Raw genomic sequence first — 55,895 nt, forward strand, 5'->3', positions numbered from 1 at the left:
GCGCGAAGGGTTTGCAGCGTTATGACAATTTCGTCGATGCACTCGGTCGCCGGCTCAGCAAAGGACCAAGGCTGAGGCAAGAAATAGCCGGCGATGTCCCGCCAGCGCCGCCAGCGACTGGATGAGCTGCCGGCAAGACAGGCGCTTCAACAGCCCAACCCCAGTGCCCGATTTCGGAGCTATTTTGCGCAGCTGATGCCCATCAGATCACCGTTCATCGCAGCGGCGGGCCTCGGCAAGGGTTATTGCCAGCGAAACCGGACATCGGGCCACAATCGATGCCCAGGGCTTCTTCTTAGGCGCAGTAACTTTGAAACAAATCCTGCCGGCAGGCGTTCCAGCATTGCGGGCGGCGTTGCCGGAGGACCCAATGCCCGACGAATACAATGACATCGTCATCCCCCAAGACCACGATGCATCGCCACTTCGGGAGGAGGAGTATTTCGTCGTCTGCCCGGCGTGCGGTCAGGCGTTCGACATCAGGTGTATGGCAGAGGCGCTTCATCACAACGAGCTGGGCCACGAGCCCTACGACCTTGACTCGTAGTCGGCAGTTACCGACGAACGTCGAGCCTGGTCGAGACCCGCACCGAGGGTAAGTTCTCGCGCGTCTGATCGGCTTACAACGAATCCCCGTCGCAAGGGTGGAGCTTCGCCGGCACGCTATGTCGTGACAGATACCTTGCGGCCTTCAGCGACGAGCCTCAGGTTGGGGGAAGCTTTGGCCCGACGAAGATGCGTCGAGCGTAAGAGGTCGTTGTAGGGGCGAAACGGTCGGTCAATCCTCATGCGATCGGCATGTCGGGCGGGATATGTCGTCGACAGCGACATGTCGTCAAATTATGTCGATAGAATCGCAATCTATTGACATAATTGGGGTGCCGCAAGCGGCCCTCCCGATGCTCCAACTTGCTACAATTCCACTCACCTGAAAGACAGTGAGGGCGGTTTGGGGACATTGACTTCGGCATCGGTGAAGAGATTCGGAAACAGCCGTTCCCTGAAATCGAGAGGAAAAGCGATCCGCACCGGTGTCTTCGGAGTGTCAGACTTCAGGAAACCGCGGTCGACGAGATCCGACAACGTGTTCCGTGCCGTGCGCTCGGATGTCTTCAGCACGAAATTGGCCTCGCCACGGGGCAACCTACCGTGCCGCAATACTGCCGCCACCAGATCAGGTGCGCGTTTGTCGTCGACGATTTCCTTCACCAGGGCGCGGTAGCGAGCCTCGAGCCGTCCGAGGTTGAACATCGTGATCGAGAACCGCACCTGGTCGAGCGCGACTGTCAGGAACCATTCGACGAAATCCTTGAGTGCTGATTCCGAAAGATTTCCTCGGCTGTCGGCGTGATCCATCATGCGCTTGTATTCGCCCCGATCTTTCAGCCCACGAGCGAGACCACGAGATATCGACCACAGGCCATTGCCGCCGATCCCGGCCTTGAGCGCCATGGCGTGAGACATCAGCCGACTGACGCGGCCGTTGCCGTCTGGGAACGGGTGGATGTAATTGAGGCGATGATGAGCTGACGCAATCGCAATGATCCGCAGGCTGGCCTGCCTTTCGGCCATCGCAAACCGTTTCTGGAAATACTCCATAAAGACCACCATCCTGTCAGACGATGGCGGCTGATGGCGCCGGACAACGACATCATGATCTGCGGACAACCGAAACTCGCCGGGCACGATCTCGGCCTTGGTGCCGTCCGGATTGTCGATGAACCGGAATTCCTCTGGCATCTCGTTGTAGAAGGCGCGATGAACCCACCGGATGAAATCGATCGAAGTCGGGCTCGGCAGTTCCCCACGCAAACCGAGACCATCAATCATCCTCTGAACTTCGACATAGGCCTTGGCCTCCAAGGCGAGAGGACGGCGTTCGGGATCAATCTCGGCTCCGGCCAATGCACTCTCGATATCTCGAGGTCGGGTGTTGTGGCCTTCGATCAAATTCGAATAGTAAGAATTCATGACGCGCACGAGATCGGCCAGTTCGGCGGCCGATTCCGGATGCAGGCCTCGGCCGAGTTCATCGGCGGCCTTCTGCAGCTCGATCGCGAGATCTGCCAGGACGGTCGGAACCGCGTCGTCAAAAAACAGTGGCTCGATGCGGGCAGGGGTTTCAACCATTCTTTGCCGATCTCTATAGTTTCTCAATTGCCTGCAATGTAAGGCATTCGAGACCATAAGTCAGCATAATTGCCGATATTGATTGCCGATCTCTCTTGCCGATGCCGGCCGCCGATCAGGAGGCGAACCCGAAATGCCTCAAAGGTCGGCCGGGCAGGGCGCGACTGGAATCACCGATGGCGCTATTGCCATTGGGGCTGAGTTGGTCGGGAGCAAAATGAGTTGCAAACGGTGCGGCAAGAACGAGTGAAGCAGGGCTTTATCGATCCGCTTGCGAGGTCTGGTCGAATTGCTCAGTCGTGCGGCCAGCTTGCCGCGTCGGGTGATGTCGATTGAATCGCCAACTCGGTCGATGGGCTCGCTCAGATGTGCTCCGACGTCAGCCAGATCGATCGCGTCATTGTGCGAACCTTAGCTTGGAAGAGGCAAATGTCCTTGCTTTGTCATGCGGAGCCGCGAGATAGTTTAGTAGATTGAGCGTGATCGTCCCCACATCGTTCATGGCGCCTGCAACTGGGAGCGCCCCGCACCAAGCGACCGAGCTTGCCGAAAAGATCAGCCCGCCTGTTGCCAGGTGTCGTAACGTCATTTCAGCGCACCGACGGCGGGCACGTTCCGGATCCCCGCCTTCGTACCAGCGCGTCGGATCCTGAAAAAACTATCGGGAAAACCTGTCGCACGCGCGACTACGACAGTGTCAGGGGAGGTGCCGAGCGCAGGATCTGTCGCATCCACTTCGTAGCCCGCAGCCGCGCCCAGCACGATGCCCTCCGACCCGAAGGTCTGATTTTCAACATCCTCGAACAGCCATGCGCATTCCTCTTCGTAGCTCTCTTCTGTACGCGTGAAGGGCCGCGCGCCTTCAAGGCCCATCAGCGAGATTGCGCCACCGATCAGTGAGAATTCGCCTCGGCCGCGGGATCGGAGATAGCCTCCTGGTTCGTTGGTGATCGAAAGCGACTGTTCAGCGACTGGGCCGTCCCATGTGCGGCCGGCCTCCAGCGGCGAGCGCCGCAGCTCCATCAAATCGTCCTTGAAAGCCACAGTTCCGGCAAAGCCGTTTCCGCCGAGATAGGCGATGCTGCCGCCTTCGGACGCAAACTGCCGCAGCGCCTGCTCCATCTCGACCGACATATATTCCGGATGACTGCCCGTTATGACTGCTTGATATCCTCGCAGACCGTCTATGCCGCATTCGTGCAAATCGTGATCGGTTACGACGTCAAACGCGATTCCATGTTCGTGGCAGAATCTGAGGAAGTGCAGATCGACCGGCAAGTTGTGCGGACAGCCGCAGAGTGGATAATTGTAATCGTCCCGGACGGTGACCTTCGGCTTTTTGTAAGAGCAGATGGACACGCCGCTGAGATCGGAGTGGTAGTCGTAAAGCGATTTTAGGTTGTTGGCGATCGCGAAGCGATGCCCCCGATCGTCGCATTTCCAAGGATAGAGATGGGTCGGAAGGTATTCGTCCGCATAGGCGAGATAGGTGGCCGTCGGCACGAGGTACAGGAGCCGTGCCAGTGCGCGTGAAGAGGTAACGAAAAACACCACCCGTTCAAAGCCACCGTCCCATTCGATTTGAAACGCATAGACGCCCGGGCGAGCGTTGTCAGGGACCGTTACCCGATGGGAGACCGGCCATCGAAGCGGACCGATGTCGTCGTCGTGGCAATGGATAGCATCGTAGTGCGACGGCACGAGCCGAGGGTCAAAGCTCGATCCATCCCAGCGCGTCGAAGTCATGCAAAAAGTTGGTTGATTGATCACGTCGAGGACCAGCGGATCAGTTCCGCCTGACGACCACATAGGCTCCGTTGACAGGAGCGGTGGGAAATTCCACGCGATGGTGCCCTGCGGCGTGTCGAGTCGGATTGCCGCAAACTTCGCGTTGAGCGTCGGCTCGTTTCGGGACGCGCATACGCCGAAATAGATTCCGTCCCCTTGCAGATCCCGCACAGGGCTGCCGAGACGTTCATGGATTTCGTACGGCGCAAGCAGATCGAGTGATCTGATGCACAAGCACAACCGCTCGTGCCGCAGGTCAAGTTCAACGGCTAGCCAAACACCGCTTGGCACTTTCTCGTCCGTAGACGAGATCTGATCGGCGGTTTTCAGGACAAACACGCCGTCGCGCACGCATAGTCTGAGGATGCCCGCTTCCACGATCGTGCGTTCCCCGCAGTTGCGGGTGAGGAACAGTTCAAAATGAATGCCGTGGACCGATTGCACTTTGGCGAGTTCGCCGGCCGGCACGCGCAGGAACGAGCCATGATCGAACAGCCGATGCTGTGGTTCACCTGCCGCTTGGATCGGCCAGTCGAGGAATTCGGTGGCTGGTTTGTCAATCTGGCAGATCCGCGTGCTCTTTATCGGCCGATCGCAAGACAGGCTGAGGCTGACCTGCTGGCCCGCTTTGGCGCTCCAGGGGGTGGTATAACCAACCGCACTCATCGCGTCGTGGTTTACTGCGCGCTCCATCAACCGTTCCCGATGGCACTCTTACACTGGAGCGACCGCAGCCGGCCCGGTGGCGTCCCAATACGCCCTAGCGCTCTCCCGAACAAGGTCAGCTGGGCGCCTGCCGGGGAGGCCGTCCTATTTGAAGGACATTGGCCAAAAATGCCATGCAGGGATTGTCTCCAACGGCGAGTCAAGGCTGGGGCGCACGTCGGCTAACCCTGCTGCCGCAACGGGTTTTGAAAACAATGATGTATATGCTTGTATAGGTAAGTCTGGTTCGGATAGGCTCGGTGAAAGGCGAGCCGCAACACGACGGAGGATGGCATGCGCAACGCTTCTCTCTTCGACCTGTCGGGCAGGAAAGCGCTTGTAACCGGCGCAAGCCGCGGTATTGGGCGCAGCATCGCAGAAGCCCTGAGTGCGGCTGGCGCCGACGTCGCAGTTGCGGCACGCAAGCTGAGCTCCCTTGAGGAGACTACCGCGGCCATCAGCGCAGCCGGCGGCGCCGCATATGCCATCCGCTTGGACGTCACAGACGTAGAGCAGTGCGAGGCGGCAATAGCCGAGGCGAGCAGACTGCTCGGTGGCCTCGATATTCTTGTCAACAATGCCGGGACTGAAGAGGTTCGGCCTTCGCTTGATGTCGATGAGGCCCTTTGGGACAGGATCGTCGACACGAATCTCAAAGGAGCGTTCTTCTGCGCCAAGGCCGCTGCGCGACAAATGAGAGACGCCGGACGTTCCGGCGCAATCATCAATCTGTGCTCGCTGACATCGGAGGTCGGCGTTCCCACAGCGGTGCCGTATGGCTCGTCAAAGTCAGGCCTCCTCGGCATGACCCGTGCTCTCGCAGCTGAGTGGGCGGATCTTGGAATCCGGGTCAACGCCATCGCCCCCGGCTACTTCAGGACGGCAATGACAGACGTGTTCTACAGCGACCAAACATGGCAGCAATCCATGCTCGCCAAAATCCCGCAGCGCCGTTTTGGCAACCTCTCGGATCTACATGGAATCGCGGTGTTCCTCGCTTCCGATGCGTCCGCCTACATCACCGGCCAGTCCATCCCGGTCGATGGAGGCTTCCTCGCGTCGATCTGAGTCCATGGGCTGCTTCGCCTGGGAGGGTGATACAAACTTTCCGATCAAAACTGTCTGTGCCAACGCATTCCAGAGTGGTGACCGACCAGCGCTAGCAATCGTTTCGTTCTAACAGAAGGAGCAGCCATGTCCGACGTCAGCTTCCACGACCTGTCATCCATCAGTGCCGATCAGCGGGCCAGTTTGCTCGAACGCGCCGAAGCAGATCTGTCATCCTTCATCGAGAAGGCCCGTCCAATCATCCAAGCCGTCAAGGATGAAGGTGACGCAGCTTTGATCCGGTTCGCGCGGGAGTTCGACAAAGCCCATGTGGCTGACGGTGAGCTGAAGGTTACGCAGGCAGAGTTCAAGGCGGCATTTGCTAAGGTTGAAAAAGACGTCGTTGCGAGCATCGCGTTCGGCATCGAGAATATCCGGCGGTTCCATGAGGAGCAGCGGCCGGAGGCGATGTGGCTCAAGGAAGTGCGGCCGGGCGCTTATGCGGGCGACAGGTACACCCCGATCGCCTCGGTTGCGCTTTACGTTCCGCGCGGCAAGGGTGCCTTCCCCTCGGTCACGATGATGACGTCGGTGCCGGCGGTGATTGCCGGCGTGCCTCAGATCGCGATCGTGACACCTGCGACATCCGACGGTTCGGTAGACGCAGCCACCTTGGTCGCGGCTCGCCTCGCCGGCGTCGAGACCGTGTATAAATGTGGCGGCGCCCAGGCAGTCGCCGCGGTCGCCTATGGCACGGAGACGGTCAAGCCAGCCGTCAAGATCGTCGGCCCCGGCAGCCCATGGGTGGTGGCGGCAAAGAGCCTCTTGGCTCCGATCATCAACACGGGTCTTCCGGCCGGCCCATCCGAAGCGATCATCTTTGCAGATGACAGCGTGGATGGCGGCCTTGCCGCTCTTGACCTATTGATCGAAGCCGAGCACGGGCCGGATTCGTCAGCCTATCTTGTGACGCACAGCCGCAAGGTTGCCGAAGCTGCGCTTGCTGCTATCCCGCAACATTGGTCCCGGATGACAGAGCAGCGCGTAGAGTTCTCGCGCGCGGTGCTGACCGGAAAACGCGGCGGCATTGTGCTCACCGCATCGTTGGAAGACAGCTACCGCTTCATCAATGACTATGCGCCCGAGCATCTCGAGATCCTGTCAAGGGAGCCATTTGCGCATCTTGGACGCATCACCGAAGCCGCCGAAATCCTCATGGGCCCGCATACCCCAGTGACGCTGGCCAATTTTGTCCTTGGACCCAATGCGGTGCTTCCGACCAGCCGGTGGGCGCGAACCTTCGGGCCGCTTTCGGTGACGGATTTCGTCAAGCGATCCTCGGTGGGCTACGTCACCTCGGCCGCCTATCCGGAACTCGCCCTCCACGCGCGCAGGCTCGCCCGCTACGAAGGGTTCAGCTCCCACGAAAATGCCGTCTCGGAGATCCGCGATCGCTATCTCGCCGACTGACGGGGGACGACCACAATGAAGGCCGCACGACTTTATGGACCAGGTGACTTGCGCGTGGAAGATGTCGCCCCACCAGGAGATCCGGATCCAGGTTGGGTGAAGCTGAGCATCGATGCTGCAGGCATTTGCGGCTCTGATCTGCACAATTTCCGGACGGGCCAATGGATAAGCCGATCGCCTTCGACGGCGGGCCACGAACTGACAGGAACCGTGATCGCCATCGGGGCCGGCGTGGACTCCGTCGCCATTGGCGACAGGGTGGTCGCCGACTCGCGTTTCTGGTGCGCAGAATGCGCCCAGTGTCGTGGTGGGAGACGGCATCTTTGCGCTTCTCTGGGGTTTGTCGGCGAAATATGTGACGGCGGATTTGCCGAACAGGCCGTTTTGCCTGCACGCCTGTTGCACATCGTTCATGCCGCGCTCGACGCACGGGTCGCGGCTATGGCCGAGCCGCTGGCGGTCGCGCTGCACGCGGTGCGGCGTCTGCCGATAAAGGCCAGCTCCGTTCTAGTCGTCGGCTGCGGCACGATCGGCGGTCTTGCCGCACTGGTGCTTTCTCGAACGTTCCCGGGTACCGTGCTCGTCACGGATCGCAACCAGGGCCGATGCGCCCGGGTGGCGCAGGTAACCGGTGCCAAGATTGTCGATTTGAACCGGGCTGCCATTGCTGCGGCTACCGCCAATGCCCCCTTGCTCGCTGCCATCGAGGCGACCGGCAGCATTGCGGCATTCAGCCAGATAATTAGCGTGCTCGATCCCGGCGGTACGGTTGCGATGGTTGGCATATTCCATGGGCGCCTCGATATTGATCCCAACATTCTGGTTGAACGCGAAATCTCATTGCTGGGATGTCACGCCTTTGCAGATGAGCTTCCCGAGGCCGTCAGGATGCTCGGCGAATTGACCGGGCCCATGATCGAACTGATCGACCGCGAGATCGGCCTGGATGAAATTCCCGAAGCCTATGACCGGCTCTTGGCCGGGCAGAGCGATGGCTTGAAGACGATTGTCCGGATACGGCAACCTGCCGAGCAAGCATGATTTATGATCGTTGCGCGAGAGACTTTTGAAATGATCACTTTGCCCGATACGGCCAGCCCTCTCTACGAGAAGGTCAAGGACTACATCTTGACGAACATCGGAAACGGCCGATGGAGCAAGGACCGAAAGCTGCCGTCTGAAAACGAATTTGTGGCCACGCTGGGCGTGTCGCGGATGACGGTCCACCGTGCCTTGCGAGAGCTGACGTCAGCGGGATTTCTGATCCGGCTCCAGGGCGTTGGGACGTTCATCGCGCCACCTCGGCCACAATCGGCCCTGATCGAGATCAACAACATCGCAGCCGAGATTGTCGAGCGGGGCAATAGGCACAGGTCGGACGTTCTCGTCCTCGAAACGATGATGCCGACAAAAGACCTCGCGCTTTCGTTCGAGTTCACAAAGCGCGTGCCGATCTACCATTCCATTGTCATCAACTTCGAAAACGACCTGCCTGTGCAACTGGAAGAGCGTTTCGTCAATCCGAGCCTGATACCGGATTATGACAAGCAGGACTTCTCCAAGACGACGACCTTTGACTATCTCATGCAGAAAACGCCCGTGACCGAGGTCGAGCACATCATTTCCGCAATTCCGGCCGACTCCCAGACGGCACAGCATCTGAGGATCGATCTCGGCAGTTGTTGCCTTCTTCTGCATCGACGGACGTGGACGGGCGCGGTGGTGGCTACGGTCAGCAAGCTCACTTACGCAGGAAGCCGTTATTCGCTGGGCAGCCGGTACTCCCCTTCGAGACACATGTGACCGTCGGAGAGCCAACGGCAGCTAAAAGCGGCCTGCAAGAGAGCTCGCGCACGGCAACGCCAAGATATTTCGCAGCCATGAAATCAGGTCATGGAGCTTGTATATGCATGTATGTATTTGCACCTTGACATCCGCGGCCGCTGACGTTGAAATATCCTTGCACTTCCAACGAAGTGGCAGGCAGGGTGCAGTCCCGTAAGGGCACAAACCTGCATCTTCACAGACCGAATGCCTGGTTCAAAAAACGCGGTCTGATCATCAAGGGGAACAAAGATGATGCGTAACCTAACAGGAAAACTTCGCGCGCTGGCGATGGCTGTAGCCATCGGGTTCACCACGAGCTCGGCAGCCTTTGCAGCCGATGCAACCATTCCCACGACGCCCGAAGCAGGAACCTTCAAGATGGGCATCGAGCCCTGGCTTGGATATGGCCAGTGGCATATTGCCGAGGCCAAGGGCCTGTTTAAGACAAACGGGCTGTCGGACGTTCAGATTGTGAACTTCGCGGAAGACAAGGACATCAATGCCGCCCTGGCGAGCGGCCAACTCGATGCCGCCAACATCGCCACCCACACGGCCATGGGCATGGTCGCGGCCGGCCTGCCTGTGAAGATTGTGCTCCTGCTCGATGTCAGCATGACCGCCGACGCTATGATCGCCGGCAAGGACATAACCTCGGTCAAGGATCTCAAGGGCAAGCAGGTCGCCTTCGAGGAAGGGACGACCAGCGATATTTTGCTCAAATATGCGCTCGCCAAGAACGGCATGTCCATCGCCGATGTTCAACCGGTTCCGATGCCGGCGGCGAATGCCGGCAGCGCATTGATTGCCGGCCAGGTTCCGGTTGCGGTGACCTACGAACCTTACCTCACCGCAGCCATGGCCCAGAACAAGGACGTTAAACTCCTTTTCACCGCAGGCGAAGATCCCGGGCTGATCAGCGACGTATTGGTGGTAAGCGATGAAGCGATCAAGTCACGGCCTGGTCAGGTGCTCGCCATGATCAAGACCTGGGATGCTGCCCTTAAGGCTTACAAGGCCGACACGCCCGACGGCCGCGCCATCATCTCCAAGGCGGTCGGCTCGAGCGTCGAAGACCTCAACACCGCCTTTGATGGCGTGCGCTACTATTCTTTAGCCGAGAACAAGGATGCGCTGACGGGCGAATTCTCCACCAAGACATTCGTCGACGTCGAAGCTGCCGCCAAGAACGCCGGCCTGCTTCAGGCCGATGTAACGCCCGAGCAGATGATCGACCCGTCATTCGTCAAGGCCGCCGAATGACGATGGCCGGGTCGCGGTGGTAACGCAAATGTCCAAGCCGCGTGCCACCAAAGCGGCCCAGTCTGGCTCAGCAGCGAAGCCGCCCGTCAGACAGCCGATGCACCGTCGCCGATCTTCCGGGATCGGCGCGCCCATCGCGCGTTCGCGTTTTCTGATCATAGCCGTGGCCGTCTTTGCCGGCCTCGGCCTGGCCTGGTGGGCGGCAACGGGCTTGGGCCTGGTGAAACCAATCTTTCTGCCGTCACCGGCTAGCGTGGTCAGTCAGCTTGGCAAGCTTTCGAGTGACGGCACGCTATGGCTGGATCTCAGGGCCTCGATCTATCGTATTTCCATTGGCTTTCTCATCGCCTCGGCACTGGCAATTCCCATTGGCGTGCTGATCGGCAGTTTCAGGACCTGGGAAGCGGCCGTCGAGCCGCTCGTGGATTTCATCCGTTACATGCCGGTGGTCGCTTTCGTGCCCCTCTCCATTCTGTGGTCGGGGACAGGCGATGCCCAGAAATTCCTGATCATCTTCATCGGCACTTTCTTCCAGCAGGTGTTGATGATCATGGACAATGTGAAACGGGTTCCCCCGGATTTCATTGGCCTTGGCAGGACGCTCGGCTTGCCGGATCGCAAGATCCTGACGCGCATCGTGGTTCCCAGCGCCTTGCCAGGCATCTGGGATACGATGCGCATCAGCCTCGGCTGGGCATGGACCTGGCTTGTGCTGGCCGAACTTGTCGCGGCGACATCCGGCCTCGGCTACCGCATCACCGTGTCCCAGCGCTATTTCCAGACAAACACCATCATCGGCTACATCCTGCTGCTGGGCGTGCTGGGTCTCATCACCGACCAGGTTATGAAGGCGCTGGGAAAAGTGCTGTTCCGGCAGGAAGGCCACGCGCAATGAGGCACCGCCGATGAGTTTGCCCAAACTGCGGATTGAAGGTCTCCACAAGAGCTTCGGCACGGGCGCACGACGCACAGAAGTGCTGCAGGATATCAATCTCGATCTTGCCGACAACGAGTTCGTCTCCCTGGTGGGTACATCGGGTTGCGGCAAGAGCACGCTGCTGTCGATCGTGGCCGGGCTGCAGGATTTCGACGCGGGCGATCTCACCATCGATGGGGCGCCGATTCTGCAGCCTGGCCTCGACCGTGGTGTCGTCTTCCAATCCTACACATTGCTTCCCTGGCTGACGGCGCAGCAGAACATCGAGTTTGCCCTCAAGGCGGCGGGTCATGATCGCGCGACCTGCCGCAGAATCGCGCGCGAGCATCTCGATCTGGTCAAGCTCCCGCACAGCGCCAATCGCTATCCGTCTGAGCTTTCGGGCGGCATGAAGCAACGGGTGGCCATAGCGCGTGCGCTTTCTTATCGACCCAAAATGCTTCTGATGGACGAGCCCTTTGGCGCGCTCGATGCCTTGACCAGGCATCAGATGCAGGAACTGCTGACTCAGATTTGGGAGGAGCACAGGCTCACAGTCCTCTTCGTCACCCATGATGTGGAGGAGGCTGTGTACCTATCGGACCGTATCATCGTGATGGGGATCGGCCCCGGACGCATCATGCAAACCTTCAATGTCGATATTGAGCGCCCGCGCCGGGAGGAGGTCATGGAGAGTGCGGCGTTCATGGACCTGCAGCGCAACGTCCATAAGGCCATACGCACGGCTTCCAAGTCCCCCGAAATGGCATAAACCAAGTCCCATTGATTGCATTGTCCCCCGGTCTGACCGGGTGCGAAAGAACCGCTAGGTGCACATCGATGCTTCTGAAGGCGCAGATCCTTCTGGATCGCGCCCGCTTCTTGCAGGGCCTGATCGACGGTCGCCGTTCCCAGAACTTCGCCAAGGCCGTCGCCGCCTTTCAGCCGGCAAACGGACTCCCGGCCATGGCCGAATGGGTCAAGCCCGACGTTGTCGGTCGGGTGAAATTTTCTGCTCAATTTCCGCGACGAGACCTGACTGCCTTCAGCAGTTCGCGTTCGTCAGTGTGAGCATTTCGAAAAGTCGTCACAACCGTTTCCGCCAGGATTTCGCCCCGTTGGGTTAAAGGGTCGAGGCCTTTGTCTGCGCAAATCCGATAAAACGCGCTGGCAAATAGCCAAATCGTGAGGACTAAGGCAGGTGCGCGGTACGCTGGCGCTGCGGCATAATGCGAACCCTCAGGCCCGCTGCCCGTGCAGAGCAGCGGGCCTTTACAGCCAGACCCGAAGGAGAGAGGAGAGTTCGGTCTTCGCGCAAAAAACGTTTGATGTGGAGTGCTTGTTCCCGGCTAACGAAGTTGGTAATTTTCGTACAGTGCGTCACCTGGCGGCGATTGCCTTCCCGCAAGCAGTTAGCCGTTCAACTGTTTCAATGATAGCCTTGGCAAGCGCCTTACCCTCATGCATGGGCTCTTGGCCATAGAGAGCAAGACAGCCTCCTCGCTCGGCAGCGCGCCGGCCGGGCAGGTCTCCTCGATGCCATGCGTACCAGGGCAGGGGCGGCCAGGCGTTGCGGATTTGTCCTCCGCATCCATGCTTTGATCTGCGTTCGCTAATCCGCCTCATCTCTGAGCGCCATGTTTTTGCGGCGAACAGGCGTCCAGTCAGTGATCGTATCGGCATCCACGGTGATTAGCCCGCCAGCTTTCACAGTCACCTTTCGATTTTCCTCGTCGACCCGCGTGACCGAGCCAGTGAGCTGTAGCTCGTCACCGGGTTTGGAGTTTTTAGGAGCAGGGATCGAATGCGGAAAACCATAGGAGGGGATGCTGACGCTAGCTCTTCCGTCGTCCAGCAGCTTCAGCACCGTCACGGTGATCGCCACTTCATCGCCGATATTGATGTCCGCAATTTCCCAAGCCATGCCCCATGATTCTGGAGCGGCTTTGACGGTAGTCAAGGGATCGCTAATATGCGGAAAATGCCAACACCGCTGCGATCACCCACGATGCCGCCAGGCAGTACGCCCGCAATCGATCAGCAACACGGTTCTGGCGCAGGATCACCGAAGCAGAGGAACGCTGGCCCTTTGTCTTTGCTTTGCGGAGAGCTGCTTTGCGATGCACAAACTTTTCTGATGCAGTGCGGTTTTGGCCTTCGCACCTGCACAGAACTATGCAAAACCGTCACCGCTGGAACTTGACCCAAGGGAATGTGCCGATGAGTGTGGCGGTCGAAACAAAGGCGCTGACGCCGACGGACATTGCGGCCCGAAAGCACAAGAAGCCAATTGTCTGCTTAACAGCCTATACAACGCCCGTTGCGCGCCTCGCCGATGGGCATTGCGACGTGGTCCTGGTCGGCGACAGCGTCGGCATGGTGCTTCACGGCCTGACGTCAACCCTAGGGGTTACGCTGGAGATGATGATCGTGCATGGGAAGGCCGTGCGCCGCGGCCTTGAACGGGCGCTGATGGTCGTCGACATGCCGTTCGGCTCCTATGAGGAGGGCCGCGAACAGGCCTTTCGCAACGCCGCGCAGCTGATGGCGGAAACCGGATGCGCCGCCGTCAAGCTGGAGGGCGGTGAGACAATGGCCGAAACGATCCGGTTTTTGACCAGCCGTGGCATCCCCGTCATGGCCCATGTCGGGCTGACACCGCAATCGGTCAATGTGTTTGGCGGCTACAAGGTCCAGGGCAGGGGCGAAGACGGCGACAGGATTTTGCGCGACGCCGTTGCTGTTGCCGAATCCGGTTCATTCTCCCTTGTGCTGGAAAAGATGCCCGAGCCGCTCGCACGAAGAATAACCGAGGAGGTTACGATTCCCACCATCGGGATCGGCGCCTCCGCCGCCTGCGACGGCCAGGTTCTGGTAGTCGACGATATTCTGGGCATGTTCACCGGTTTTCGTCCGAAATTTGTCAAGCGCTATGCCGAACTTGGTTCGGAGGCGGATGCCGCGATTGCCGCCTATGCGGCCGACGTGCGGGAAGGGCGCTTTCCGGCGGCCGAGCATGTCTTCCACGATAGGCCAAAAGCCATTGCCGGAGGAGAAACCGCATGAGCGTGCCAATCGTGCGCACCGTTGCCGAGCTTCGCGCCGTTGTTGCACGTTGGCGCCGCGCGGGCCCGAGCATCGCTGTGGTGCCGACCATGGGCGCCCTGCATGAAGGGCACTTGAGCCTCGTCCGCTCGGCGCTCCAGACGGCGGATCGTGTGATCGTGACGCTATTCGTCAATCCGAAGCAGTTCAACCGTGCCGGCGACCTCGCCGCCTATCCCCGCACCGAAAGCGAAGATGCGGCAAAGCTCGCTCCGCTCGGCGCGCATCTGCTCTATGTTCCGGATGCGGCGGAGATGTATCCGGCAGGCTTCGCCACGACCGTGTCGGTGTCCGGCGTCAGCGAGGGCCTGTGCGGCGCGTTCCGGCCGGGGCATTTCGATGGAGTGGCGATCGTTGTCGCCAAGCTCTTCCTGCAGACCAGCGCTGATTTCGCTTTTTTCGGGGAAAAGGATTTCCAGCAGCTTCAGCTTATCTGGCGGCTGGTCCAGGATCTGGACATTCCGATCGCCATTGTCCCTTGTCCGACAGTTCGCGATGCCGATGGTCTCGCTCTATCATCGCGCAATGTCCGGCTCTCGCCAGCGGAGCGCGCGATCGCCCCGAAACTCGCATCGGTCCTGCTCAAGACGGCGGAGCGGCTTGTGAACGGCTCTCCCGTGCTGCCAACGCTTGCCGACGCACGCGCAGCAATCCTGTCTGCAGGCTATAGTGAGGTCGAATACCTGGAACTTCGCGGGGAGACAGACCTGCAACCGATAACAAGCCTGGATCGGCCGGCACGCCTGTTTGCAGCGGCTTGGCTCGGCCAAACGCGGCTCATTGACAACGTCAGAACACTGCCGTCTCCCGTTCTCGTTGACAAGCCGCCGTCATCAATCGCGCATGCCTTGACCCGTGCCGACGGTCACACCGCAATGCCAGCGATTAAAGGATGAGCTTGTAGGCTCTAGCAAGCGTTACCCCTGACCAACTCCGCCTGTGAGCGCTGGACCGTCCCGCGCTAAGCAAGGTGGGTCAAAACATTATAATCTGGATGAATCACCGCAGCAGGGCCCCGGAAATGCCCGCTGATGCTCGGCGGTTCGGTTGGTGGTGAGCATCACCGTCCTGCCATGTCGGGCTTGGCGACCTGACCCTATTTCAGCAGTTTGATCAGGACAGTGAAAGCTGCGTCGATGTCAGCGCGAACCGCAGCCCGGACCGCCTCCGCGTTGCCGTCTCGCAGCGCTGCAAACATCTCCTGATGGTGCTGATTGGCGGTCGAATAGTTTCCGGAATCGTGCAGCATGTTGAAATAGGGACTGATCTGCAGCCACAGGTTCTCGATGATGTTGAGCATGTTTTCCGAGCCCGCGGCCCGATAGATGGAGAAGTGAAAGGCGTAATTGGCCCTGAGATAGGATTTGACGTCGCCGGCGGCATTGGCCTGCTCGAGTGCTTCCAGATGCTGGCGCAGCAGCATCACGCCTTGATGGTCCATGCGTTCGGCGGCCCATGCGGCGGCGATCGCCTCAATTTCGAACCTGACGTTCCTGAGATCGATAAGCCGCGCACGACTTAATGCAGGGATACCGATCGAACGGCCCGAAACCACCATCAAGGCGTTAGCGGCGCTCAGACGCCGCAGTGCCTCCCGAACCGGCATCGGGCTGACGCCGAAAGCGTCGGCGAGGCTCTGCACTGTCACCATTTCACCTGGAACGATGCTGCCGTCGAGGATCAACTCGGTAACGTGCCGGTAAACCCTGTCCTGCAGGGTTTCCCTGGACAGCGGCGTGATCTCGACGCCCGGCTTTCTGAATGCCGCCCCAGCCATCTCTGCCTAACCTTCCCCCATATGGGCGACGCTCTTGTCATACCCGGCGCCTGTGCCCGGAATGCAGGGTTCGGATTGCCGCGTCAAGCGCCGACCTATCCTGCTCTTACCTCGCCATTTCATCATTGATCTTTGATCAAAGCATGATACGGTCGCCAACATCGAATGACAAGGGTTACGTTTCGTGCCCTTGGGAGGCATTCGGTCATTCGGATTGGGAGGAGTTCACATGGGTATCGGATCGAAAGTCCGGCGGCTCGCGCTGCTGGCCGGCATGGCTGCCTGCGCCTTTGGCCCGTCCGCCGCCGAGGCGGGCGAAAAGCACAAAATCTTTCTCAGCATGAGCTTCATCGGCAACGACTGGCAAGCTGAGGCCGCCAACATGGTCAAGGCGATGGCCTCGCACAAGAGCATGGCCGACAAGGTCGATCTGCAGGTTCAGGTGGCTGGGCCGAATGCACAGCGCCAGATCCAGCAGATCAACGCGATGGTGCAGGCAGGTGCTGAAGCCATCGTGATCTTTCCGATCTCGCCGACCGCGCTCAACCAGGTGGTCAAGAATGCCTGCGACAAGGGCGTGAAGGTCTTCGCCTACGACGCCGAGATCACCGAGCCCTGCGCATACAACGTTCACATCGACCAGGAGGAGGCAGGACGGGTGACGGCCGAATGGCTGGTCAAGAGGCTCAACGGTAAGGGCAACATCATTGCGGTGACCGGCGTTCCCGGCACCTCGGTCGACGATCTGCGCACCAAGGCCGCCAAGGAGGTCTTCGCCAAATACCCTGATATCAAGATCGTCGGCGAGGCGGTCGGCATGTGGAGCCAGGCGGTGGCCCGCACCGAGCTCTCGAAGATTTTGGCGACGCGCAGCTGGGACGACATCAACGGGCTGTGGATGCAGGTCGGCTGCTTCACCGCCAATGCCATGCAGCTCGAGGCCGGCAAGAAGAGCAGCGAACTCTTGCCTTGCGCCGGCGAGGGCTCCAATGGCGGGCGCATCCAGATGCTGCCTGAGGGCACCGAGGTCGAGGGCGCGGCATCTCCCTATGCGGCGCTCGGCGCGCCGCGCATTTCCTATGCCTCGCCACCCTATTCCGGCGCGCTCGCCTTGAAGCTCGCGGTCGAGGCGATCGAAGGCAAGGACGTGCCGAAGAAGACGATATTACCGCTGCCGATCGTCACCAACGAGACGATCAAGCTTTGCGATGAAGGCACCTGGGCGGAAATGAAGGCCGGCTGCAACGCTTTCAAGCCGTCGCTGGTCTCCAATCCCGGCTGGTTCGCCTCGATCTTCTCGGATCAGACACCCGAGATCGGCCTCGCCGCTGCCCTCGTCGGCCAGCCCGAGGAATAAGTCTCCCAAGGCAATCCCGACGATGCACGGATATCTTGTCCGTGCATCGTCGATCCGCGCGACGATCAAGGACGATGACAGCACATTACGAGCTTCCCGCCGTTGAGATCGACGGCATCAGCAAGGCTTTCGGCCCGACCGTGGCGCTGGACGACGTGTCGTTCCGTATCGCGCCCGGCAGCGTCCATGCACTGCTCGGTGAAAACGGAGCCGGCAAGTCGACGCTGGTGAAACTTCTGTCCGGGCTGGTTAGGCCGAGCCAGGGGCATATCCGTGTCTTCGGCAAGGAGATCGGCTACGGCGCACCGCGCGCAGCACATGCGCTGGGCGTGCAGACAGCGTTCCAGGAGATGACGCTGGTGCGCGATCTCTCCGTTCTCGACAACATGCTGCTGCCTTACGCTCCCGTCGGCGTCTCCGGCTTGATCCGGCGCGCTGCTGCGCGCAAGGCGGTCCGCCGCCACATCGACGATCTCGGTTTTTCCGTCGATCTCGATGCCGAGGTGAGCGAGCTCGAGCTTTCGGTGCGCCAGAAGATCGAAATCGCGCGCGCCGTCTACCGCAAGCCGCGCATCCTGCTGCTCGACGAGCCGACCTCGACGCTCGCCGGCCGCGACGTCGACTGGCTGGGCGACATCATTGCCAGGCTGAAGGCGGCGGGCACGACCATCGTCTTCATCACCCACCGCATGCGCGAGGTCCGCGCCTTCTGCGAGACGCTGACGATTCTCCGGAACGGCCGCCACATCGTGACCGCGCCAGTTGCCGATGTCTCGGACGCGGACGTCATCAAGAAGATCATCGGCCGCAGCATCGAGCAGACCTTTCCGCCCAAGCCCGACAGCGCCCAGGCGTTCGGGCCGCCCGTCCTGGGCGTGCGCGACCTCAAAGTCGGGCGCAAGCTCGATGGCGCCGGTTTCGACCTGCACCGGGGCGAGATTCTCGGCGTTGCCGGACTGCAAGGCATGGGCCAGCAGGATTTGTTCCTGGCCTGCTTCGGCATGGCCGAGATAGAGCGCGGCGATATACTGGTCGACGGCCGCAAGGTCTGGCTGGGCTCACCCGCCGATGCCTTGCTGCCCAACATGGCCATTGGCCTGGTGCCGGAGGACCGCAAATCCGAAGGCCTGTTCCTGAAGCTGTCGGGCAGCCAGAATGCCACCCTGCCTGTGGTGTCGCGGTTCACGCGCTTCGGTCTGGTCGACGCCGAGGCCGAGACGCGCTCGGTCGAGGAGGCGTTTGCCACTGTCGAGGTCGACCGCCGCGCGTTGTGGACGCGGGCAGGCGCGTTTTCCGGTGGCAATCAGCAGAAGATCGCCATCGCCAAATGGCTGGTGGCGCAGAGCCGCATCCTGCTCTTATTCGATCCGACCCGCGGCATCGACGTCGGCACCAAGCACGAGCTTTATGTGATGATGCGAAACTACGTGGCAGCCGGCGGCTCGATCCTGCTGCACTCGACCGAGATCCCCGAACTCGTCCACCAATGCGACCGGGTCCTGGTTCTTTATGACGGGCGCATTGCAGCCGAGCTCAAAGGCGACGCCATCACCGAACCCGCCATTATGCGCCCGGCGCTCGGGCATGCCGGGGAAGCCGTCGCATGAGCAGCGCAGCAGTTTCGTCCCCTGTTTCCGCCGGCTTCTGGCTGCGCCGCGCGCTGATGCGAAATCGCGGCGCGCTGATCGCGGCGATCGTGCTTGCGATCCTGCTTTTCATCGTCGATTGGGTCAGCGCTGGTCCGCTCACATATTTCGACGTGTCGTTCCTGTCGAGTGGCGGCGCGACCTCGGCGCTCGCGGCGATCGGCCAGACCATCGTGATCTTGTCGGGTGGCTTCGACCTGTCCGCGGGCGCGGTGATATCGCTGGTCAATGTCGTGCTGGCATCGAGCATGGACCCGATGGCGCCAGGCGCCAGCGTCATGCTGTGGACGACAGTCGGCATCGGCGTCGGCATGGCCGTGGGTGCCTTCAACGGCTTCTTCATCGCGGTGCTGCGTATGCAGCCCATCGTGGTGACGCTGTCCACGATGTTCATCCTGCAAGGCGTGACGCTGCTGGTGATGGACAAGCCCGGTGGCTTCGTGTCGCCCGACCTCGGCACCTTCTACCTCGGCGACGCGATCACCGGCTGGCTGCCGATGCCGCTGGTGGTGATCGGTGTCGTCCTGCTCGCCTGGTTCTGGCTGAAGCGAACTCGTTTCGGCACGGCGCTCTATGCCGTTGGCAGCGACACGGATTCGGCCGCAGCAGTCGGCATCAATGTCGTGCTGGTGCGCTTTGCCGTCTACGTGATCGCTGGCGGCTGCTATGGCCTTGCCGGCGTGTTCATCAGCGCGCAGACCGGCAGCGGCGATCCGCTGGTCGGCAATCCGCTGCTGCTGTCGATGTTCGCTGCGGTTGTCGTCGGTGGCACACGTCTCGGGGGCGGGCAGGGTGGTCCGGTCGGCACTGTCTTCGGCGCCTATATCCTGATGATCGTGGTGAATATCCTGCTGGTGCTCAATGTGTCGGCCTATTATTCGACCATCGCCGAAGGCACCATTCTGGTGCTGGCGGCTCTTGCCGGCTCCATCTCGCACGCATCGGTGCTTGCGGTGCAGCTGCGCGCCGCGCGCGCTCGGCTGGCGGCTTGGCGCGCCGGCATATTGCCCTCGCAGCTCGAGCGCGCGGACCGACGTCTCAAGATCGCCGGATCCTCACACGGCCCGCGCGGCCCGGCATCGCCGCGTCCCGCCTTCCATCTGCGCAACGCCGAGACGCTACGCTATGCGCTGCCCGCCTATGTCTGCCTGCTGGTGATCATCATCGTCACGCAGGTCTGGCTCGGCCGCGCCATCCTCAATCCGGGTTACTGGAATTCGCTGCTCGTGCTGTCGTCCTTTCTCGCCGTGCTGGCGCTTGGGCAGGGAACCGTCATCCTGACCGGCGGCCTTGACCTCTCCGTGCCGTGGACGATCGGCATTTCCGGCATCATCCTGGCCGGTATGGTCAACGGCTCCGATGCGGCTCTTGTCTACGCCTTGCCGGTCGTGTTGCTGATGGCTTGCGCCATCGGCTTCGCCAATGGTTTCGGCATCGTCTATCTCGGCATCTCGCCGATCGTCATGACGCTTGCGACCAACGGCATTCTGCAAGGTTTTGCGCTGCTCTATTCGCAGGGAACGCCGGCCGGCTTTTCCTCACCGCTGCTGCGTTGGTTCATGACCGGCAAGCTCGGTCTGCTGACGCCTGTGGTCCTGCTGATGGTCGTCTTCGTGGTGGCGGCGGTGCTGCTGCTCGGGCGCACGCCGTTCGGACGCAGGGTCTACGGCATCGGCAACGGGCTGCGCGCGGCGCGATTGTCGGGCATCGGCGTCGAGCGCACGCTGATCCTGGTCTACATGCTGTCGGCCGTCTGCGCAGCTGTTGTCGGCATCATGCTGACCGGCTTTTCCGGCCAGGCGAGCCTCGGCATGGGCGACGATTATCTCTTGCCATCAATCGCGGTGGTGGTGGTCGGCGGTGCGCTGATCACCGGCGGGCGCGGCCACTATCTCGGCATGCTGGGCGGCGTATTGTTACTCACGGCGCTGCAGATGCTGCTGGCCGGCACCACGCTTCCCTACGCCACACGGGCAATTCTTTACGGGCTGGTCGTTCTCGGCGCCGTCATGGCGCTGCGCGAACGGCGGCTGCAATGAGAAGGACAGGACGATGAGCACAAAAGCACCGGCATCGGCGGACGAATTTCTGGCCGGGTTGAAAGGACAGCGCGTGCTGGTGACAGCGGGCGCCGGCGGCATCGGCTTTGCCATTGCCGACACGCTGTCGCGGCTCGGCGCGCGTGTCGTCGTCTGCGATGTTTCCGATGAGGCGCTGGCCGCTGCTCCGGACAAGATAGCGCTTGTCGCCGCGATCAAGGCCGACGTCTCGCGGGAAGAGGACGTCGACCGGCTGTTCGAGGCTGTCGGGGAAAAACTTGGCGGACTCGACGCCCTGATCAACAATGCCGGCATCGCCGGGCCGACCGGCGGCGTCGACGAGATCGACCCGGCCGACTGGCGACGCTGCATCGACATCTGCCTGACCGGCCAGTTCCTGTGCGCCCGGCGCGCCGTGCCGCTGATCAAGGCGGCGGGCGGCGGCTCGATCGTATCGATGTCGTCGGCGGCTGGCCGCCATGGCTATGCGTTCCGCACGCCCTATTCGGCGGCCAAGTTCGGCGTCATCGGCTTCACGCAGAGCCTCGCCAAGGAGCTCGGGCCGCATGGCATAAGGGTCAACGCTATTCTGCCTGGCATCATCGAGGGACCACGCATCGAAGGTGTCATCTCGGCACGCGCCAAGCAGATTGGTATCAGCCACGAAGAGATGACGGATCGCTATCTCCAGAACATCTCGCTGCGCCGCATGACCAGCCCCTATGATGTCGCGGCGATGGTCGCCTTCTTGCTCTCCGACGCGGGCGTCAACATTTCCGGCCAGTCGCTCGGCGTCGACGGCAACGTCGAAACACTGTGAGGGACTGACAATGGCCGATGTCGCAATCATTGGAAGCGGTTTCATCGGGCGGGCATGGGCGATCAGCTTCGCCCGCGCCGGTCATGATGTGCGGATGTGGGACCAATCACCTGCCGCGACCAGCAGTGCGCGCGACTACATCGCCGGCGTACTCGGCGACCTCGCTGCCAACGATTTGCTGCGGGGACAGGCGGTGGATGCCGTGCTCGGCCGCATTGCCATTGTGGCGGAGCTTGGCGACGCCTTGGCCGATGCCGTCCACGTCCAGGAGAACACGCCCGAAAATCTCGAGGTGAAGCGTGACGTGTTTTCCCGGATCGACGCCCTTGCCGGTCCGCAGGCGGTGATCGCCAGTTCCACTTCGGCGCTGTTGCCGTCGAAATTCACCGATCATCTGCAGGGGCGGCACCGCTGCCTGGTCGTGCACCCAATCAATCCGCCCTATCTCATCCCGGCAGCCGAAGTGGTGCCGGCGCCATGGACTTCTGCCGACACGGTGGAAAGGACCCGCGCATTTCTTGTCGAAGCTGGCCATGCGCCGCTGGTGATGAAGCGCGAGCTCGACGGCTTCATCATGAACCGCCTGCAAGGGGCGCTGCTGGAGGAGGCGTTCCGGCTTGTCGCCGACGGCTATGCCAGCGTCGAGGACGTCGACACCGGCCTGCGCGACGGGCTGGCGCTGCGCTGGTCGTTCATGGGTCCGTTCGAGACGATCGATCTTAATGCGCCGGGTGGTGTGCGCGACTATGTCGAGCGCTATCAGACGATCTATTCCAACATCTTCCCGCAGATGCTGCGCCGCGTCGACTGGGCCGGCGAGGTCATGGAGACCGTCGAGGCCGAGCGCCGCAAGCGCCTGCCGCGGGAAGGACTCGGCCAACGACAGGTCTGGCGCGACCGCCGGCTGATGGCGCTGGCGGCGCACAAGAAAAAATCGGATCAGGAGTTTGGACGATGACGCAAACAAGCCGCAAGCCCGGCGCCCAGCAACCCAACGGCAAGGTCATCATCACCTGCGCGGTGACGGGGGCGATCCACACGCCGACCATGTCGCCCTATCTGCCGATCACGCCGGACCAGATCGCCTCCGAGGCGATCGCGGCGGCGGAGGCGGGTGCGGCGATCCTGCATCTGCATGCCCGCGACCCCGAGACCGGCAAGCCCGACCAGACGCCTGAGGCGTTCGCGCGTTTCCTGCCGCGCGTCAAGCAAGGTACCAATGCCGCCATCAACATCACCACCGGCGGCAGTCCCTACATGAAGGTCGAGGAGCGTGTGCGTCCCGCCGCCCAATTCAAGCCGGAGGTCGCCTCGCTCAATATGGGCTCGATCAATTTCGGGCTCTATCACCTCGCCGACAAATACGAGACGTTCAAATTCGACTGGGAAAAGCCGCATCTGGAAGCCACGCGCGATCTGGTCTTCCGTAACTCGTTCAAGGACATCGAATACATACTGGCGACCTGCTACGACAATGGCACGCGCTTCGAGTTCGAGTGCTACGACATCGCCCATCTTTATAACCTCTCCCATTTCGCCGATCGCGGGCTGGTGAAGCCGCCGTTCTTCGTGCAGTCGGTGTTCGGCCTGCTCGGCGGCATCGGCACCCATCCGGAAGACGTCGCCCATATGAAGCGCACCGCCGACCGGCTGTTCGGCGACCAGTTCCGCTGGTCGGTACTGGGTGCGGGCGCCAGCCAGTTGCGCATTGCGGCGCAATCGGCAGCGCTTGGCGGCAACATCCGCGTCGGGCTTGAAGACAGTCTTTGGGCCGGCAAGGGCAAGCTTGCCAAGTCGAACGCTGAGCAGGTGGTGTTCGCCCGCAAGATCATCGAAGGCCTCGGCATGGAAGTGGCGACGCCCGACGAGGCACGCGAAATCCTGTCATTGAAAGGCGGCGACAAGGTCGCGTTCTGACCTTTGCCGCAGAGCGTCGGAACAGAGGAGGACGGCATGAAGATCGAAGTCGTGGTGGACGTGAAGACCACGCTGGGCGAGGGACCGCTGTGGGACGTCGAGCAGGAGCGCCTCTATTGGATCGATAGTTTCGACGGGCGCGTGTTTCGGGCGACCGCCGACGGCCGCGAGATCCGCTGCTGGGACGTGCCGATGAAGATCGGTTCGATGGCATTGCGCAAGGACGGTAACGGTGCGGTGGTGTCGCTGCAGCGCGGTTTCCATCTGCTCGATTTTGCCACCGGCGAGGTGACGCTGATCCACGATCCGGAGCCGGACAGGCCGATGAACCGGCTCAACGACGGCAAGGTTGACCGGCGCGGCCGCTTCTTCGCCGGCTCCATGGATACGATGGAGGAGGGGCCTTCCGGCGGCCTCTACCGGCTCGATCCCGATTTCTCCGTGACAAGGATCGATTCCGGCATCATCTGTTCCAATGGCCCGTGCTGGAGCCCCGATGACCGCACCTTCTATTTCGCCGACACCTGGACCGGTGAGATCTGGGCATACGACTACGACATCGCAACAGGTGCCGCCACCAATCGGCGTACCTTCGTGCGTGTCGACACCAGCCGCGGTGGCGCGGCCGACGGCTCGACCGTCGATGCCGAAGGATTCCTTTGGAACGCGCTGGTCTATGATGGCAGGCTGGTCCGCTACGCGCCTGACGGCAGCGTCGACCGCATCATCGACATGCCGGTCAAGAAGATCACCAGCGTCATGTTCGGCGGACCGAAGCTCGACACCCTGTACGTCACGTCGATGGCCAAACCGCCGCTGCCACGCTTTCCGGGCGACGGAGTTTTACGCGGCAGCCTCTTTGCCGTCACCGGCCTCGGCGTAGCGGGAGTTCCCGAGCCAAGATTTGCCGCGTAAATCGGTGCGCAATCGCGATCATCCTCCCCGCCTGCTTGGTGCCACCCCCAACGTCCCGCCGCAGGGCGACCGGCGCTGGAAGCTCGTGCCGTGCGGTTCTGATGGAACCCACAATGAAAGGCGTGGGGTCGCTTCGCCTGAAGTGCGCGAAACATGTCCCTGGAAACCATCAACTGAGCCTTGGAGACCTGCTCGAAACAAGAAATCCACCCATTAGCAACTCCAATGCCTCGAGTGCCTCTTCGTCCCGCAAATTGGTCAGGGGTACGCTGTCCACGAAGACAACCTTTTCATCGTCTATGTCATAGACCTCCCAAAGCCCGTCCTTGATCCTTCGGATGGCGTGCCGGCGCTCCATAAGCAAAATCTAATACTTGAGTCTCGGCGACGTTGGGTAGAAAATCGGGCACGAGCCGATCATAATAGTGGAAAACCCTGCCGGTGTAGCGTAACGAGCCTTGCGAGATGGAGCCGGATTTCGGAAAGAGAATCGAAGACGACGCGATGCGGCTTGATGCGGTCGATCTCAGCCAAAGCTGCCTGCACGGTTTCTCCGAGTTCGAAGTCGAAGAATGAACAAACGTCTGCAACTGGGACGGATCGAGACTGAGCTCTGGAGGAACGAGCTCCAGAATTTCTATGCCTTTCAGACTCCAACCGTGCTGTTTGCCACGAACACTAGTTCGCGCTTGCTCTCGGACAGGGTGATGTACAAGCATTTTCGCGTTGCGAGCCCCCGTTGATGAGGAACTGTAGCCCAATTGTGGTTTTGCCCGATCCGGGCCTCCCCTCAACGAGGTGCGCCCGAAACCTGGCGTAACCGCCGCGCAAGACATAGTCGAGACCCTCTACGCCGGTCGCTATTGGTGACGCTCATCTTCGTTCACGTTGGCCCCCAAATGTATTGGCGAACAGCCGGCAGAGAAACAACTCCAGCCGCGGCCTGCGGGCGGCTTATTCTACGCCGACTTGCTCGCCTTCGAAACTCACGAGGATCAGGAACAATGTTGCCCAAACCAAGTTTGGTGGTCTCGGAGGTAACGGCAATGCGAATACTGAGAACAATCTTCGGTCGGTTGTGGCGATCGAAAAGGAAGTCGCCGCCGGACCTTGCGTCGCCTGTCGACGCGATCATTCGGCTGCTGAAGGAGAAACCATCACCTGCTGCAAAGAAAACGCATGGCCATCCAGATCAAACTGGCGGCTGATCGGCGCTGCGATGCAGGATCGTGGCGACGGAGCACACAGCATCAGGCCTGAACTCGCCTATCTGCGGCTTGCGATCGTCAATGTCGTCTACTTCGGTGTGCCTGGTTGCGGCGGTCACAATTGGTGTTGATCGATACCGGGTGCCAATGTCCGGAAGACTATTGTCGATATCGCCGAGAGAACTTTTGGCAGTGGCGCCCGACCGGCTGCCATCCTGTTGACCCACGGCCATTTCGGGCGGCGGCGACGGCAGAGAAGGAGGACAGGGGTGGTGCCGGTCAACCAGGACGTCAGTTCTGGCCGGCAGATGTCGACCTCTCTGTCCGCGCAAGGCCCCGCACGGCGGCCACTCCGCGTGGGAAGCCGCTGCGGTTGCTAAAATCCTGCGGTTGCGCGCGGCCGCGAGCGTGCCGGGCGCTTACCGTTTGGGCGCTCAACCAATCGATGAGCGTCACACCGGCGACGAGGACCAGAGCAAGGCCGACGTTGTCACGTTTTGCATTGTCGCGCCGGAACGCCGGCAAGAGTGTTGCTATGTCGAGCGCGTCACCGGCCACACGGCTCCAAAGCCCTGCCTGTTTGTCTACCGACAAGGAGAGAATGCCGCTGCTGACTTCCCGCGCCCCGTAGGCACGGATGATGCTCTCTTTGCCGCGCATGCCGAGTGCGCGGGCGATCCGCTCGGAGGCCACAAGCTCGCCGACGCCCAGCGCTATGCTGAACCAGCCGAGTTTGCGTGCAAGCATATTGGAGGCTGCGAGCGCAGTCGGCCCAGACTTTACGACCTTGGGGTCGCTTGGCGATCTGCTGAGATTGCCGAATTTGGTAAGCATGTTCATGGCTCTCCTAGGGAGCCGAAGGCCTTGCCCTGATGCAGCCGAATAAGGGTCAATGTTCTGCCGGGACATCAGTGATCTTCTTCCTATGTACCCACAAAACAGGCTGGCAGGCCTATCTGACCTTCACATCCAGCAATCGCAGCTAGCGCCAAGGCAGACCTGGATATTCGAGGGAAAGTTGCCCCCGACATGGACACAGGGATTTTCAAATCGGGATCGGCAGATATGGATATGGATGTCAGGCGCTGGGTCCGGATGTGTCGGTGCACAAGCCGCGAACAGGACACGAGCTTTTTTGCACCAGAGCTGGAACAACAGCGCCGGGGCAAGGTTTGATGCCTGCAGCCGTTGTCCTCCCAGCTGCATGATCGGGTTGTCCGATCGGCCCGCGCCTATTCCCGGGGCGCGGGCCATGTCAACGACATACATATCCTGAAAATCCTTTGAGGCGGCGAAAGCCGAGCCGTCCCGTTGAACCAGATCCGTGGCCGCCGAGATAATGCGGTTGCGCGCTGGGAACAGTGACAAGCCGCCTCAGTCGCCCACGCGCCAGCGTGCTGGAGCTTCTCGGCGAAGCGTCGGCGTGGACACTGAAGGAAAGAGGCGATCACCTGCGCGATGGGCAGCCGGCTGCAACGATGGGCAGCAATCCCTGATCCATTGCGCGCGAGCCGTGAGCAACCCGCGTGGGGTGACAGAGATCGGTGCAGACTGGAACAGCACAACGTCCGCCAAACTCGAAGTGCCCACGGGAACGCGCGCCTTGCTGGCGGTTGCCGGATTGCGGATAGAGTCGGCGGAACTGGGCCTGAGCCAGGTCGACGTTGGACCGAGGCGATTGGGATCGCATTCCGCATAACGCCTTTGGACTCAGAATGGCAGAACGTCATAAAGTGGGGCGGGTTCGAACGTCGGGGAGGCCGCTTTATCTGTAGACCATCCATCGAATCAGGCATGGCGCAGATCGAGGTTCTACGACCCATATTCGGTTCCATTCGTCGGTCGGTATGCTCAGAAGTCGAACTATCGCTGAACCAGGTTGCCGCTTCAAAGCACAACCATTGTCAATTAGTGTAGCCGCCCTGGGGCGAGGTCGCATCCGACATTAGCGGGTATGATCGAAGTCTACGGCGAGACCACAACTGACCGTTGGCCAGCGACCATGTTTTCGAGCTCACGGTCCGAAATCGAGGGCGTCGGAACGATTTGCCTCAGCGCTCTGAAGGCGAGCTCTGTCGATATCAGGCGGTGGCGGCGACTGCGCGTGCCGACATATTGTTCGATAAGATCTTCACGCCGTCGCACGACACACCTCCAAGCCAACTTCACCCATATTAATTGCGGAAGTTTCTCAGATGCGCATTCACATCGGTTAACCGGACCAAAATAGACGCGGCTCGACTTAAGATTGAGCAGTTCGTTCCAACATTCGCAGGACAAGCGAATTGCCGGCCATGGTGAAGGAACAACAAGGCACTGGACTTGTTAGAGCCGTACATCCATCGATAGCTTTCAACAGGAGATGAGAATGGTGACGAGGAGAAGATCACAGGGCAGTTCCAAGGGCTTGGAAGACCTTTTCTACGATGGTCTGAAGGACATCTACTACGCCGAACGGAAGATTCTGACCGCCTTAAAGAAAATGGCAAAGGGCGCAGAGTCCGAAGAGCTGAAGGCCGCGTTCGAAAAGCATCGAGCCGAGACAGAAGGTCAAATCGAGCGCCTGCAGCAGGTTTTCGACGCGTTTGGCAAGAGGGCCCAGGGCAAGACGTGCCCAGCGATCGATGGCATGATCGAGGAGGGGCAGGAGATTTTGGAGGAATTCGGAGACGCTCCAGCATTGGACGCAGGGCTCGTGGCTGCAGCCCAGGCCGTCGAGCATTATGAAATCGCGCGCTACGGCACTCTTGTGACGTGGGCGGGCTTGCTCGGCCTAAGAGACGCAGTCCCACTTCTGGAACAGACTCTCGAAGAAGAAAAAGCCACCGATGAGGCGCTCACCCAACTCGGCGAAACTGGCGTCAACGAACGGGCAATGCAGCAGGCCGCGTGAGGTCGCGTATTGCTGGGGTGGCAATCCGAAATTTGCATCTTCTTGAGCAGCGCAATGAGCGAATTCGGATTGGCCATTTCCTCTGTCGCTTGCCTGTCGAGCACACGTGTTTTGGCACTAACCGCATTGTACTGCTGCGCGCATCCAATGTGGGCGCGCCGGTTACGCTCAGCGAAAACACGAACCCCGCTGCGCGCGCCTATATCGACGCAGCAAGAAGACTTGAGGGCGAGGACCTGCCGGTCATCCTGCTGCCTTTCGAGCGGAGGGGCCTCCTCGACCGGCTGTTGGAGAGGAGGGCAGCATGAACCTGCTCGACATCTTCAAGCGCCGCGGCAGCGCGCCGGTAGCGCGCGAGCGCTTGCACTGCTGTTGGCTTACGAGCGCCGAAGCCGCAACCAGCCCGATCTCGTCTCCGTCTTGCGCGAGGAGATCATGGCCGTGATCGCCAGGCAACGCCAACACGTCGACGTGATGGCAGCCGAATCGAAATCGACGAGCCGACCGAACCTGGCAATGGGCGATCGCCGAACGCAAGTGCTTGCGCCATCCCTGGCCGTCAGGATGCCGGTATGAACGAGGAACCGGCTCGTCGGCCCGCGGCAGATCCTTCTGGCATCGACAGCTTTTTCATGGGTGGTTTCGAGTGTTCCTCGCATCGTCGTGCCGACGGGGTGCGCCTTGATCTGATCCGTGCGACCTCACATGACACCCATGCATGCGGCGACTATCGCCGCTGTGCCGAGCTTGGGCTTCGCACGATCCGCGACGGCTTGCGCTGGCACTTGATCGAAACAGCGCCGGGAGTCTTTAACTGGTCGAGCTGGATGTCGGTGATCGAAGCAGCCCAAGCGGCCGGGGTGCAGGTCATCTGGGATATCTTCCACTATGGTTCGCCAGACCACGTCGACCAAGGTGGCCCGGGCTTTGTCGAGGCCTATGTCCGTTTCGCCGCGGAAGCTGTTCGGGTTCATCGCTTAGCCACCGGAGTGGCTCCCCTGGTATGTCCGATCAACGAAATTTCGTTTTTTGCGTGGGCGGTGGAGGTCGGCTATTTCCCGCGCGTCGGGCAGGACAAGCGCGGATGGTTCAAACGCCACCTTGTCAGGGCAGCGATCGCCGGGGTCAGAGCAATGCGGGAGGCCGAACCGAGTTGCAGGTTCATCTGGGCTGAACCGCTCATCCATATTGCTCCTCGTGACCGCACTCGCGCCGAGCGGCGGCGCGCCGAAAATGCTCGTCAGGGCCAGTTCGAGGCTTACGACATGCTGGTCGGGCGCGCGGAGCCGGAGTTGGGTGGCAGCGAGGACCTTGTCGACGTCATAGGTCTCAACTTCTATCCGCACAACCAATGGTATTTGAATGGGCCAACGATACCGATGGGGCACCACGAATACCGGGCGCTTTCGGAAATGCTGGTCGAGGTCGACGAGCGCTACAAGAAGCCGATGTTTATTGCCGAGACCGGCGCCGAGGGGTCAGGACGGCCGGCTTGGCTCCATTATGTTTGCGACGAAGTGCGCGATGCGATGAGCCTCGGCGCACCTATTGAGGGCATATGCCTGTATCCGGTGACGGCCTACCCCGGTTGGGACAATTCGCGCCACGCCGAAGTCGGCTTGTTCTCCACCATTCATGCGGACGGCTCGCGCACTCTTCACAAGCCGCTTGCCGACGAGTTGGAGCGCCAGCGCCGATTGTTCGAGGCTTTCGAAAACGAGCCAGCAGGCGCGGTATAGCCCCGCCGATACTGCGCCGCGCTTTAACTGCATCGGCTACGCGGTAAGCCTAAATCTGCCCGCCGAGAAAGATCTTGGCGTCCGTGGCCGCAGCGATGAACGCCTGGCGTGCGACCCTTGGCGACTTTTCGCCGCGGATGAGGGCAAGGCACGCCTCGATTGTTGCGGGTCGGTCGCCGCGAACGCAGCTTAATCCCGGCGCATCGTTCACTCCGCCGCCTCGCGCTGCGTCGGCATCTGCCCGATGCCGTTTGCCGGCATGCTCTTTTGAATGCGTGCGAACGTCGCCAAAGCCTGCCCGACGACCTGATCCATATTGTAATAGCGATATGTCGCCAGACGTCCGACGAACCAGACCTGTGGGCACGCCGCTGCCAATGCTTCGTAGCTTTTGTACAACGCCTCGTTTTCGGGCCGCGGCACCGGGTAATAGGGATCTCCGATGTCCGAGGGGTATTCGTAGGTCAGGCTGGTCTTCGGACTCTTCTGTCCGGTCAGATGCTTGTACTCGGTGATGCGGGTGTAGTTTTCCGTCTGCGGATAGTTGACGACGGCGACCGGCTGAAACTCCTCGCAATCAAGCGTCACGTGCTCGAAGCGCAGCGAGCGGTAGGGCAAGCGACCCAGCTTCCAATCGAAAAATTCGTCGATTGGCCCGGTGTAGATCATCCGCTGGAACGGAATCTTGTCGCGAATCTCACGATAGTCGGTCTGCAGCATGATCTTGATCTTGGGATTATCCAGCATGCGCTGGAACATGCGCGTATACCCGCCTGCCGGGATTTTCTGGAAAGTGTCGCCAAAATAGCGATCATCCCGATCGGTCCGCGTTGGCACCCGCGCTGTGACTGATTTGCTCAACTGGGAAGGGTCAACACCCCACTGCTTCCTAGTGTAGCCGCGGAAGAATTTCTCGTAGAGCTCCCTGCCCACGGTGCTCACGACGACGTCTTCGGCCGTGCGGACTTCTTCCACCGTCTCTCGCCGGGAAGCGAAGAACTCCTGCAGCTGCTCGGATGTCAGCTTAAGGCCGTAAAGGCGGTTTATGGTGTCGAGATTGATCGGTATCGGCAGCAGCTTTCCGTCGACCAGCGACAGCACGCGGTGTTCGTAAGACCGCCATTCGGTGAACTGCGACAGGTAGTCGGCGATCGATTGGGCGTTGGTGTGGAATATGTGCGGCCCATAGCGGTGGATCAGGATCCCCGCCTCGTCATAACAGTCATACGCGTTGCCGCCGACGTGATTTCGTCTGTCGACGATCAGGACGCTTTCTTGTCGTTGCGATGCGATGCGTTCCGCCAGCACGCTGCCGGCGAAGCCGGCGCCGACGATCAGCCAGTCGAACATGCTCACGCTCCCCTCAGCAACGGCACGACGCTCTGCATCGCGTAGGCGCGCTGGATGTGGGCCGCCATCGCATTCCAGGTCTTCTCCCAGGACATGTCGGCGAGGTAGGCGTCGACTTTCTCCACCAGAAAATCGCGGGGACGCGCCAGGATGGATCGAAGCTTGGCTTCGACATCCTCGGCGTCGACAATGTCGACTAGGCCTTCGGCGCCATAGGTGCGTACGACGTCGACGATCGCCGTGGAAACCACCGGCAGTCCTGCCGCCAGGAATTCAGGAGTCTTTGTCGGACTGATGTAGCGTGTCGCCTCATTGAGCTTGAAAGGCATCCAGCCGGCACTCCAATGCCGGAGATAGCGTGGCAGGTCGGCATAGGACTTGCCGCCCAGCCAATGCAGGTTGCTTGCCGTGGGCAGCCTCGCCGGATCGATCTTGACCACAGGGCCGAGCAGGACGAAATGCACGTCCGGCATTGCCGCAGCCGCCTGCGCTACCAATTCGACGTCGAGCCGCTCGTCAATGACCCCGAAATACCCCACTCTCGGGTGAGGTATGTTGGCCTGGTCCAGTGGGTCCTCACCCGGCTCTCTCGCCTGATGGAAATGTGCAACGTCGATGCTGCTTGGGAAAGGAAAGATCGAACGATGCAGGCTTCGCTTGGCCTCGTAAAGGCTCTGCCCGCCCGTGAAGACGATATCGGCACGTTGGAACAGCGCCTTTTCCAGCTGATTCAACTCTGCGGGTGCGTTCTTGAACGCGGAGAGTTCATCCATGCAGTCGTAGACGCAGACGTCATAGGCGAGATGGTCGCTGAAACGTAGCGCCATGGGCGTGTAATACCACGCGGTCAACCGTTCATGCGGCGTCGAGGCGACGATCTGGTCGACGAATCTGCGCTGGAGCGCATCCGCCTTGGTCGCGGACGTGCCGACTGGAATAATCGGCGTCACAATTCTGATCGTAGGTGAAACATCGTTCACCCGCATCGAAGCGTGGCGCCTTTCGTCGAAGATCGGCTCTTCGAAATAAATTAGCTGCTGCTGTTTTGAGGCGAGCGTCAGAATGTGTTGCGGTCTTTGGAATACGAAATTCCATCGGAGGTGGGAAAAGCAAAGTAAAATTGATGACTGTACAGGAATATTTGGTGTTAGGGGGGTGCCCACCGCCATTTCCATGTAGAAATCCTTGGTTGCAGTTACAAGCTGCCTCGATTAACATACGTTAATCAAGGCAGCTTCGAATGAAATTCGCAGCCATCTATATAACTTCCATCCCGATAAGTTGTTCCATAGCGCCAAACTGTCTCGGGCGAGGCCAGCGGTCCGCTCCACTCCGGCGATGGCTCGACAGAGAAGGGCAAGCCGGACGACGCTGCATCCGGCTGACATGATGGCCGCTCCAGAAGCTGAAGCCCCGCGCCGTGCGTGATCTCACCCAAAATGTGGCGCATTGCCACAGAACGGTTGAAATCGTTCAATCGTTCAACAACCGTTCATGGGCGGAGTTATAAATAAGGCCTGCGAATCGATTCGGCTGAGTCACGCAGACGGTCCAAATGAAAGGGGCCCGCGAAACGGTCGCGGGAATGCTTGTGAATGAAGATCGACTTTGAAACCAACGTCTTCCCGTTGTTTCACCCGCAGGCCGTGGATGATCTGAAGGACCCTTGTCCGGTGTTCGACGGCACGCTCTGGCACGTCTTCGGCTCCAGCGGCACCGTCACAACCGAGAGCTGGAAAATCCTCCACGCCACAGCGCCGGATCTTTATGGACCCTGGACAGAGCACGAGGCGATCGTTTTGCCGGTAACCGGATCGGGCATTGCGGCGCCCGGCGTCATTCATGAGTGCGGCGTCTTCCACATGTTTATCCAGACCGAATTCATGAAGTCCGGCGGACGTTGCGAGCACGCGGTCTCCAATGACGGCTTTCATTGGGTGGTGCTCAATCCGGCGATATTGTCGCTGCCCGACACCGATGAGGACGGCATCTACGATCCCCACCCCGCAATCATCGGAGGCAAGCGCTATATCGTCTATTCAGGCATGCCCAAATTCACCAGGGTGCCTCAGCCTGATGTCTATCTGGCGCGCAGCCAATCCGATTCTTGGTTCGGGCCATGGAAACGTCTCGGCAAGATACTCGATCATCTCGACGTGCCGCATCACAATGCGCGCGAGCACCCCGATTACGAGTGGGGGATAGAAGGGGCGCAACTGGTTGAATTGCCGGATGGCCGCGTGCTTCTCAACGCTACCTGCTTCCTCCCCGACGGCCCCCGTGGAAGCCGTCAACGCGTTTTCTTTGCTATCGCCGATAGGGTAGAGGGTCCTTATGTCTCGGTCGGCCCCGTCCTTGATCCTGGCGAGCCAGGAGAGAATGGCCATTCGACCGTAATGATCGAAGGCCGGCAATTGACTTTGTTCTACCAGAGCAGACGCGAGACGACGAACCACCGCTGGCGATATGGTCTGGCCAAGTGCGACTTGGATCGGCACATACTTTCCAGAGTTGCCTAGAGAACGTGATCCAGGATCATAGCCGCTGGGCTACCCACCTCGTCCAGGTCGCGTTGCCCGACGGACGCCGGCAAAACCCAAGACGGCACAGATTAAGCTCGCTCATCACAATGGTGTTGCCAGTCGCCGTTTCTGATCGATCGTCGCCAAGTGATAACCAGTGGCTAGATGTCCTAGGCTGATGAATAGCCAGTCGGCGAAGCCTGCGACGAGGCAGCTTGGGAGTATGAAATACATCAAGGTAAGCTGGGTCGCCTCAGATAATATATATAAATTCTCTTCGAAATCCTTGGTGAGACCAGTCGTGCCAATCGATTTCTCAGCGTCGGTGGCGAGATAGCCGCAAGTCTGACAATTGGATGTCGATTTGGCTAAAATGAAAGGAAGCAGCTGAAATTGGTTCACTATTTTTCAAACCGGGGTTGATGATATCAACCGGTTTTGATCCTGAGCAGGATATCCTGATCGTAATTTCCAAAGCCCTTGCCGAAAATGTTGATGCCGCCGGGGCGTTGGGCGTCGTCCTTAACGCCGATACGAATACGGATTGAATGATGGCTCTTCAGATCGAGTGCAACAAGGCCGGTTTCGGAAATCCTGACGCCGTCGACATAGGTGCCGTCAGTGGCAATTCGCCAGTTCTTCAGCTTGCCGTATTGCGAGCCCTTGAGCTTCCACCAAGAAGGCGTGAAGACGCCGCGCTTGTCGCCGAAGTCGCCCGGCGACGTCCAGGTGCCGACATCGACGCCATTGATCGTCAGCGTGATGTCCGAGGGCCAGTCGGCGCTGGTGCCCGGAACCTCCGAGGACAGCTCAATCGCCACTTCGAGTTCGGTGATCTCGGCATTGGCGAGCTTGGCATTGTTAGGGAACTGGTATTCGACAAAGCCGCGCGTGAACCACAGCAGCCCGGCCTTCATGCGGGCTGGATCGAGGAAAGTGTTCGGCACATCGAGCAGGCCGATGATGCCGTCCGGCGAACAAAGGCCGCAGGGCGCGGTAACCTTGAAACCGGTGTAGAGCCCGATCGGCATCGACACTTCCATCGCGTCGTTTTTGACCGCACGATATTCGCCCTTGAACACGACGAGCACTTCTTCGGCCGTCGGGTAACAGATTTTCTGATTGCCTTTCTTCGCTTTCCGGTTCTCGGTGCGGATCAGCCCCGCATCCTCTAGCACCTGGATATTGGTCGAGACGGTCGATTGCGGCAGCGACAGCACGGCGGCGATTTCGTTGACATTCATCGGCCCCTTCTCATGCAGCAGTTTCAGCATCGAGATACGCGCCGAGGAGGCAAGCCCCTTGAGCACGGCAATGCCTTCCTCAGGTTCGATCACCAGAAAATTGCGACTCATGAATTTGCCAGTCTATGCTCGTGGAAGAAGTTATCGCCTCGCTAAATTCGTGTTCTGTAAGCTTGCGTTGGTGGGCGGGACCGTTGCAACGGCGTTGAACGAAACGCCGAGCCGGCAATTTGGTTACATGAAAGGGGCTACACCTTCGGTACGCGTTTGAAGCCACGCCGCAACAAGGATGTTTGGCGACAGGTCTAAAATTCCTTCGCCGCGCAGGTCGGCAAGGCACGCCTCGATTGCAGCAAGCCGCGAGTCGCACCGGGGCTTCGGCCAATCCTTCAGCAAAACTTCGGCCGCGTCGGATACCACGAAAGCGGTCCCTAGAGCTGCGGGCCTGGCGAACTGATCGCATTGCTGTTCCGTCCGTTTCCTTTAGGTTCTGGAACACGAGGTCACAATCAAGGTTCGGCGGCCGCAGCAATGTTTCCCTCCCATGCATGCTGCAGATCGGTGCGCTCCGATCGACCCTCGCCCCCCTCGGGAAGCCGCGGGTCTTCGCGGGGACAACTCTTGTGGCGCAGATCACGACACGCGCGGTGCGCCCCTTTCGATGCAAAACGCAGGTCACGCGGAGACGCATCGGCCGGCAAGTCGCGCCTGTAGGAGCACAACGGCCAGCAGAAAAAAACCGCGGATGACGCTCTGCCAATAGGCTGAGAGGGAAATCCAGCCCAGGCCGTTCTCGAAGTTCAGCACATTGAACAGGATGCCGAGCAGCAGCACCCCGGCTAACGTCAGAACCGGTCGGCCGCTCTCGTCCCGGACTTCCAGAATATTTGTCCGGTCTAGACCTTTCAGTGCCTCCTTTCCCAGGCCTATCAACCCCTGGACAGCGGCTTGGCGCGCCCCGTCAATCCCTTCGTAATCCAGCCCTAGAGAAGATGCTCGTGATCGCCGCTGTCAAAGAAAAGTCGGCTTTGCATTTTCAAAGCCGAACCAGGGAGCGCTCATTGTCCCGGGAGAAGCACAGCAGCCGTGAATTACCGGCCCAGCGGCTGCCTAGACAAAGAAACGAGCTCTGCTTCATCGACGATGCCGGCCATGTAGTTGGCTATGATACGCGAGGCTCTCGCTTCCCGTCGGTCTTCCGGCTCACCATCGACCTTCAACTGTTCGAATACGCGGCTAAGCAATGCCAGCTCTAAGGGGCTGAAATTGCCTGCGCTCTTAGCCTTCCCGACAATTGGCATAATTCAATCTCACCTGCCGCGGTACAATCCGCACCAACACCCTTCAGGATTGGCCAAGTATAACCGTCGATTTCAATGTCCTGGCAAGACGGCAGCGGGTGGGCTGGGAGCGGGTGGGCAGACCGGCCGTGAGGACGCGTCACACCCGATGAGCGCCGGACGCGCTCGTCGCTAGCCGGCCTGAATTGGTTTGCCCTTGTTTCTCGGGGGCAGCTTGGTTTCCGCGTCCGCAGGAATCGGCTTCGATGGCGATGTTTCAGCACTCAGTCGCTGCTCGCGCAATCGCGCAGTTTTCGCCTGGCGTGCAAGACGCTCGGAGTCGGTCAATGTGCGAGCTGCGATTGTGGAGCGCTCATATCTTTCCTTGTCGATCCGTCGGGTGCCCACGCTTTGCCCTGCCGCTTTTGCTTACCTCGATGGCCCGCGCCTCTCGAAAACGCGGGCCGATCGGGCCTCCGATCTGCCAGCACGTGAGGGAGCACCGCTGCCGGCACCGAACCACCATTGTGGCATTGTGTTCCTCTGCCTCCAAGAAAAAACCGGTAGATGCGAAAGCTGAACGTGAGAGCCCGGTAGCGGCGTCGAGCGGGGGCCTACGCGGGCCAGTCAGGAGCTAGGGACCTGCATATCGCGCCGGCGCCATCGGTTCGGGCCGACCACAATTCGCCTGGCTCATCCACATTCCTTAACGGCGGCCGGAACAATGCGTCCGACTTAAGTTCGGCTGCAGTCACGGTATTAGACCGACAAGAAACTGCGTTCCCGGGCAGGGTGGAGACGCCGAATCCGATCCTTGCCCGCGCGCTGCAGGCCATAAGTGGCGTCGAAGGCGAATGTCAGGAAAAAATGCACTATTTTCTGACACATGAAGACCATCGTTTCATCAGTCCCGGACCGGATTTTGAGGCGCGCCCGGAGCAGCGGACGCGGAGCGTTTCACGCCCAGCGATTTTCTTGACCTGGCGGGACGGTCCGCGATCGATCAGGCGCGCTCGCGCCTCGCCAAGAGCGATAGGTTGCGGCGTCTCGCGCGCGGACTTTACGATTTCCCGAAACTGCAACCAAAGCTTGGGCCCCTTTTCCCAGCGCCCGATGACGTTGCCCAGGCATTGGCCAGGGAGACGGGCTCTCATGTGCAGGTCGCCGGCCCTCGCGCGGCCAATGCGCTCGGTCTGACCAGCCAAGTTCCCGCCCGAGCCTCATATCTCACGGATGGTCCATCCCGTCGCGTGGTGCTCGGAAAACGTATCATCGACCTCCGCCATGCGTCGCCCAAACACCTCATAGCGCCGGGGAGTGCTGTGGGGACTGTCGTTCAGGCGTTGCGCCATCTCGGGCCCTCGCGGGCCGCCGATGTCGTTCAGATCGCGTCGCGCCAACTGTCGCTGAGCGACAAGAAGAGGCTCGTTTCGACCGCCGTACAGGGACCGGCCTGGATGCGTCCGATACTACGCGCAAGTGCCGACACATCATGGGGCGCGTAACGGGGCTTGTTTCAAATCAGGATAGATCGGCCTCTGTTGGACTGTTCCTGGAGGATGAGCAGGGCTGGCAGGATGACTGCCAGTGCCGGTGACGTTATCCCTTGATCGCGGGGCCGATGATCGAATGAACGAAAACGGCGGTGCAGAAAGATTAAGATCACCAGTTGCGGGAGCAGGGCAAGCGACGCGCCGGCCATCACCAGTCCGGTGTTGAGGGCACGTATGTTTCCGCATCAGAAGCCGACGCCTACGATCTTTACGCCGATACGATCGGCGAGCTCGAGCAAATCGGAATAGACCTCGGGATCCCCTGTCAAGTCGAGTGACGCGCCTGACTGTACCAACATCTTTGCCGGAATTCGATCGCCAAATAGCGTCACGGCGAGAGCCCGGTCGTCCTGCCGAGAAATCCAGCAAAGCCCTTGGATATCCGGGCACTGGGCGTGAATAGCTTCGGCCCATATGCGTGTTGCGGGATAGAGGTCCTTCTCGGTGTCTATGATCTGGCTGCGTTTGATGCCGAGTTTTCTAAGCGCCGTGACGCTCAGATCAGCCAGCACCAGATCGCGCCGTGGCGACACTTGCGAATAGACTTGACCCGCCAGTTTCACCTTGTCGTAGGTCTTCAGGCCTGCTGCGAATGGCACATCATGAAAGACAGTTTCCATCGCCGCACAGTCAAAGGTCGTGCCACCGTACAGAGTTGGGATACTTGCCCCATTTGCATTCTTGATCGGGCTGAAGCGGGCGTTGCCTTTGAAGCCTGGATTGAACTGCGCGCCGGCATAGAGATTCAAATGAATGCGATGGATGACTTGGTCCACCAGCCAGGTCGTTCGAGTAATGGTGCCCTGTAAATCGTTCGATGGAACGGGAACTTGAGTCGTCGGTTCCCGTCCTATCTTTGATTTAGCCATGGGGTGCGCCTACCAGCTCATCCTCGGCGGCTGCAAGAACACGCTCGGGGTCTGAGGCGAGCACATCTTGCGGACGTTTGCCTCCAAGAAAGCTATTGACCGATGCAAACCAATAGGCGAGCCCCCAGTCATCCTTTTTCCTGTGCAATACACTCAGAACCTTAGCGAGCGTTTTGACAGGCCGATATCCAGCGGCAGAATCCAGAGCATAGCCAGGAAAATAGTCTACGCCCCGGTGCCGAACTGCGAAGATCCGGCCTTCTTTTTTCCACTTGTTTGGCTGCGCACTTGGGTTGCTTGTGCTGAACCCTGCCATTGTCGCGATTTGGGGAGCGGTCAGCCAATCGCCGCTTTCCAGCACTGCCCCTCTCGCCTCGGCCGTCATCCGCGCTTCTATAAGCATATGCTGCGGGGGCGGTACGTGAGGGACCAGGGCCTCGATTATTGAGCTTATGGCCTCGCGTTGGTGACTCATCAGGATCGTACGAACCAGAGGCGCAATGCTGACGAGCGTGGCCGCGAGGCTGCGCACAGCGGGTTCACTCCCATGCTCGAACGTTAGTGCTATGACCTGCTCCGCACTTAGCCGATCAAGTTGGTCACCAACCTGCTTCGGCGTTCCGGTGATAGCGCCAAATCCCGACAGTTCAATGGTCTCATTGGTAGGTGCCATGATATCCCGCTCCCTGGGTGATGAGCACAGTTACATATATAGCACCATAACCAGTATCATCAAGACCCCTTCTGAGGCCCTGGCTGCAGCTAAGGCGGTGGGGGTATTCGCGTCCAGGCTCGCTGATGAACTGATAGCTTTCAGAACGCGGCTATCTGCTTAGCTCCGTTCTGCGCACCAGCGCGTCCCGATGACAGCCAGGCGAATGCCGGCCGTGCCGCCGACGCTACCCCTTGACCGCCGAGCCGACGATCGAATCCACCAAGAAGCGCTGCAGGAGGACGAAGAGCACCAATGGCGGCAGCACGGCAAGTGTGGCGCCGGCCATCACCAGTCCGGTGTTGAGAGCACCTCGGTTGTAGCTGAGCAGGCGGCTCAGGCTGATAACGATCGGATAGTCCTCTGCAGTGCCCTGCAAAACTGTCAGCGGCCACAGATAGCTGTTCCAGTGGTAGACGAAGGCAAACAGCGCATGAGCTGATTGCCCGTACAGCCGAGGCGCTCTCGAAACGCGGCATCGAGCTGCCGGTTTTCGCCTCGCCGACAATTGCCGGCGTCACACTGCACGACACCGACGTCATCTATGGCGTTTATCGCGAGAAAATGCTGGAGGCGCAGAAGAAGCATCTGCCGACCTTCCAGGCGACCATGCGCGGCGAATGACAACCCGGGGAGGCCACGCAAGTTGCGAGGCCTCCCGAAGCGGGTAGTCAGGTCGCGATGCAGGCCGGCACCCCTGCGATCCGCTGGATCCGGTCACCGTGTGCTTCGGGTGCGAGGTGAAAGATCAGGGGGAGCCATTTCCACGGACAGCGGCGAACCAGCCACAATGGCAGGGATCCGAGATTGCTCGCCATCTTGGATCCCTTCTTCGCGGCTCATACGTTGGTGAGCGGCTTGCATCTCCGGAACGGTGAAAACCGGCACCTCGCCCTTGAAACCTTGGAGCTCAAAGGCGCCCGCCTGGACGACCGGCATCGATGCTCCTGCCGCAAAACCGGGACCAAGCACCAGGGGGATGCCCAGCTTCTTGGTCGTCGACTCGAGCCGTGCCGTGCGGTTCACCGGCGAACCGATCGCGGTGTAATCGAAGCGCCGTTCGGAGCCGAAATTGCCTACCGAGCAGATGCCGGTCTCGATGGCGACGCCGATTTCGATGGAGGGGTGGCCGTCCGCGGTGAAGGCGGCGTCTTCGCGCTTCACCCGCTCGATCAGGGCAAGGCCCGCGTCGAGCGCGCGCTCGCGATGATCCGGCTGATCAAGCGGCGCGTTCCAGAAGGCTAGCACCGCATCGCCCATGAACTTGTCGATGGTGCCGTCGCGCTTGAGGATCTCATCGGTCGCAATGCCGAGGAAATGGTTGACCACCGTTGCGATCTCTTGGGTATCGAGCTGTTCGCTCATCGTCGTGAAGCCGCGTATATCGCTGAGCAGGATTGTGATCTCGCGCTTCTCACCGGACAGGATTGCTTCGGTGTCCGAGCTTGCGAGGCGCTGCACCACGGAGGGCGACAGATATTGGGAGAACTGCCGTGCCAGGGTGGACCGGCGCTGCTCGCTGCGCCTGTAGAGGACATAGCCTTCGAAGCCGGCTACCAGGATCGTCGCAAGCGCCGGCTGCAGCGGGTCATAGAGTGCGCCCTGCAGGCTGTATTCGAGAGCGCCGAACACGAAGGGCGTGACGGCCAGCAGCGCCAGAGCCAGGGCACCAAGCACGACACGCCCGGCGAGCACTCCGGAAAGCCCGATGAAAACGACGGCACCGAGGACAAACCAGAGCCGCTCAAGCGTACGTGCGTGCGTTGGCTCTGCAAGATAGCGCCCGGCAAGCATCTGGCCGATTGCATCGGCGTGGATGTCCGCCCCCGGTCGCGCTGGACGCGTCGGGGTGGGCAGGTACTGCGTCAGTCCCACGGCCGACAGATCGACGATGGCGATGGCGTCCCGCAGCCGCGGATCGCCATGGCCCGAAAGGATAGTGCTGGCAGATATACGCGGCGTATCGGTGCTGGTTTCCCAGAGGCGGATGCTCCCCTCCGGCTCGAGCGGCACAATGGCGCCGGCCATCCTGAGTGCGTCAAACCCGGCGGCATTCATCCGGGCTATGTAGCCGTCCTGTCCGGCATAAAGGCGCAGGAGCTCGAGTGCGAAGGACGGCCACAGCTGCACGCCTTGAGCGGTGTTGCGAAGCCACAGCAGCGGCACATGGCGCAGTTCGCCGTCGGGATCGGGCAAGGTGCGAATTACGCCGAGGCCTGCGGCAGCGTTCGAGAATTCCGCAAGTGAGCCGGTCAGGCCGGTGAAGCCGGGAAGTGTGTCGGGTACTTGCCCGACGATCGACCAGCCGGCTTTGGGCTCTGCTTCTGAAACCGTCGCCTCGTTGCCCAGGCTGACGGCAAGTGCCGTTCGATTTTTCGCCAGTGCCGTTGCCAGGCGCTTGTCTCCGGCGATGCCCTCAGGCGAGGTGTCGGCCTCGGGCAGCACCAGCGCAAGCCCGATCACCGCGGCACCGGATTCGGTGATACCACCGACCAGATCGGCCAGTAGGCCACGGTTCCAAGGCCATCGCCCATGTGCCTTGAGGCTGGCATCGTCTATCGAGACGATCACGACGGGATTGCTCGTGGCCTGGCGCGGGGCGAGAAACTGGTAGAAGTCGTAGGTACGCTCACGCAGGCGCGACAGCGGCCCGTCGAAAGCCAAATGGCAGGCGAGCAGCAGGAGCACGACCACAAGACCGGATATTTTGCGTCTGGCAGCTTGCCGCCAATCGAACAATGGGCTCATGCCGGTCGGGCGGGTCTACCAGTTGTCTGGATAGCAGCCACCCTCACCCTCACCCTCACACTTATCCACCCCGCCGCCGACAGGTGGCGTTGGACTGTCGGGGAACTCCATGACCACTCCTGGCAATGCGCCATCGCTGGACTCGCAGACTTTGAGCGAGCCGCCGAGTGCCGACGCACAAATCGCGCTTACGTCCAATCCCGGACCCGGTGCGCCTGGCAGGCCGGTGCCAGCTATCCGGGCGATGCTGTCCAATATCGGGAAGGTGTCGATTCCGCCGTAGCCGGTCAGCAGCTTGCCATCTTCCGATGTGCAGGCGTAGCCCGGGTTTGTGATGACCAGCCTGTGGCCATTCATCGTGCAGGTCATGCGGCCAGCGCGCAGTATGCCGACGGTCTGGCCGGCTGCCACCAGAACTTCGATGATGCCGCCTCTGGCCCCGAGCACCATATGCGGCGTCGCAACCTGCATGACGCCGCCTTTCGAAACCTGGCCGCCATAGAAACGGGCCAGGCCGCTGTTCATCCCGATGTCGATCTTTCCCGATCCGGCGCCTGGATTATAGACGAATTCATCGATCGTCAGGCTGGTGTTCGGACCAATCTTGGCGCTCGATTCATCCCGGAACACCAGCATTCCAAGACCAGTGGGATTGCTGCGCAGCTGATCGCCGAGTTCGACGCCTGAGCCGACGTTCATTGTCGCGCCGTTGTTGCGGACGATGTTGGTCTGGTAGGCCGTCATCGACCCGACCGTTTCAGCGGCGGAAGGTGCCGCAAAGGCAAGGCAGGCGACAAAAATGGCGATCTGACGGTACGGGGTCCTCATCGCGGCCTCTTTCAATTGAGCGTCAACGTGTAGCTCATGAGCATTTCGAACGATTTTCGGTCGCGGCTGGCGATGTCGAAGTTGGTTTCGCGATAGGCGAGATCGACGCTGATCTTCTGCGCCTCGGTGAGCTGGAAATCGCTTTCGGAGGCAATGCGCCAGAAGTCGCTCTTGATGTTTGTGCCGATGCCGACGGACAGATCGGGAGTGTCGCTGTGGCCGGCCGAGAAGGCGACCTGGTGCGACCATGCGAAAAGATCCGGTACGTTCATCAACAGGCCGCCATAGCGGACCTCGCCCATGTAGCTGCGGCCGATTTCGCCAGCTCCGGAGGCGAAGTCATTCAAGCCGACAAAGCGCAGTCCGAGCGCCTGGCCATTGCGGAAGCGGTAGCTGCCGCCTGCCTCATAGAAAACCCTGCTATCGGCGAAAATGCCTTGCGAGGGGCTTAGATCGATGTAGCCGCCACCGGCGAAAAGCGTCGTCTCGACCGTCGGGCGCACGAGGAAGCGTCCACTGAGGCCGATGCCGGTTTCGTGGATATCGCTGTCGAAACGATCTGTAACGGTAAACGCGGAAAGCAGCAGGCGCAGCGAATCGATCCCACTGTTGGGCAGCCCCTTGTCCCAGGTAATCGCGGCGTTGCCGTGGATAAAAGTCTTCTCGCTACCCGGAACCGACAGGTCTTCCGTGAAAAAACGCTGTGTCGCCGTCAACGACCCCGAAAGGACGAGAGCGTCGGCACTTGGCGTGCCGAGGTCCCACCGGACAAAGCCTTCCGCCCGCCCATAGGGCGACACAAAGCTGTCGTCGTCCTGCGCCCCGCCCGGCTCAAAATCGGTAAATGCGCTGAACACGCCGCCGGTCAGGGCGAGTTCCCAGGTGACGCCACGCAACGCGCGCTCGATGCGGGCGAGCAGGCGAACAGCTTCCTGCTGCTCACTTGCGGTCAGGCCGCCGACTTCGATGCCGTACTGCACCTGCCGCCGGGCCAATTCATAGGAGCCGACATGATAATACAACCGGCTGGCCGCAAGCCGGGCGCGCGCATCGCGGGGATATTTGATCAGATATTGCTCGATCGAGGAGATCGCCTGATCGTATTGTCCCGCGTTGACGGCAACTGTGACGAATTGGGCGAGCGTTCCATTGTCGGTCGGATTGGCAATACGGGCCGAAAATGCATCGTCATAGGCCGGAAAGAGACCCTGCGCGCCGGCCGGCAATACGCCGGTACAAAGCAGCGCTGCGGCGAAGCCGAAGATCGTTGAAAACGAGGATTGCATGCCGAGAACCCACCCCAAGCCCGACTAGTGTAAAGGAGTTAGCACGCTTTGACGAAAAAAGGCGACTGAACTGTCACCAAGCCATCCGAGTCTTAGCAGCTGTTGCAGCTGCGCAACAAGCTATCGGGGCAATGCGTATTTCGGCTACGCTGGTCGGTAAAACATCTTCTCAGCGTTATTGTATATAATTGAAGTATTCTTCACCAGCGGCAACTAACTCAAATCATCACCAGTCGTGGATCGCACAGCCGACAAGATTAATATTGTTTGCGCGATTCTGCGCGTATCTGGTCACAGAATGAGCGATCAAGGTCACCCACGGCTCATCCAAAGGTCTTCCGTGGCACCGCGCAAGCGATCGGAGAGCTGCCGCCAGGTGCTTCTGACGACGCGTACGCGATGCGGCACGGCTCTTGCCATTTCGTTGAACGCGACGTGCTCAGCCTATAGGAACCCATCTCCCCGGGGACGCGTCGGCGGACGCGCCTTGCTACAGCACGAGCATGGTGGCCAGCCCCAGCATCAGGCCCATGCCTACAATATCGGTCACGGTGGTGAGGAAGATCGCCGAAGCGACCGCCGGATCGGCGCCGACCCGGCGCAGGCCCAGCGGGATCAGCACGCCGGAGATTCCGGACATGAGGCAGGATCCGGACATGGCGAGCAGGATCACAAGTGCCAGCATGGGCGCCTGGGGTGCCGACTCCGGCTGCCGCGAGGCGTAGAACCACATCGCCGCAGCCGCAACAAGGCCGACGAGCACGCCGTTGGCGATCCCGAGCGCGCCCTCCCGCATCACCAGGTGCAGCTTCGGTCGTTTGTCCACATCCCCCAGGGCAAGGCCACGCAGCGTCATAGCCAGTGCCTGGCAGCCGGTGTTTCCGCTCTGCCCGGCCAAGACCGGGAGGAACGCCGCCAAGGCGACGATCTTCTCGATCGTGCCTGTGAATGAACTGACCACGAAAGCGGCCATGAAGGCCGTTAGCAGGTTGAGCTGCAGCCACGGATGACGCTTCAAGAAGGCTGAAAACAGCGGCGTAAAAGCACGCTCCTCCTTCTGCACACCCACCATCTGGCCAGGCTGGGCAGAAATCTCGATGATTTGCTGCTCGAACAAGCGCCAGCCGCGAACCTGCCCGAGCAGCCGGTTCTCCGCGTCCACCACGGGATAGACAGGGTAGTGACGGCGTACCGCCGCCTTGCAGGCGTCGCTCAAGGACAGACCGACGTTAAGGGCGAACGGCTTTGGCAGCATGATCTGATCCACCGTCGCGTCCGGTTCGCTCAGCATCAGATCGCGCAGGACCACCAGGCCAACCAATTTGACGCCCACGTCCGTGACGTAGAGGTAGGTGAGCTCGGTCGGCACCTGGGCGCGTCTGACGGCCTCCACTGCGGCGGCTACCGTCGTCCCCACAGGAACGCTGGCGGGAATCGGGTCCATCAGCTCGACGAGCGAATCGGGGATCACGAAATCCTTGCTATCGCTATGAGGCTCGACAGGTCTCATATGCGGTGGCAAATGCTCCGCCACCTTGCGGGCGTGCCCATCCGGCAACAACTTTAGTGCGTCCCGGATGAACTCGGGAGACTCTCGGCCAAGCAATTCAGCCGCGTCATCAGGTGCTCGAGCACGCAGCGTGCGCACCAACTTCTGAACCTCGTTCTCTTCTTTCATCTGCCGCCCGCCCCAATTGAAAGTGACATAATATGTTAAGTATCGGATCGCACCAGTGCGGAAATACAACAGCTTCCTCCGGCCCCAGCAGTCCGCTTTATGGTTCTCGAAGTTATTGCGGCCCATTATGAGTTGATGTACGCCGACTGACAGCAGCGGTGACCCCGCAGACGCCATCTCACCTGGGGTGATCCGGACCGGCCCGGAATTCCCGCCGAAACTCCTACGGGCCGTCCTCGGAGATGCATATGAGCAACATCATCGCAGCAGGCTTCAATTCAATCTCTGCCAATGGCGGGTTGGAGAGCCTTGCAGCGGACTTTCGCAGCTTTGCCGATATAGGCGTCGAAGCCGTCGAACTGGGACTGACCACCCTCGACCTCGTAGCGGGTGGCCGTGTCATTCCCGAGAGAGCCGAGAGGCTTGTCGCACTGACCAGGCAATTCGATTTCTTCACGGCGTCGTCTCATCGAACCTCATGGACCCTGCGGTCTGCCGCTATCAGATTGATGCCGCCAAGGCCCTGGTCGAACTCTGCGATCGGATCGATGCGCGCGTCCTTGTCCAGCATAGTGGCCATTTTCGCGCCGACCAGGTCCTCGAACGAGCCGGTCCCGAGGAACGCGAGCGAGAAGCGTTGTTTGAACTCGCCGAGTTCTGCAAGCCACATGGTGTGCGCATGGCCTTCGAGAACCTCTTCGCCATGGAGCCGGGTCAGTGCCGGCAGAGCCCGGCTGAGGTGGCGCAGACAGTGAAGGCGGTCGGCCATCCCAACCTGGTGGCGCTCATCGATTTCAGCCACGCCTATATTGAATCCACCCATCGCGGCCTGAACTTCCGCGAGCAGCTGCGGGTCATGGCGCCGGTGGCGGGGCACCTGCATGTCCATGACTCTTTCGGGCGCCCGCAGGGCTTCCACAGAACCTACCTCCCGCAGGAGGATGCAGCGCTGGGTATAGGCGACCTGCACATGCCGCTCGGCTGGCGCGATATCGAATGGGATGACATCTTCAGCGAGTTGATCTTCTTGCCGGGGACCGTCCTCATCATGGAAATCGGACCCCGCTATCGCAACGAGCAACCCGATTGCCTGGCACGGGCAAAAAACCTCATCGCCTTGAGCAATCGCGCTGAGCGCAGAGCGGCGGAGTAAAGGCCGAGACTCCGCCCCCGTGGTGCTGCCAATGTCGGCCAGAGCTGCCGAACCCGTTGGCAGCGAGCCGTTCCGCATTGGCAAAGATCGTCTTGTCGATCCTGTTTTCAATGAGATTGTAAGAAGAAAGTGCGCCTGCCGGTCTACGATACAGTCGCGGGATGCTCCCGCATTTCGGGTTTACTCGCTGCCGTCAGGTCATTTGCTTTCCAGACGGCGTACCAGTCGTACGCCAGGTCCGCCGCTGTTTTCTGGGATGAATTCGATACCGGCAACCTCCAACGCTTGGCGAATCGCTGCCATATTGTTCGGATGCGGAACCCGGGCGCCTCGCTCGAAATCGACCACCGTAGGCCGTGATACCTTAGCGGCGTCCGCCAGCTCGCGTTGACTTATTCCCAACATCGCGCGAGCGCCCCGACACTGCGCGGCAGAAATTTTACTATAAGTCAAACGTTTATCTCTTGGGTTGACTTTTCACCGGTAGCTTGTCAAATTGTCCCGGTTATACGTGCGGCAAGTTCGCGGCCGAACAGGATGTTTGCACCATCCCGCCCGGCCTGACCGCAACCCAAGCTGATTGGAGCTCGGATCATGGCTGATTCCGACAATACCACGACTCTACCTTTCGTCACTCGCAGGCAAGTGCTTGCGAGAACAGCGGTGGTCACCACCGCATGGACGCTTGATGGCAACGTGTTCGCTGGCGACGCCGGAAGAACGAACGTACCTTCCGACCCAGCGCTGGCGCTTCGGCGGCAATGGGAGAGAGTCCACAAACAGACCGAGCGGCTTTGCCGCAGGCAGCAGCGCCTGGAGACAAGGCTTGTCGAGAGCGTCGGCTTTCCTTGTGTGACCGTCCGCCTGGCCGAGGGTGAGCAGGTGACGGTCCATTCGATCGAGATGCTCAATGAACTGCTCGGCAAAGCGCCGGACATGGCGGCTCTCCGCGATAAGGCCGAAGCTGATTTCGCGGCGCATCAGGCACGCTGGGATGCGGCTGCGGAGGAAACCGGCTACACCGCCGCTTTCAGGGCCGAGCGCGAGGCTAGCGAGAAAATGCAAGATCTGCTGCACGCGTTCTCAGCGACTCCCGCCACCACTGTCGCCGGTGTGGCAGGCAAGCTCGATGCCGTGTTGCGCGAGGGCGAGGCGTGGGAGGAATGCTCCGAATTTCCTTGGCCGCAAATCCGCTCGGCGCTCAATGATCTGGTGCGCATCGCCGAAGGCTTTGGTGCTGAACGGGTGCGGCGCCGAAGGATTCGTCATGACCAAGCTGAAACTCTCCGCCATTCCCGATAGCCGTCCGGTCAAGATCACGGTCGAACTGATCGGCATCGTTCATCGCGATCTTGTCGCCTATGCTGAATTGCTCGGCCGCGAGACCGGACAGATGTCGCCGATCCGGCAAAGTTGATAGCGCCGATGCTGACCCGGTTCATGACAAGACAGAGCGTTTGCCAGAACCCGGCGAAGCCTGAAGCCGGGATGAGAGTTCCGGGTTTATGCCGGTCGGACGGCCGTCAGGAAGAATACCGATCACGCAGGAACTCGAGAACATCGGCAGGGCAGGATTGGCGTTGTCCGGGCGCCAACGGGCAAAATTGCAGATCTGGATTGGCTTGCCCCCGATTCGCAGCTTACGGCAGACGGCACCTTCAGGAACACTGTTGGCATCTCCGTCGTGGATCAGAGTGACTCCCAGACCGTTTCCGACAAGGCGCAGCAGGATACCCGCACTGACGTGATGTTCAACGACCGCGGGAAGCTGTACACTGTTTCCAACAGCGTCGGCGAGCAGAAATGCTTCGCCCCTGCTCACCAGCAGCGTCTCCTGGCCAAGGTCCGACCACTCGATCACGGCGCGGCTTGCGAGAGAACGATTTGAAGCAACAACGACGGCCAGAGTATCCCTCCACAACATTAGTTCGAATGGGCCGCCATTGGAGCGCGAGGAGGAGGTCATGGTGACGTCGACCTCGGTGCCGCCCAGAGCAGCCCGGGGCTCGGGGTGAGACACCTCTATCAAGCTGACGCTCACATTTGGATGACATTTCCCGAACTCGATAATCGCATCCAATGCTCGCCCCGCGAGGATCATCCCGTTGGAGCCGATGGAAAGCCTTTGTTGTTCATCTTTGATGCCGGTCCTGGCCAGGGTGAGAGTATTGTCCAGTTCGAGCAGCACGGAACGCAGACGATCCAGGAAACGCTCGCCGGCTGGGGTTGGGCCAACGCCGCGAGCATGGCGATGAAATATCCTCGTTCCCATCGCGTATTCGAGATCGCGTATGCGCCGGCTGAGCGCAGTGTGATCGATCCCGGCGCGCCGCGCCGCGCGCAGAAAGCTGCCCTCCTCTGCGACCACAAGCGCATAATTGAGTGTCGTGAGTTGAATGGAGCTCCGCATCTCTGCTCAAGGTCAAGGGAACGACAAAATCGCGGACGTTTGAGCGCTTTTGGCCGCGGCGGGCTATCACCAAATCTCAGTATTGACACTGAATGAGACCATCCAGGCCTCTTTTAAACAGGATCACGACGACAAGGCCGATCGGGCGAACCTTATGGAGGGCACGTCGCGCTAGCTCCAGGGAGAGCGCCACCCGGACTGGTTACATCGCTTGGAAAATCCGGTGCTTGAACAAAGATTGAGCGGCGGACCGGCTTGAGCTGAAGGTCCGCCGCTCCAGCTCTTTCAGGTCACGAAGAAGGAGCCTGGCCTAATCGAGAGACCTGAAAAGCGTGGCGAACTGCATTTGAGCTGCGCCGCCGATCCCGTCGCTGTCGAAAGAGAGCGCTCCGGTTGAGTGTTGTAGATAATATGGTCGGAGCTATCATGCGCGGCCGTACGAGCAAAGAAAGCGTCGGATGAAAGGCCTCCCAGCTTAAGCCGGGGAGAGAGTCCACAAGCAGACCGAGCGCTTTGCCGCAGGCAGCAGCGCCTGGAGACAAGGCTTGTCGAGAGCGTCGGCTTTCCTTGTGTGACCCTCCGCGTGCCCAAAGGTGAGGAACTGACGGTCCACTCGATCGAGGGGCTCAATTGAAGTGCTCGGCAACGGCCCGGAATACCGCCGCTCTCCGAGAGAAGGCCGAAACTGAGTTCGCAGTGCATCAAGTACGCTGGGATGCAGCGGCCGAGGAGACAGGTTACACCGCTGCGCTCAGGGCCGAACGCGAGGCTTGCGACCGGGCGAAGGATCTTCTGGGAGCCTTCTCAACCACCCACGCTACGACTCTTGCCGGTGTGGCGGGCAAGCTCGATGCCGTGTTGCGGGAGGGCGAAGCCTGGGAGGAATGCTCCGAGTTTCCATGGCCGCAACTCCGCTCAGCGCTCTGCTCAGCGCTCTGCGATCTGGTGCGCATCGCGGAAAGCTTTGGTGCTGACCGGGTGCGGCGCCGAAGTGATCCGTTATGACTAAGCTGAAACTCTCCGCCATTCCCGATGACCGGCCGGTCAAGATCACGGTTGAACTACCCCGCCGTCTGGCGCGATCTTGTCGTCTATACTGAATCGCGCAGGCGCAAGACCGGGCACGCTGTCGCCGATCCGTGCCACGCACCGGATAGGAAGAATAAACGGTCAAGGCAACACGCTGGTCCAGTTCATGAAGGCGGAGCGGGAGGTAGCCGATATGCTGTCAATACCGTTAATTGACATAGGTGGCGAGAGCGGCATCGGCTATCTGACCTCGTTGCTTTACATGAGCGATGAGCTTCATCCGAATGCTGCCGGCAACCTGCGGCACGGAACTTTCGGTGCAGAGGAACTTCGTCGTCTGTCGCGCCGGGGCTTCTTCGGAGCCTAGACTGGAATGATTCTGTGTGGCAGATGTTCGCGAATGCGCGTCTTCTCCACCGTTCTAGCTCTTCGCCGCCACTTTTGGTCATGGATCGCCACTGGCGCCGCTAGGGAAAATGCCATCATCGGGCCGCGCACGAAGTTCGGCGCCGGGGCGGAAATCTTCAATATCCGCGGCGACCGGTCCCGCGTCTCGATCGGCGCGGACAGCCATTTGGATGGGCATTTGCAGGTCTTTGCCCACGAGGGTCGGATCAAAATCGATGATTGGTTCTATCTTGGCCCAGGCTCGACGATTTGGTCGTCGGACCCGGTGGGGATCAAGATCGGCAAGCGAGTGCACGTCTCATGGGGCGTGGCGATCCACGACACCAATTCGCATCCGATGGACCCGCAGAAGCGTTTTGCTCAGATGCAAGCCATCTTTCGTGAGGGGCATCCGCGTGTCGACCCAGGCATCCGTTCGGTGCCGATCACTATTGGAGATGACGTCTGGATCGGCAATAGCGCCATGGTCATGAAGGGTGTCACCATCGGCGATCGGGCGATTATCTCGGCCGGGTCGATTGTTCGACACGACGTCCCGGCCGATTCGTTGGTGCGGCCAGCCGACCTAGTGAAGTGATGCCTTTGGCTGCCGCTCATCAATGAGCGTCGTGCCATCGTATAGCGCTACATGCATGTGCGGCATTTTGCTGCAAATCTCTTTGAAATGCGCTCGCATCTCCGCCTCGTCATCGCTGGTGGCAATTGGCATCGAAAGCTGCCGCTGGGCATCAATCGCTTTGATCGTGAATTGCAGGGGTGGCCCAGTGTACATTTTTCTTCCCGGGGTCTCAGGGCACGTCGACAAACGTCATGTACTTGATCCGGTCCCACTGATCTTTCGCCGTAGTGCCGGACCATCGGTTGCGAAGAGCGCTCTCACGATAGGCTTGTGCTGGGTCCAACTCCGGTAATTCCGATCCGTTAGGCAAGAAGAACGCGTTCCCCCCGGCAGACGAGACGGCAACGAGCTTGTAGCCGTACTTCTTGCACAGATTGGTCAGGGCGGTGATCGATGCACCGTGATACCAGCCGCTGTCGTGCTTGGCCATGCGATCGAAAGCGTGATCATAGGGCACTGTGATGGGATTGAGACCAAAACTGGCGTTGTACTCCGTGACAATGACGGCCGGACCCACTGGCAGCAAGGCTTGCAGAAACCAGTAGTCGTTTCCATCGACATCGACGGAAAGCACTCCAAGCTGCGGAAAATGCGTGGCGAGACTTTTGATGTTGTCGAGATCAATGAAGCTCTGGCGCACTTCAATCCGCTTTGGAAGCAGCGAGCGCGCCAACCGCACGGTCGTTGCGTCGCCGTCGACGAGCAGCCCCCTGAATTCACTAAGCCCAATGCAGTTGTATTCCGTCGGATGGAAACCAAATTCCAAGAACGTTTTCGGGCTTTGGCCAACAATCTGCGACAGGATCACACTTTCGTCTGATTGCGGAGACCCGGCAAGGCGAGCCTTTGCGAGGTGAAAATAATATCGGAGCGGGCTTGAGCGAAGGAAAGCATGCATGCGCGATTGGACATTCATCAATGGATGACTCCTTGATCGCCCGTCCGCGGCCAATTATTTGCGACAAGCGGCGGCGGTTTGCAAGCTTGCGAGACGACCGCGTCCGCCAGTCTAGACGCCGTTTGAAAATCGCCGAAAGGCGTCAGCAGAATTGCTGTCGGGAGCCGCTCGAGGTTGCACCAACATGGCACGGCAATTCGACCAGAAATCCTGGGGGAGAGAGTGTTTCGGCTCGGGTTGATCGTCGAGGCCGAAGCGTCGGCCCAATTCCCGACGCTACCGTCCGCTGTCCTGCGGCTTCTGGTGCGGGTCCTGCGATTTCGACCACCAGACAAAATACAGCGAGCCCATCTTCATGACAGGCACGCGCCGGTCGCGTTCCCCGGGTTCGCAACTCACGATAGGTCTTCATCTTCAAGCAATTTCGGGGCCGATAGACGCGGCGCGGCGGAACGGAGCGAGATCACCGGAACCGGCTTCATTTGAAGAAATCTGCAATGCCGTTGATGGCCAGCACCGCATAGACGATCGGTCCGGCGACAAACGCACAATAGAGGCAGAGGATCGCCGCCAGCACCAGCAGCAGCGGCTTGTCGCGCCCGACCGCGCGGAGTTCGGACTTCACCGTCCAGCGCACCGCAGCCGTTTGTTCATCATCAGACATGTTCACCATCCCGCGCCCATTTCACACGGCGGGTGGAAAACATCAACCTGCCCCTAGCGTCGGCTATGGACATGAGGTTCAAGGGCGCCGCCAGGCGCCTGATGACATGCCAAGGCTCGGCGCCCGGATCGGCCTCGGCGAGGTGAACTGCGCAAACCAGGATGCGACCTATAATCGCTGGATCACGGCATGAGGGAGGGTTCGTATCAGATGGCAGTCAGCGCGGCCAGCAAGGAATTCATCGGTCGCCGTCCGGCATCCGCCGTAGTCATTGTAATCGTCCAGGATCATGAGCCCGCCTGGGCTCAACACCTCTAGGGTCTGCTCAAGACAGAATTTGACCGGATCGTGCCAATCGCAATCGAGATGGGCCAACGCTATTCTGGTTTCCGGATGAAAGTGCACCGTGTCTTCGAACAGGCCCTTATGAAGGACGATCTTTTCGCCATCGACCGGGACGCCAAAGCCCTTGAAGCTGGCACTCACCTTATCGAATAGGTCGCCTTGATACCCGTAATAGGTATCACCGCCAATGCCTTTGGATCGTCCCGACCGGATGGTCTCGTAACGGGCCTTGGATTTTTCGTCGTCCTGTTCAGTCGGGCTCGGAATCATGCCAAACACATCGTAGCCGTGGAAATGACGGCCTCCGTCGAGTTCGGACGCGATGAAGATTGCGGAGCCACCGAGTGCGATACCGTATTCGATGAAATCGCCGGGGACCTTTTCACGCCTCAGCCGCCTGATTGCATCGCGAAGGCTAATAAACTTTGCGTCCGAAAGATACGTCAGACGGGCGCGCTGCACCGAACGGGCGATGGCCGGCACTCTAAGCCTGTTCGCATTCTTAACGAGGTGTCGGGTGAGTCCTGATAACATCGTACGATGCTAAACAGCAGCCTCGGGATTCGCAAGCACCCCCGGAGAGGCAAAGTGGGCCGCAGAGGTTCGATCGGAGACGGCAGCCATCCGACACGATGTCGGCTCGGGCCGAGCCGGCCGCAACAATTGCTCCGCTGGTGAGCGTCCACGGATGTGCCGGGCTGGGCTGCAATTGGTCTTCTTGGCTGGGACCGTCCTTTTTATGGAAATCGGACCCCGCTACCGCAACGAGCAGCCCGACAGCCTGGCCCAGGCGAAGAACCTCATCGCCTTGAACAGCCTCGCTGAGCGCGGAGCAGCGGAGTAAGGGCCGGGATTAGCTCCTGTGGTCGCGATCAGGCACGCTGGGATGCGGCTGCCGCGAAGACCGGCTACACCGCCTCGCTCAGGGCCGAGCGCAAGGCTGGCGATCGGCGGAGAACCTGCTGCAAGCGATCTCAACAACACGCGCCATTACTCTCGCCGGTGTAGCGGGCAAACTCGATGCCGTGTTGCGCAAGGCCAAACCGGGAGGAATGCCCCGAGTTTCATTGGCCGCAGATCCGTTCGGCGCTCAGTGACTTGGTATGCATCACCTAGTTGATTGATTCCAACGTTTGGTGCCCACGTTTGACGGCGGCGATGATGTGGTTGGGATCGGCCCTCCAGAGAAAGGGTCGAGGCGCCTGATTATGTTCCTTGATGAAGCGGTTGATGGCGGCCTGGAGGTCGACGACGGAGTGGAAGACGCCGTGTTTCAGGCGACGGCGCGTCAGCTTGGCGAAGAAGCCTTCGACGGCGTTGAGCCAGGAGCAGGATGTCGGAACGAAGTGAAAGGTCCATCGCCGATGCCCTGGTCAGCCAGGCGCGGACCTTGGGCTGTTTGTGGGCGGCGTAATTGTCGAGGATGACGTGGACGGCCTTGTCGGGCGGGAGCTCGGCCTCGATGGCGTTGAGGAAGCGGATGAACTCCTGATGGCGGTGGCGCTGCATATTGCGGCCGATGACCGAGCCGTCGAGCACATTGAGTGCGGCAAACAGGGTGGTGGTGCCGTTGCGCCTATAGTCAATGCGTCATCGTACCGGCTCGTCCCGGTTTCAGCGGCAGCCCCGGCTGGGTTCGGTCGAGCGTCTGGATCTGGCTCTTCTCGTCAACCGACAGCACGATGGCATGGGCCGGCGGCGAGACGTAGAGCCCGACGACATCGTGCAGTTTCTCGGCGA

Annotated in this window: 54 protein-coding genes and 7 pseudogenes (1 of these 61 running past the window's edge); 35 read left to right on the forward strand and 26 right to left on the reverse strand. The window is 60.3% G+C overall.

Annotation, left to right across the window (positions count from 1 at the left end):
- Positions 1–125 (forward strand): annotated as a pseudogene (locus NKJ08_RS23090) (CopG family transcriptional regulator); the annotation flags it as partial.
- 185 nt (positions 126–310) lie between these two features.
- Positions 311–547: a hypothetical protein gene (locus tag NKJ08_RS23095; protein WP_352783458.1), complete on the forward strand. Its 237-nt coding sequence runs from the start codon at positions 311–313 to the stop codon at positions 545–547.
- A gap of 377 nt (positions 548–924) precedes the next feature.
- On the opposite strand, the gene NKJ08_RS23100 is transcribed toward NKJ08_RS23095, so the two are convergent.
- Both NKJ08_RS23100 and NKJ08_RS23105 read right to left on the reverse strand, forming a co-directional pair.
- Positions 925–2,130 (reverse strand): Fic family protein, encoded by a 1,206-nt coding sequence (locus tag NKJ08_RS23100; protein ID WP_352783460.1) that lies wholly within the window; start codon positions 2,128–2,130, stop codon positions 925–927.
- A gap of 585 nt (positions 2,131–2,715) precedes the next feature.
- The gene (locus NKJ08_RS23105) at positions 2,716–4,611 is read right to left on the reverse strand and encodes a N,N-dimethylformamidase beta subunit family domain-containing protein (protein WP_352783461.1); all 1,896 of its coding nucleotides are present in this window, start codon (positions 4,609–4,611) and stop codon (positions 2,716–2,718) included.
- Between the two features lie 306 nt (positions 4,612–4,917).
- Between NKJ08_RS23105 and NKJ08_RS23110 the strand changes: the two genes are divergently transcribed.
- The 8 genes from NKJ08_RS23110 (at position 4,918) to NKJ08_RS23145 (ending at position 12,214) form a co-directional block, all read left to right on the forward strand.
- Positions 4,918–5,691: an SDR family NAD(P)-dependent oxidoreductase gene (locus NKJ08_RS23110; RefSeq protein ID WP_352779223.1), complete on the forward strand. Its 774-nt coding sequence runs from the start codon at positions 4,918–4,920 to the stop codon at positions 5,689–5,691.
- A gap of 126 nt (positions 5,692–5,817) precedes the next feature.
- The gene (gene hisD, locus NKJ08_RS23115; RefSeq protein WP_352783463.1) at positions 5,818–7,140 is read left to right on the forward strand and encodes a histidinol dehydrogenase; all 1,323 of its coding nucleotides are present in this window, start codon (positions 5,818–5,820) and stop codon (positions 7,138–7,140) included.
- A gap of 15 nt (positions 7,141–7,155) precedes the next feature.
- Complete coding sequence (locus NKJ08_RS23120; protein WP_352783465.1) at positions 7,156–8,181, forward strand: zinc-dependent alcohol dehydrogenase; 1,026 nt, start codon at positions 7,156–7,158, stop codon at positions 8,179–8,181.
- Between the two features lie 30 nt (positions 8,182–8,211).
- Positions 8,212–8,943 carry a histidine utilization transcriptional repressor HutC gene (gene hutC / locus NKJ08_RS23125; RefSeq protein WP_352527527.1) on the forward strand — a complete coding sequence of 244 codons (732 nt, stop codon included), beginning with the start codon at positions 8,212–8,214 and terminating at the stop codon, positions 8,941–8,943.
- 273 nt (positions 8,944–9,216) lie between these two features.
- Positions 9,217–10,227 (forward strand): ABC transporter substrate-binding protein, encoded by a 1,011-nt coding sequence (locus NKJ08_RS23130; protein ID WP_502896204.1) that lies wholly within the window; start codon positions 9,217–9,219, stop codon positions 10,225–10,227.
- Positions 10,228–10,324: 97 nt separating this feature from the next.
- Positions 10,325–11,122 carry an ABC transporter permease gene (locus tag NKJ08_RS23135; protein ID WP_352527407.1) on the forward strand — a complete coding sequence of 266 codons (798 nt, stop codon included), beginning with the start codon at positions 10,325–10,327 and terminating at the stop codon, positions 11,120–11,122.
- A 10-nt stretch (positions 11,123–11,132) separates the two neighbouring features.
- Positions 11,133–11,915 carry an ABC transporter ATP-binding protein gene (locus tag NKJ08_RS23140; RefSeq protein ID WP_352779213.1) on the forward strand — a complete coding sequence of 261 codons (783 nt, stop codon included), beginning with the start codon at positions 11,133–11,135 and terminating at the stop codon, positions 11,913–11,915.
- A gap of 68 nt (positions 11,916–11,983) precedes the next feature.
- Positions 11,984–12,214, forward strand: a complete 231-nt coding sequence (locus NKJ08_RS23145; protein WP_352783467.1) for a peptidoglycan-binding domain-containing protein — start codon at positions 11,984–11,986, stop codon at positions 12,212–12,214.
- Between the two features lie 541 nt (positions 12,215–12,755).
- On the opposite strand, the gene NKJ08_RS23150 is transcribed toward NKJ08_RS23145, so the two are convergent.
- Positions 12,756–13,067, reverse strand: coding sequence for a hypothetical protein (locus tag NKJ08_RS23150; protein WP_352527410.1), 312 nt, complete (start codon positions 13,065–13,067; stop codon positions 12,756–12,758).
- A 296-nt stretch (positions 13,068–13,363) separates the two neighbouring features.
- Between NKJ08_RS23150 and panB the strand changes: the two genes are divergently transcribed.
- Positions 13,364–14,209 carry a 3-methyl-2-oxobutanoate hydroxymethyltransferase gene (gene panB / locus NKJ08_RS23155; protein ID WP_352783469.1) on the forward strand — a complete coding sequence of 282 codons (846 nt, stop codon included), beginning with the start codon at positions 13,364–13,366 and terminating at the stop codon, positions 14,207–14,209.
- The gene (gene panC, locus NKJ08_RS23160) at positions 14,206–15,144 is read left to right on the forward strand and encodes a pantoate--beta-alanine ligase (protein ID WP_352783472.1); all 939 of its coding nucleotides are present in this window, start codon (positions 14,206–14,208) and stop codon (positions 15,142–15,144) included. The genes panB and panC overlap by 4 nt, the downstream gene beginning before the upstream one ends.
- Positions 15,145–15,344: 200 nt before the next feature.
- Here panC and NKJ08_RS23165 read toward each other — a convergent pair whose 3' ends face one another.
- Positions 15,345–16,025, reverse strand: coding sequence for a GntR family transcriptional regulator (locus tag NKJ08_RS23165; RefSeq protein WP_352527413.1), 681 nt, complete (start codon positions 16,023–16,025; stop codon positions 15,345–15,347).
- Between the two features lie 229 nt (positions 16,026–16,254).
- Here NKJ08_RS23165 and NKJ08_RS23170 point away from each other — a divergent pair, with 229 nt between their 5' ends.
- From NKJ08_RS23170 to NKJ08_RS23200, 7 genes are all read left to right on the forward strand, one after another.
- Positions 16,255–17,382, forward strand: coding sequence for a sugar ABC transporter substrate-binding protein (locus NKJ08_RS23170; RefSeq protein ID WP_352527414.1), 1,128 nt, complete (start codon positions 16,255–16,257; stop codon positions 17,380–17,382).
- Between the two features lie 74 nt (positions 17,383–17,456).
- Positions 17,457–18,989, forward strand: a complete 1,533-nt coding sequence (locus NKJ08_RS23175) for a sugar ABC transporter ATP-binding protein (RefSeq protein ID WP_352783476.1) — start codon at positions 17,457–17,459, stop codon at positions 18,987–18,989.
- Entirely contained in the window at positions 18,986–21,067 is a 2,082-nt protein-coding gene (locus tag NKJ08_RS23180) for an ABC transporter permease (protein WP_352783479.1), read from the forward strand. Before NKJ08_RS23175 ends, NKJ08_RS23180 begins: the two co-directional genes overlap by 4 nt.
- Before the next feature lie 13 nt (positions 21,068–21,080).
- The gene (locus NKJ08_RS23185) at positions 21,081–21,887 is read left to right on the forward strand and encodes an SDR family oxidoreductase (protein WP_352783482.1); all 807 of its coding nucleotides are present in this window, start codon (positions 21,081–21,083) and stop codon (positions 21,885–21,887) included.
- A 10-nt stretch (positions 21,888–21,897) separates the two neighbouring features.
- Positions 21,898–22,845 carry a 3-hydroxyacyl-CoA dehydrogenase gene (locus tag NKJ08_RS23190; protein WP_352527418.1) on the forward strand — a complete coding sequence of 316 codons (948 nt, stop codon included), beginning with the start codon at positions 21,898–21,900 and terminating at the stop codon, positions 22,843–22,845.
- Positions 22,842–23,804: a 3,5-dioxohexanoate:acetyl-CoA acetone transferase gene (kce, locus tag NKJ08_RS23195; protein WP_352783486.1), complete on the forward strand. Its 963-nt coding sequence runs from the start codon at positions 22,842–22,844 to the stop codon at positions 23,802–23,804. Before NKJ08_RS23190 ends, kce begins: the two co-directional genes overlap by 4 nt.
- Positions 23,805–23,840: 36 nt before the next feature.
- Positions 23,841–24,719: an SMP-30/gluconolactonase/LRE family protein gene (locus NKJ08_RS23200; RefSeq protein WP_352527420.1), complete on the forward strand. Its 879-nt coding sequence runs from the start codon at positions 23,841–23,843 to the stop codon at positions 24,717–24,719.
- Positions 24,720–25,084: 365 nt separating this feature from the next.
- Here NKJ08_RS23200 and NKJ08_RS23205 read toward each other — a convergent pair.
- Positions 25,085–25,583, reverse strand: a pseudogene (locus NKJ08_RS23205) (ATPase domain-containing protein); the annotation flags it as partial.
- 214 nt (positions 25,584–25,797) lie between these two features.
- On the opposite strand from NKJ08_RS23205, the gene NKJ08_RS23210 reads away from it, so the two are divergent.
- The gene (locus tag NKJ08_RS23210) at positions 25,798–26,058 is read left to right on the forward strand and encodes a hypothetical protein (protein ID WP_352527422.1); all 261 of its coding nucleotides are present in this window, start codon (positions 25,798–25,800) and stop codon (positions 26,056–26,058) included.
- Between the two features lie 160 nt (positions 26,059–26,218).
- On the opposite strand, the gene NKJ08_RS23215 is transcribed toward NKJ08_RS23210, so the two are convergent.
- On the reverse strand, positions 26,219–26,767 hold the full coding sequence (locus NKJ08_RS23215) for a hypothetical protein (protein WP_352527423.1): 549 nt from the start codon (positions 26,765–26,767) through the stop codon (positions 26,219–26,221).
- 1,528 nt (positions 26,768–28,295) lie between these two features.
- On the opposite strand from NKJ08_RS23215, the gene NKJ08_RS23220 reads away from it, so the two are divergent.
- The 5 genes and pseudogenes from NKJ08_RS23220 (at position 28,296) to NKJ08_RS23235 (ending at position 30,559) form a co-directional block, all read left to right on the forward strand.
- Positions 28,296–28,820: a YciE/YciF ferroxidase family protein gene (locus NKJ08_RS23220; RefSeq protein WP_352527424.1), complete on the forward strand. Its 525-nt coding sequence runs from the start codon at positions 28,296–28,298 to the stop codon at positions 28,818–28,820.
- 131 nt (positions 28,821–28,951) lie between these two features.
- A pseudogene (locus tag NKJ08_RS23225) lies at positions 28,952–29,128 on the forward strand (septum site-determining protein MinD); the annotation flags it as partial.
- A pseudogene (minE, locus tag NKJ08_RS39065) lies at positions 29,125–29,282 on the forward strand (cell division topological specificity factor MinE); the annotation flags it as partial. The pseudogenes NKJ08_RS23225 and minE, both read left to right, overlap by 4 nt.
- Positions 29,256–29,396 carry a hypothetical protein gene (locus NKJ08_RS39070; RefSeq protein ID WP_502896249.1) on the forward strand — a complete coding sequence of 47 codons (141 nt, stop codon included), beginning with the start codon at positions 29,256–29,258 and terminating at the stop codon, positions 29,394–29,396. The pseudogene minE and the gene NKJ08_RS39070, both read left to right, overlap by 27 nt.
- Entirely contained in the window at positions 29,393–30,559 is a 1,167-nt protein-coding gene (locus NKJ08_RS23235; RefSeq protein ID WP_352527425.1) for a beta-glucosidase, read from the forward strand. The genes NKJ08_RS39070 and NKJ08_RS23235 overlap by 4 nt, the downstream gene beginning before the upstream one ends.
- 49 nt (positions 30,560–30,608) lie before the next feature.
- Here NKJ08_RS23235 and NKJ08_RS23240 read toward each other — a convergent pair whose 3' ends face one another.
- The 3 genes from NKJ08_RS23240 to NKJ08_RS23250 are packed head-to-tail and all read right to left on the reverse strand — an operon-like array spanning position 30,609 to position 32,859.
- The gene (locus NKJ08_RS23240) at positions 30,609–30,770 is read right to left on the reverse strand and encodes a DUF982 domain-containing protein (protein ID WP_352527426.1); all 162 of its coding nucleotides are present in this window, start codon (positions 30,768–30,770) and stop codon (positions 30,609–30,611) included.
- On the reverse strand, positions 30,767–31,909 hold the full coding sequence (glf, locus tag NKJ08_RS23245) for a UDP-galactopyranose mutase (protein ID WP_352779177.1): 1,143 nt from the start codon (positions 31,907–31,909) through the stop codon (positions 30,767–30,769). Before glf ends, NKJ08_RS23240 begins: the two co-directional genes overlap by 4 nt.
- Positions 31,910–31,911: 2 nt before the next feature.
- Entirely contained in the window at positions 31,912–32,859 is a 948-nt protein-coding gene (locus NKJ08_RS23250; protein ID WP_352783492.1) for a glycosyltransferase, read from the reverse strand.
- Between the two features lie 645 nt (positions 32,860–33,504).
- Between NKJ08_RS23250 and NKJ08_RS23255 the strand changes: the two genes are divergently transcribed.
- A complete protein-coding gene (locus NKJ08_RS23255; RefSeq protein WP_352527430.1) occupies positions 33,505–34,428 on the forward strand; it encodes a glycoside hydrolase family protein in 924 nt (307 codons plus the stop codon).
- A 431-nt stretch (positions 34,429–34,859) separates the two neighbouring features.
- On the opposite strand, the gene NKJ08_RS23260 is transcribed toward NKJ08_RS23255, so the two are convergent.
- From NKJ08_RS23260 to NKJ08_RS39075, 3 genes are all read right to left on the reverse strand, one after another.
- Positions 34,860–35,786 carry an ArsR/SmtB family transcription factor gene (locus tag NKJ08_RS23260; protein WP_352783495.1) on the reverse strand — a complete coding sequence of 309 codons (927 nt, stop codon included), beginning with the start codon at positions 35,784–35,786 and terminating at the stop codon, positions 34,860–34,862.
- Between the two features lie 123 nt (positions 35,787–35,909).
- Complete coding sequence (locus NKJ08_RS23265; protein ID WP_352783498.1) at positions 35,910–36,095, reverse strand: DUF982 domain-containing protein; 186 nt, start codon at positions 36,093–36,095, stop codon at positions 35,910–35,912.
- Positions 36,096–36,350: 255 nt separating this feature from the next.
- Positions 36,351–36,656, reverse strand: a complete 306-nt coding sequence (locus NKJ08_RS39075) for a hypothetical protein (RefSeq protein WP_502896242.1) — start codon at positions 36,654–36,656, stop codon at positions 36,351–36,353.
- A 17-nt stretch (positions 36,657–36,673) separates the two neighbouring features.
- On the opposite strand from NKJ08_RS39075, the gene NKJ08_RS23275 reads away from it, so the two are divergent.
- Positions 36,674–36,931, forward strand: a complete 258-nt coding sequence (locus NKJ08_RS23275; protein ID WP_352527438.1) for a hypothetical protein — start codon at positions 36,674–36,676, stop codon at positions 36,929–36,931.
- Between the two features lie 910 nt (positions 36,932–37,841).
- Positions 37,842–38,460, forward strand: a pseudogene (locus NKJ08_RS23285) (DUF6088 family protein).
- A gap of 233 nt (positions 38,461–38,693) precedes the next feature.
- On the opposite strand, the gene NKJ08_RS23290 reads toward NKJ08_RS23285, so the two are convergent.
- The 7 genes from NKJ08_RS23290 to NKJ08_RS23320 form a co-directional block, all read right to left on the reverse strand.
- Positions 38,694–39,377 carry an RES family NAD+ phosphorylase gene (locus NKJ08_RS23290; RefSeq protein ID WP_352783500.1) on the reverse strand — a complete coding sequence of 228 codons (684 nt, stop codon included), beginning with the start codon at positions 39,375–39,377 and terminating at the stop codon, positions 38,694–38,696.
- A complete protein-coding gene (locus NKJ08_RS23295; protein WP_352527442.1) occupies positions 39,370–40,050 on the reverse strand; it encodes a hypothetical protein in 681 nt (226 codons plus the stop codon). The genes NKJ08_RS23290 and NKJ08_RS23295 overlap by 8 nt, the downstream gene beginning before the upstream one ends.
- A 226-nt stretch (positions 40,051–40,276) precedes the next feature.
- Complete coding sequence (locus tag NKJ08_RS23300; protein ID WP_352527444.1) at positions 40,277–40,468, reverse strand: hypothetical protein; 192 nt, start codon at positions 40,466–40,468, stop codon at positions 40,277–40,279.
- Between the two features lie 338 nt (positions 40,469–40,806).
- Complete coding sequence (locus tag NKJ08_RS23305) at positions 40,807–42,837, reverse strand: CHASE2 domain-containing protein (protein WP_352527446.1); 2,031 nt, start codon at positions 42,835–42,837, stop codon at positions 40,807–40,809.
- Positions 42,838–42,852: 15 nt separating this feature from the next.
- Positions 42,853–43,665 (reverse strand): FecR family protein, encoded by an 813-nt coding sequence (locus NKJ08_RS23310; RefSeq protein ID WP_352783504.1) that lies wholly within the window; start codon positions 43,663–43,665, stop codon positions 42,853–42,855.
- Positions 43,666–43,676: 11 nt separating this feature from the next.
- A complete protein-coding gene (locus tag NKJ08_RS23315) occupies positions 43,677–44,951 on the reverse strand; it encodes a tetratricopeptide repeat protein (protein WP_352783506.1) in 1,275 nt (424 codons plus the stop codon).
- Positions 44,952–45,441: 490 nt separating this feature from the next.
- A complete protein-coding gene (locus NKJ08_RS23320; protein ID WP_352783508.1) occupies positions 45,442–46,698 on the reverse strand; it encodes a magnesium transporter in 1,257 nt (418 codons plus the stop codon).
- Between the two features lie 179 nt (positions 46,699–46,877).
- Here NKJ08_RS23320 and NKJ08_RS23325 point away from each other — a divergent pair.
- Positions 46,878–47,782 (forward strand): annotated as a pseudogene (locus NKJ08_RS23325) (TIM barrel protein).
- Positions 47,783–47,980: 198 nt separating this feature from the next.
- Here the strand turns inward: NKJ08_RS23325 and NKJ08_RS23330 are convergent.
- The gene (locus NKJ08_RS23330) at positions 47,981–48,235 is read right to left on the reverse strand and encodes a helix-turn-helix domain-containing protein (RefSeq protein WP_352783511.1); all 255 of its coding nucleotides are present in this window, start codon (positions 48,233–48,235) and stop codon (positions 47,981–47,983) included.
- A 141-nt stretch (positions 48,236–48,376) separates the two neighbouring features.
- Here NKJ08_RS23330 and NKJ08_RS23335 point away from each other — a divergent pair, with 141 nt between their 5' ends.
- Positions 48,377–49,084 (forward strand): hypothetical protein, encoded by a 708-nt coding sequence (locus NKJ08_RS23335; protein ID WP_352783514.1) that lies wholly within the window; start codon positions 48,377–48,379, stop codon positions 49,082–49,084.
- Positions 49,050–49,199 (forward strand): DUF2274 domain-containing protein, encoded by a 150-nt coding sequence (locus NKJ08_RS23340; protein ID WP_502906348.1) that lies wholly within the window; start codon positions 49,050–49,052, stop codon positions 49,197–49,199. Before NKJ08_RS23335 ends, NKJ08_RS23340 begins: the two co-directional genes overlap by 35 nt.
- 21 nt (positions 49,200–49,220) lie before the next feature.
- Here the strand turns inward: NKJ08_RS23340 and NKJ08_RS23345 are convergent, their stop codons facing one another.
- Positions 49,221–50,192 (reverse strand): LysR family transcriptional regulator, encoded by a 972-nt coding sequence (locus NKJ08_RS23345; protein ID WP_352783516.1) that lies wholly within the window; start codon positions 50,190–50,192, stop codon positions 49,221–49,223.
- A 696-nt stretch (positions 50,193–50,888) separates the two neighbouring features.
- On the opposite strand from NKJ08_RS23345, the gene NKJ08_RS23350 reads away from it, so the two are divergent.
- From NKJ08_RS23350 to NKJ08_RS23365, 4 genes are all read left to right on the forward strand, one after another.
- The gene (locus tag NKJ08_RS23350; RefSeq protein ID WP_352783518.1) at positions 50,889–51,197 is read left to right on the forward strand and encodes a hypothetical protein; all 309 of its coding nucleotides are present in this window, start codon (positions 50,889–50,891) and stop codon (positions 51,195–51,197) included.
- Positions 51,194–51,292, forward strand: coding sequence for a DUF2274 domain-containing protein (locus NKJ08_RS39080; RefSeq protein WP_502906349.1), 99 nt, complete (start codon positions 51,194–51,196; stop codon positions 51,290–51,292). Before NKJ08_RS23350 ends, NKJ08_RS39080 begins: the two co-directional genes overlap by 4 nt.
- Positions 51,293–51,414: 122 nt before the next feature.
- Positions 51,415–51,588, forward strand: a complete 174-nt coding sequence (locus NKJ08_RS23360) for a hypothetical protein (RefSeq protein ID WP_352783537.1) — start codon at positions 51,415–51,417, stop codon at positions 51,586–51,588.
- A 33-nt stretch (positions 51,589–51,621) separates the two neighbouring features.
- Positions 51,622–52,206: an acyltransferase gene (locus tag NKJ08_RS23365; RefSeq protein ID WP_352783520.1), complete on the forward strand. Its 585-nt coding sequence runs from the start codon at positions 51,622–51,624 to the stop codon at positions 52,204–52,206.
- Here the strand turns inward: NKJ08_RS23365 and NKJ08_RS23370 are convergent.
- The 5 genes and pseudogenes from NKJ08_RS23370 to NKJ08_RS23390 all read right to left on the reverse strand — a co-directional run.
- Complete coding sequence (locus NKJ08_RS23370; protein ID WP_352637094.1) at positions 52,195–52,401, reverse strand: hypothetical protein; 207 nt, start codon at positions 52,399–52,401, stop codon at positions 52,195–52,197. The genes NKJ08_RS23365 and NKJ08_RS23370 overlap by 12 nt on opposite strands.
- Positions 52,402–52,417: 16 nt before the next feature.
- The gene (locus NKJ08_RS23375; RefSeq protein WP_352783523.1) at positions 52,418–53,164 is read right to left on the reverse strand and encodes a hypothetical protein; all 747 of its coding nucleotides are present in this window, start codon (positions 53,162–53,164) and stop codon (positions 52,418–52,420) included.
- A 460-nt stretch (positions 53,165–53,624) separates the two neighbouring features.
- Positions 53,625–53,810 (reverse strand): hypothetical protein, encoded by a 186-nt coding sequence (locus tag NKJ08_RS23380; RefSeq protein WP_352783526.1) that lies wholly within the window; start codon positions 53,808–53,810, stop codon positions 53,625–53,627.
- Between the two features lie 168 nt (positions 53,811–53,978).
- The gene (locus tag NKJ08_RS23385) at positions 53,979–54,638 is read right to left on the reverse strand and encodes a TylF/MycF/NovP-related O-methyltransferase (RefSeq protein WP_352783529.1); all 660 of its coding nucleotides are present in this window, start codon (positions 54,636–54,638) and stop codon (positions 53,979–53,981) included.
- Positions 54,639–55,267: 629 nt separating this feature from the next.
- Positions 55,268–55,895, reverse strand: a pseudogene (locus NKJ08_RS23390) (IS630 family transposase); it runs 438 nt beyond the window's last position.

Source organism: Mesorhizobium sp. M0244, from assembly GCF_040321795.1.
Classification (GTDB): domain Bacteria; phylum Pseudomonadota; class Alphaproteobacteria; order Rhizobiales; family Rhizobiaceae; genus Mesorhizobium.

What these genes read in the sequence shown, in the direction of transcription:
- NKJ08_RS23100 (WP_352783460.1), bottom strand. Translation starts at nt 2,130, where the DNA reads ATGGTTGAAACCCCTGCCCGCATCGAGCCACTGTTTTTTGACGACGCG.
- NKJ08_RS23105 (WP_352783461.1), bottom strand. Translation starts at nt 4,611, where the DNA reads ATGGAGCGCGCAGTAAACCACGACGCGATGAGTGCGGTTGGTTATACC.
- NKJ08_RS23110 (WP_352779223.1), top strand. Translation starts at nt 4,918, where the DNA reads ATGCGCAACGCTTCTCTCTTCGACCTGTCGGGCAGGAAAGCGCTTGTA.
- hisD (WP_352783463.1), top strand. Translation starts at nt 5,818, where the DNA reads ATGTCCGACGTCAGCTTCCACGACCTGTCATCCATCAGTGCCGATCAG.
- NKJ08_RS23120 (WP_352783465.1), top strand. Translation starts at nt 7,156, where the DNA reads ATGAAGGCCGCACGACTTTATGGACCAGGTGACTTGCGCGTGGAAGAT.
- hutC (WP_352527527.1), top strand. Translation starts at nt 8,212, where the DNA reads ATGATCACTTTGCCCGATACGGCCAGCCCTCTCTACGAGAAGGTCAAG.
- NKJ08_RS23130 (WP_502896204.1), top strand. Translation starts at nt 9,217, where the DNA reads ATGATGCGTAACCTAACAGGAAAACTTCGCGCGCTGGCGATGGCTGTA.
- NKJ08_RS23135 (WP_352527407.1), top strand. Translation starts at nt 10,325, where the DNA reads ATGCACCGTCGCCGATCTTCCGGGATCGGCGCGCCCATCGCGCGTTCG.
- NKJ08_RS23140 (WP_352779213.1), top strand. Translation starts at nt 11,133, where the DNA reads ATGAGTTTGCCCAAACTGCGGATTGAAGGTCTCCACAAGAGCTTCGGC.
- NKJ08_RS23145 (WP_352783467.1), top strand. Translation starts at nt 11,984, where the DNA reads ATGCTTCTGAAGGCGCAGATCCTTCTGGATCGCGCCCGCTTCTTGCAG.
- NKJ08_RS23150 (WP_352527410.1), bottom strand. Translation starts at nt 13,067, where the DNA reads ATGGCTTGGGAAATTGCGGACATCAATATCGGCGATGAAGTGGCGATC.
- panB (WP_352783469.1), top strand. Translation starts at nt 13,364, where the DNA reads ATGAGTGTGGCGGTCGAAACAAAGGCGCTGACGCCGACGGACATTGCG.
- panC (WP_352783472.1), top strand. Translation starts at nt 14,206, where the DNA reads ATGAGCGTGCCAATCGTGCGCACCGTTGCCGAGCTTCGCGCCGTTGTT.
- NKJ08_RS23165 (WP_352527413.1), bottom strand. Translation starts at nt 16,025, where the DNA reads ATGGCTGGGGCGGCATTCAGAAAGCCGGGCGTCGAGATCACGCCGCTG.
- NKJ08_RS23170 (WP_352527414.1), top strand. Translation starts at nt 16,255, where the DNA reads ATGGGTATCGGATCGAAAGTCCGGCGGCTCGCGCTGCTGGCCGGCATG.
- NKJ08_RS23175 (WP_352783476.1), top strand. Translation starts at nt 17,457, where the DNA reads ATGACAGCACATTACGAGCTTCCCGCCGTTGAGATCGACGGCATCAGC.
- NKJ08_RS23180 (WP_352783479.1), top strand. Translation starts at nt 18,986, where the DNA reads ATGAGCAGCGCAGCAGTTTCGTCCCCTGTTTCCGCCGGCTTCTGGCTG.
- NKJ08_RS23185 (WP_352783482.1), top strand. Translation starts at nt 21,081, where the DNA reads ATGAGCACAAAAGCACCGGCATCGGCGGACGAATTTCTGGCCGGGTTG.
- NKJ08_RS23190 (WP_352527418.1), top strand. Translation starts at nt 21,898, where the DNA reads ATGGCCGATGTCGCAATCATTGGAAGCGGTTTCATCGGGCGGGCATGG.
- kce (WP_352783486.1), top strand. Translation starts at nt 22,842, where the DNA reads ATGACGCAAACAAGCCGCAAGCCCGGCGCCCAGCAACCCAACGGCAAG.
- NKJ08_RS23200 (WP_352527420.1), top strand. Translation starts at nt 23,841, where the DNA reads ATGAAGATCGAAGTCGTGGTGGACGTGAAGACCACGCTGGGCGAGGGA.
- NKJ08_RS23215 (WP_352527423.1), bottom strand. Translation starts at nt 26,767, where the DNA reads ATGAACATGCTTACCAAATTCGGCAATCTCAGCAGATCGCCAAGCGAC.
- NKJ08_RS23220 (WP_352527424.1), top strand. Translation starts at nt 28,296, where the DNA reads ATGGTGACGAGGAGAAGATCACAGGGCAGTTCCAAGGGCTTGGAAGAC.
- NKJ08_RS39070 (WP_502896249.1), top strand. Translation starts at nt 29,256, where the DNA reads ATGGCCGTGATCGCCAGGCAACGCCAACACGTCGACGTGATGGCAGCC.
- NKJ08_RS23235 (WP_352527425.1), top strand. Translation starts at nt 29,393, where the DNA reads ATGAACGAGGAACCGGCTCGTCGGCCCGCGGCAGATCCTTCTGGCATC.
- glf (WP_352779177.1), bottom strand. Translation starts at nt 31,909, where the DNA reads ATGTTCGACTGGCTGATCGTCGGCGCCGGCTTCGCCGGCAGCGTGCTG.
- NKJ08_RS23255 (WP_352527430.1), top strand. Translation starts at nt 33,505, where the DNA reads ATGAAGATCGACTTTGAAACCAACGTCTTCCCGTTGTTTCACCCGCAG.
- NKJ08_RS23260 (WP_352783495.1), bottom strand. Translation starts at nt 35,786, where the DNA reads ATGAGTCGCAATTTTCTGGTGATCGAACCTGAGGAAGGCATTGCCGTG.
- NKJ08_RS23290 (WP_352783500.1), bottom strand. Translation starts at nt 39,377, where the DNA reads ATGGCTAAATCAAAGATAGGACGGGAACCGACGACTCAAGTTCCCGTT.
- NKJ08_RS23295 (WP_352527442.1), bottom strand. Translation starts at nt 40,050, where the DNA reads ATGGCACCTACCAATGAGACCATTGAACTGTCGGGATTTGGCGCTATC.
- NKJ08_RS23305 (WP_352527446.1), bottom strand. Translation starts at nt 42,837, where the DNA reads ATGAGCCCATTGTTCGATTGGCGGCAAGCTGCCAGACGCAAAATATCC.
- NKJ08_RS23310 (WP_352783504.1), bottom strand. Translation starts at nt 43,665, where the DNA reads ATGAGGACCCCGTACCGTCAGATCGCCATTTTTGTCGCCTGCCTTGCC.
- NKJ08_RS23315 (WP_352783506.1), bottom strand. Translation starts at nt 44,951, where the DNA reads ATGCAATCCTCGTTTTCAACGATCTTCGGCTTCGCCGCAGCGCTGCTT.
- NKJ08_RS23335 (WP_352783514.1), top strand. Translation starts at nt 48,377, where the DNA reads ATGGCTGATTCCGACAATACCACGACTCTACCTTTCGTCACTCGCAGG.
- NKJ08_RS23340 (WP_502906348.1), top strand. Translation starts at nt 49,050, where the DNA reads ATGACCAAGCTGAAACTCTCCGCCATTCCCGATAGCCGTCCGGTCAAG.
- NKJ08_RS23345 (WP_352783516.1), bottom strand. Translation starts at nt 50,192, where the DNA reads ATGCGGAGCTCCATTCAACTCACGACACTCAATTATGCGCTTGTGGTC.
- NKJ08_RS39080 (WP_502906349.1), top strand. Translation starts at nt 51,194, where the DNA reads ATGACTAAGCTGAAACTCTCCGCCATTCCCGATGACCGGCCGGTCAAG.
- NKJ08_RS23360 (WP_352783537.1), top strand. Translation starts at nt 51,415, where the DNA reads ATGCTGTCAATACCGTTAATTGACATAGGTGGCGAGAGCGGCATCGGC.
- NKJ08_RS23365 (WP_352783520.1), top strand. Translation starts at nt 51,622, where the DNA reads ATGCGCGTCTTCTCCACCGTTCTAGCTCTTCGCCGCCACTTTTGGTCA.
- NKJ08_RS23370 (WP_352637094.1), bottom strand. Translation starts at nt 52,401, where the DNA reads ATGTACACTGGGCCACCCCTGCAATTCACGATCAAAGCGATTGATGCC.
- NKJ08_RS23375 (WP_352783523.1), bottom strand. Translation starts at nt 53,164, where the DNA reads ATGAATGTCCAATCGCGCATGCATGCTTTCCTTCGCTCAAGCCCGCTC.
- NKJ08_RS23380 (WP_352783526.1), bottom strand. Translation starts at nt 53,810, where the DNA reads ATGTCTGATGATGAACAAACGGCTGCGGTGCGCTGGACGGTGAAGTCC.